32 protein-coding genes are annotated in these 49,766 nt (G+C 69.1%); 6 read left to right on the top strand and 26 right to left on the bottom strand.

All coding sequences use genetic code 11. The features are described 5' to 3' along the window. Positions 1 to 298: 298 nt before the first annotated feature. The 11 genes from AB0E94_RS45905 to AB0E94_RS45855 all read right to left on the bottom strand — a co-directional run bounded on the left by AB0E94_RS45905 (position 299) and on the right by AB0E94_RS45855 (position 13,035). Positions 299 to 1,609, bottom strand: coding sequence for a ferredoxin reductase family protein (locus AB0E94_RS45905; protein WP_360340710.1), 1,311 nt, complete (start codon positions 1,607 to 1,609; stop codon positions 299 to 301). A gap of 116 nt (positions 1,610 to 1,725) precedes the next feature. After that, complete coding sequence (locus tag AB0E94_RS45900) at positions 1,726 to 2,571, bottom strand: hypothetical protein (RefSeq protein ID WP_360340707.1); 846 nt, start codon at positions 2,569 to 2,571, stop codon at positions 1,726 to 1,728. An 11-nt stretch (positions 2,572 to 2,582) separates the two neighbouring features. Next, on the bottom strand, positions 2,583 to 3,077 hold the full coding sequence (locus AB0E94_RS45895) for a SigE family RNA polymerase sigma factor (RefSeq protein WP_360340704.1): 495 nt from the start codon (positions 3,075 to 3,077) through the stop codon (positions 2,583 to 2,585). Positions 3,078 to 3,190: 113 nt separating this feature from the next. Continuing rightward, positions 3,191 to 4,180, bottom strand: coding sequence for a TAXI family TRAP transporter solute-binding subunit (locus AB0E94_RS45890; protein WP_360340701.1), 990 nt, complete (start codon positions 4,178 to 4,180; stop codon positions 3,191 to 3,193). Beyond that, positions 4,177 to 6,231, bottom strand: coding sequence for a TRAP transporter fused permease subunit (locus AB0E94_RS45885; protein WP_360340698.1), 2,055 nt, complete (start codon positions 6,229 to 6,231; stop codon positions 4,177 to 4,179). The genes AB0E94_RS45890 and AB0E94_RS45885 overlap by 4 nt, the downstream gene beginning before the upstream one ends. 280 nt (positions 6,232 to 6,511) lie before the next feature. Continuing rightward, a complete protein-coding gene (locus AB0E94_RS45880; protein ID WP_360340695.1) occupies positions 6,512 to 7,615 on the bottom strand; it encodes a glycosyl hydrolase 53 family protein in 1,104 nt (367 codons plus the stop codon). 24 nt (positions 7,616 to 7,639) lie between these two features. Then, on the bottom strand, positions 7,640 to 8,737 hold the full coding sequence (locus tag AB0E94_RS45875; protein ID WP_360340692.1) for a glycosyl hydrolase 53 family protein: 1,098 nt from the start codon (positions 8,735 to 8,737) through the stop codon (positions 7,640 to 7,642). Between the two features lie 78 nt (positions 8,738 to 8,815). After that, positions 8,816 to 9,832 carry a LacI family DNA-binding transcriptional regulator gene (locus AB0E94_RS45870; RefSeq protein ID WP_360340689.1) on the bottom strand — a complete coding sequence of 339 codons (1,017 nt, stop codon included), beginning with the start codon at positions 9,830 to 9,832 and terminating at the stop codon, positions 8,816 to 8,818. Positions 9,833 to 9,846: 14 nt separating this feature from the next. Further along, entirely contained in the window at positions 9,847 to 10,686 is an 840-nt protein-coding gene (locus tag AB0E94_RS45865; RefSeq protein WP_360340687.1) for a carbohydrate ABC transporter permease, read from the bottom strand. 1 nt (position 10,687) lies between these two features. Next, on the bottom strand, positions 10,688 to 11,659 hold the full coding sequence (locus AB0E94_RS45860) for a sugar ABC transporter permease (protein WP_360340684.1): 972 nt from the start codon (positions 11,657 to 11,659) through the stop codon (positions 10,688 to 10,690). Positions 11,660 to 11,721: 62 nt separating this feature from the next. After that, positions 11,722 to 13,035, bottom strand: a complete 1,314-nt coding sequence (locus AB0E94_RS45855; RefSeq protein WP_360340681.1) for an extracellular solute-binding protein — start codon at positions 13,033 to 13,035, stop codon at positions 11,722 to 11,724. A gap of 209 nt (positions 13,036 to 13,244) precedes the next feature. On the opposite strand from AB0E94_RS45855, the gene AB0E94_RS45850 reads away from it, so the two are divergent. Further along, entirely contained in the window at positions 13,245 to 15,503 is a 2,259-nt protein-coding gene (locus tag AB0E94_RS45850; protein ID WP_360340678.1) for a beta-galactosidase, read from the top strand. Positions 15,504 to 15,566: 63 nt separating this feature from the next. Here AB0E94_RS45850 and AB0E94_RS45845 read toward each other — a convergent pair whose 3' ends face one another. From AB0E94_RS45845 to AB0E94_RS45810, 8 genes are all read right to left on the bottom strand, one after another. Continuing rightward, a complete protein-coding gene (locus AB0E94_RS45845; protein WP_360340675.1) occupies positions 15,567 to 16,088 on the bottom strand; it encodes a GNAT family N-acetyltransferase in 522 nt (173 codons plus the stop codon). Further along, positions 16,085 to 16,387, bottom strand: coding sequence for a DUF1778 domain-containing protein (locus AB0E94_RS45840; protein ID WP_360340672.1), 303 nt, complete (start codon positions 16,385 to 16,387; stop codon positions 16,085 to 16,087). Before AB0E94_RS45840 ends, AB0E94_RS45845 begins: the two co-directional genes overlap by 4 nt. 337 nt (positions 16,388 to 16,724) lie before the next feature. Continuing rightward, positions 16,725 to 16,964, bottom strand: coding sequence for a YrhB domain-containing protein (locus tag AB0E94_RS45835; RefSeq protein ID WP_360340669.1), 240 nt, complete (start codon positions 16,962 to 16,964; stop codon positions 16,725 to 16,727). Further along, positions 16,961 to 28,456 (bottom strand): ricin-type beta-trefoil lectin domain protein, encoded by an 11,496-nt coding sequence (locus AB0E94_RS45830; protein WP_360340666.1) that lies wholly within the window; start codon positions 28,454 to 28,456, stop codon positions 16,961 to 16,963. The genes AB0E94_RS45835 and AB0E94_RS45830 overlap by 4 nt, the downstream gene beginning before the upstream one ends. 514 nt (positions 28,457 to 28,970) lie before the next feature. Next, positions 28,971 to 31,307, bottom strand: a complete 2,337-nt coding sequence (locus AB0E94_RS45825; protein WP_360340663.1) for an MMPL family transporter — start codon at positions 31,305 to 31,307, stop codon at positions 28,971 to 28,973. A gap of 102 nt (positions 31,308 to 31,409) precedes the next feature. Beyond that, positions 31,410 to 31,958, bottom strand: a complete 549-nt coding sequence (locus tag AB0E94_RS45820) for a TetR/AcrR family transcriptional regulator (RefSeq protein ID WP_360340660.1) — start codon at positions 31,956 to 31,958, stop codon at positions 31,410 to 31,412. A gap of 38 nt (positions 31,959 to 31,996) precedes the next feature. Further along, a complete protein-coding gene (locus tag AB0E94_RS45815; RefSeq protein ID WP_360340657.1) occupies positions 31,997 to 32,767 on the bottom strand; it encodes a hypothetical protein in 771 nt (256 codons plus the stop codon). Further along, a complete protein-coding gene (locus tag AB0E94_RS45810; protein ID WP_360340654.1) occupies positions 32,764 to 34,461 on the bottom strand; it encodes an AAA domain-containing protein in 1,698 nt (565 codons plus the stop codon). The genes AB0E94_RS45815 and AB0E94_RS45810 overlap by 4 nt, the downstream gene beginning before the upstream one ends. Positions 34,462 to 34,550: 89 nt before the next feature. Between AB0E94_RS45810 and AB0E94_RS45805 the strand changes: the two genes are divergently transcribed. Beyond that, positions 34,551 to 36,179 (top strand): amidohydrolase, encoded by a 1,629-nt coding sequence (locus tag AB0E94_RS45805; RefSeq protein ID WP_360340651.1) that lies wholly within the window; start codon positions 34,551 to 34,553, stop codon positions 36,177 to 36,179. Between the two features lie 27 nt (positions 36,180 to 36,206). On the opposite strand, the gene AB0E94_RS45800 is transcribed toward AB0E94_RS45805, so the two are convergent. Further along, positions 36,207 to 36,905, bottom strand: coding sequence for a hypothetical protein (locus AB0E94_RS45800; RefSeq protein WP_360340648.1), 699 nt, complete (start codon positions 36,903 to 36,905; stop codon positions 36,207 to 36,209). Positions 36,906 to 37,178: 273 nt separating this feature from the next. Between AB0E94_RS45800 and AB0E94_RS45795 the strand changes: the two genes are divergently transcribed. Beyond that, positions 37,179 to 37,865, top strand: a complete 687-nt coding sequence (locus tag AB0E94_RS45795) for a laminin G domain-containing protein (RefSeq protein ID WP_360340645.1) — start codon at positions 37,179 to 37,181, stop codon at positions 37,863 to 37,865. Positions 37,866 to 38,869: 1,004 nt separating this feature from the next. Here the strand turns inward: AB0E94_RS45795 and AB0E94_RS45790 are convergent. From AB0E94_RS45790 to AB0E94_RS45765, 6 genes are all read right to left on the bottom strand, one after another. Further along, the gene (locus tag AB0E94_RS45790) at positions 38,870 to 39,604 is read right to left on the bottom strand and encodes a ZIP family zinc transporter (protein ID WP_360340642.1); all 735 of its coding nucleotides are present in this window, start codon (positions 39,602 to 39,604) and stop codon (positions 38,870 to 38,872) included. 143 nt (positions 39,605 to 39,747) lie between these two features. Further along, positions 39,748 to 41,232 (bottom strand): L-arabinose isomerase, encoded by a 1,485-nt coding sequence (araA, locus tag AB0E94_RS45785; RefSeq protein WP_360340639.1) that lies wholly within the window; start codon positions 41,230 to 41,232, stop codon positions 39,748 to 39,750. 36 nt (positions 41,233 to 41,268) lie between these two features. Next, positions 41,269 to 42,294: a galactofuranose ABC transporter, permease protein YjfF gene (gene yjfF, locus AB0E94_RS45780; protein ID WP_360340636.1), complete on the bottom strand. Its 1,026-nt coding sequence runs from the start codon at positions 42,292 to 42,294 to the stop codon at positions 41,269 to 41,271. Continuing rightward, on the bottom strand, positions 42,291 to 43,313 hold the full coding sequence (locus AB0E94_RS45775) for an ABC transporter permease (RefSeq protein ID WP_360340633.1): 1,023 nt from the start codon (positions 43,311 to 43,313) through the stop codon (positions 42,291 to 42,293). Before AB0E94_RS45775 ends, yjfF begins: the two co-directional genes overlap by 4 nt. Continuing rightward, positions 43,310 to 44,836, bottom strand: coding sequence for a sugar ABC transporter ATP-binding protein (locus tag AB0E94_RS45770; RefSeq protein ID WP_360340630.1), 1,527 nt, complete (start codon positions 44,834 to 44,836; stop codon positions 43,310 to 43,312). The genes AB0E94_RS45775 and AB0E94_RS45770 overlap by 4 nt, the downstream gene beginning before the upstream one ends. Before the next feature lie 159 nt (positions 44,837 to 44,995). Then, positions 44,996 to 45,976, bottom strand: a complete 981-nt coding sequence (locus AB0E94_RS45765; RefSeq protein ID WP_360340627.1) for an ABC transporter substrate-binding protein — start codon at positions 45,974 to 45,976, stop codon at positions 44,996 to 44,998. A 227-nt stretch (positions 45,977 to 46,203) separates the two neighbouring features. On the opposite strand from AB0E94_RS45765, the gene AB0E94_RS45760 reads away from it, so the two are divergent. The 3 genes from AB0E94_RS45760 to araD all read left to right on the top strand — a co-directional run bounded on the left by AB0E94_RS45760 (position 46,204) and on the right by araD (position 49,494). Then, complete coding sequence (locus AB0E94_RS45760) at positions 46,204 to 47,289, top strand: LacI family DNA-binding transcriptional regulator (protein ID WP_360340624.1); 1,086 nt, start codon at positions 46,204 to 46,206, stop codon at positions 47,287 to 47,289. Between the two features lie 741 nt (positions 47,290 to 48,030). Continuing rightward, positions 48,031 to 48,513: a hypothetical protein gene (locus AB0E94_RS45755; protein WP_360340621.1), complete on the top strand. Its 483-nt coding sequence runs from the start codon at positions 48,031 to 48,033 to the stop codon at positions 48,511 to 48,513. Positions 48,514 to 48,786: 273 nt separating this feature from the next. Continuing rightward, complete coding sequence (araD, locus tag AB0E94_RS45750) at positions 48,787 to 49,494, top strand: L-ribulose-5-phosphate 4-epimerase AraD (RefSeq protein ID WP_360340618.1); 708 nt, start codon at positions 48,787 to 48,789, stop codon at positions 49,492 to 49,494. The last annotated feature ends 272 nt before the right edge of the window (positions 49,495 to 49,766 follow it).

Below are 49,766 nucleotides of genomic sequence, written 5' to 3'. Positions count from 1 at the left end.
CCACGCCCTCATCGCCCTCGCCAAACTCCACCTCGGCGGCTACAACATCGACCTACCAGGCCGCACCTAACCCACACATCCACCCGGAGAGCCGGTTTTCACCCTGGCGGCAATCTTGCATGGTTTTTCACGTTTGGGTGTGGTTTATCGTGCAAGGTCTACTGCGCTGGGGAGACCTTGCAGCTTTCTTCCCGTTGGGGCGTGGAAAGGGCTGCAAGATCGGCGCGAGGGTGAACAGTCGTGCAAGATCCAAAGTGGCGCTTCGCCCCGGATCGAGCGGCTCGGGATGGTGGAAGGATTAAGGGGCCAGGCGGAACAGTTCGGCGTGGATCTGGCGTGGGGGGACTCTCAGGGTGTTCAAGGTGGTCAGGATCGCGTTCGTCAGGGCGAACGGGCCGCACACGTAAACGTCGCGGGTGGTGATGTCGGGGACCAGGGCCTGCAGGTTGGCCGGCGTGAACGGCTGGTTCGTGTCCGAGGTGCGGCCGGTCAGGACGTGCAGGCGGGCGCCCTTCTCGCGGGCCAGGTTGCGGAGTTCGCCGAGCAGGACGGCGTCGGCGCCGGAACGGACCCGGTAGAGGACGATCACGTCGCCGGTCAGGGACGGGTCCTCCAGCAGGGAACGGATCGGGGTGACGCCGATGCCTCCGGCGATCAGCAGGGTGGCCGTACCGCTGCGCTGGTCCATCGTGAAGGCGCCGTAAGGGCCCTCGGCGAAGACCCGTGAGCCGATCGGAAGGTCCCGCAATCCGGCGCTCGTCGTGCCGACGGCCTTGGCCGTGAGGCGCAGCGAGCGGCCGTTCGGGGCCGCCGACAGGGAGAACGGGTTGACCTGCCACCAGCGGTTGTGGCCGGGGAACCGCCACAGGAAGAACTGGCCGGCCTTCGCGCCGAGCAGATGCAGGTCACGGCCGGTGACGTGGACGGAGACGGCGTCGTCGGATTCGGGGATGACCGCGGCGACCCGCATCCGGTGCCGGCTGTTGCGGATCAGCGGGATGATCAGCCGGTAGGTGAGCAGCGCCGACAGGGCGAACGCCCACAGCCCCCACCAGTAGATCTCGGTGAGCACGTTGAGGGTGAACGCGGTGCCCTCGTAGATCTGGTGGATGATGCCGAGCACCAGGACGGCATAGAGCAGCATGTGTACGGCGTGCCAGGCCTCGTAGGAGAGCCGGCGCCTGGCGATCCGCACGGACAGCGCCACCACCAGCACGATCAGCGCGACGGCGATCAGGCCGAGGAGCACCGGGATCTGCTTCGACAGGGTCACGAAGGTGGCCAGGAACGACACCTTGTCGTAGCGGGCGAAGCCGAGGATCACGAACGTCGGGTGCAGGACGGCCAGCCAGAAGACGGCGAACCCGGTCCGGCGGTGCCAGCCGGTGAGGCGATCCATGCCGATCGCCCGGTCCAGCAGCGGCAGCCGGGCCACCAGCAGCGCCTGCACGGTCATCGTGAACGCCAGGTAGAGGCCGAGGAGCCGGCCGATCTGCCCGAACAGGTTGTGCGCGGGCGGCCCGGCGATGATGAACATCGCGTGGATCACCGCCAGATTGACGACGAGGTACGTTCCGATCGCGGCACGCGCGACGAACGGTTGAGTCACGGCGGTCTCCCCTGCTGAACCCCTATCTTCAGCGTTGTACCGCGATCATCGCCATCCGGTTCACGACAGAAACGCGACTGCGCCCACCTCCGGGGGAGCGGAAGTGGGCGCAGTCGTCAGCGGAAGCTCGCGTCGACGGCCAGTTCGGCCAGTTCGGCGTCGCTCAGCGGCAGTTCCTGCAGCGGCTTGAGCCCGTTGGAAGCCGGGTCGGCGTAGGTCGGCGACGTCGACTGCATGACGTAGACGACGGTGCCGTCGGAGTGCCGGTAGGCGGCCCAGGCCGTGTCGTCGCCCTCGTGGATGACGCCGACCTTGTTGTTCACCGGCGTGCAGTTCCCGCCGCGCCCCCAGAACTCCTTGGCCAGGGCGCACGGGTTCTTCGGCAGGTTGTTGCCCGGCTCGCTGACCTCGACGAGCAGTTCACCGACGGTGTCGCCCTGGCCGATCGCGACGGCGGCCATGTTGCGCCAGAACTCGCCCTCGATGGTCGACTGGTGGGAGCGGAACGGGATCCCGTCGGTGGTGTTGCCGGACTTCGCCTCGAACGGAGAGGGGACGGCGGCGACCAGGGCGGTCAGCAGCTTCTTGCCGTTCTGGTAGTGCGGGCCACTGTCGGCGGTGGCGTCGCCGCTGTTCTCCGGCGGCCACACCGGCTCGGTCTTCTCGCCACCCGACGGCGTGGTGTCGACCCAGCTCGGCGTCTCGGTCGGGAACGGCTGGACCGCGCCCGACGGCTCACCGGCCACCTGGATGCCCGTACCGCCGCCGGGTTGAGCCTGCCCCGGGATGACGGCGAGGGTGATGCCGAGGATGGCGGCGGCGGAGCCGATGCCGGCCAGCAGGTTGCGCCGGGTCGCCGCCCGGCGGGCCGCGGTGATCGCGGTCTTCGACTCCATCGGTGGCGGCTCCGGGTGGAGCGTGATCGTGTCCCGTAGCGCAGCGCGCAGTTCGTTCTCGTCCATGTCGGTTCCCCTCAGTCGGCCGTGACGGGATGGGCGACCAGGGTGCGCAGCGTGTCCAGGCCACGCGCCGCCTGGCTCTTGACGGTTCCCGCCGTGCAGCCGAGCGCCGCCGCGGTCTCCTCCACCGAGAGGTCCTGCCAGTAGCGCAGCACCAGCACGGCCCGCTGCCGGGGTGGCACCTGGGCCAGCGCCCGCATCAGCGTCACCCGGTCCTCGCTGGGCTCCGGGTCGGCTGCCCGCTCGATCCGGGCGTCGTGTGGCCGTTCCCGTTTCCACCAGCCCCACCTGCCCTCGTCGATGAAGGACGAGATCAGGACCTTGCGGAGGTACGGGTCCAGCGACTCGTGCCTCTGCACCCGGTTCCAGCGCAGATAGAGTTTCGTGAAAGCGTTCTGTGTCAGGTCCTCGGCCCGGTGCCAGTCCCCGCACAGCAGGAAAGCCGTCGCCCGCATAGCGGATGACCGTGCCGCGAAATACTCGGCGAACGCGCTGTCGCGGTCGCTCATGCCGGTCCCCCATCCTGTCGGTCCGCATAAACACGAGGTGACCACCCCGCAGGGTTGCACGGCCGGGCAGGAAAAAAGGGAGGCCGCCGGATCGGCCTCCCTTTTCAGATCTCCTACTTCAGGTCGTCGAGCGCTTTCGCGGCGCCGCGGTGGATGGTGACCGGGCTGGTGTCCCGGGCGGTGTCCAGGCTGATCTCCTTCGCCGCCGCGTTGGCCTGTTCGAGCTGGGTCTTGCGGTCGAAGAGCGTCTTCGTCAGCACGCACGCCACGTTCGGGTCCAGGTTCTCCCGGACCAGCAGCACGTTCGGGACGACGATCGTCTTCACGTCGGCCGGGGTCTTGTAGGTGGCGGCCGGGACGACCCCCTCCTGGTAGACCTCGTTGATCTTCTGCATCTCCGGCAGCAGCGGCGAGATGTCCAGGAACTCGACCTTGTCGGCGCTGGTGGTGAGCAGGTCGGTGATCCCGGGCGTGGGCAGGCCGCCGGAGAAGAACAGGGCGTCGATGGTGCCCTCCTTCATCCCGTCGACGGTCTTGGTCAGGTCCAGTTTCTGCGCCTGCACATCGGTCTCGGCGAGGCCGGCGGCTTTCAGCACCCGGTTGGCGATGACCTCGGTGCCGGATTTCGGGGAGCCGGTCGAGACCCGCTTGCCCTTCATCCCGGCGACGTCCTTGATGCCCGCCTCCTTACGGACGATCACCTGCGTGTAGTTGGTGTGGATCCGGCTGAGCGCCTGCACCGGCTGTTTCGCGGTGAAGCTGCCGGTGCCGTTCACCGCGTCGGCGGCGGTGTCGGCCAGCGAGAACGCCACGTCGTAGGTGCCGGCGACCAGCTGCTGGATGTTCTGCACCGACGCGCCCGTCTCGGCCGCGGTGGCCTGGACGTTCTTGCCGGCCGTGTTGACCTGTTCGGCGAACGCGTTGCCGAGGGCGAAGTACACGCCCGTGGCGTTGCCGGTGGCGATGCCGACCCGGGTGGCCTGCGCCACCTCACAGGTGACGGCGCCGCCGGTGTCGGTGCTGGCGGTGTCCTGCCGGCCGCCACACGCCGCGGTGGCGGCCGCGAGCGTGCTGACCAGCGCGATTCCCACTATTCGTCTCATGCTTCTCCTTCAGGAGGGTGGTGCGGCAAGGGGCGAACCTCAAGGGGGGCCTTTGGTCGCCGTTTCGCAAAACCGGCGAGGAGTACGGCTGCCAGCAGCGTGGTCAGGCCGGCGATGATGCTGGCCGTCTCCAGGTAGAGCAGCAGCAACCCGGAGAGCCCGGCCGCCACCCGGCTCGCCCGGCCGGCCGGCCCCACCCCCGGCACCCATCCGCCGGTCGCGATGGCCAGCCCGAGCACCGCGAGCGCGGCGACGACCGTCGTCCACACGATGCCCGGGAACGACCCGCGGGCCAGCAGGTGCTCCCCGTTCGAGGTGAGGACGAACGCGAGCGGCGCCAGGAACGCGGGCAGCGCGTACTTCAGGGCCTGCCACATGGTCGGGATCGTGCGGCCGCCGGTGATCGCGCTCGCGCCGACGGCGGCCAGCGCGGTCGGCGGGGTCACCTCGGACAGCACCGAGTAGTAGAAGACGAACATGGCCGCGGCCGGCGCCGGCACCCCGAGCGTCAGCAGCGCCGGCCCGATGATCACCCAGCCGATGATGAAACTCGCCGTGACCGGCACCGCCAGCCCGAGCAGCGCCAGCGCGAACGCGGCCAGCACCGCGGTCAGCGCCAGCACCACGGCCGGCTCGTCGGTGATCGCCTTCGCCCCGTTGACCAGCAGCGACGCGAGCTGGGCGCCGAGGCCGGTCTTGGTGGTGGTCGCGGTGATCACGCCGGCCGCGGCACAGACGGCGACGACCGGGAGCACCCCGCGGACCCCGGCGGCCAGCGCGGCGAAGATCCGTGGCGGGGTGAGCCGGGTGTCCCGGTCCAGGAAGGACAGTGCGCCGGCCAGGATCGTCGCGTACACCACCGAGCGGGTGGCGCTCTGGCCCAGCGCCAGCAGCACGACGATGACGATCAGCGACGAGAAGTGGTAGCCGAACCGGGTCAGCAGCCGCCACGCGCTGACCTGTGGAGCGTCGACCGCCCGGACCGCGAACCGCCGCACGTCGATCTCCACGGCCAGCAGGATGCCCAGGTAGTAGAGGACCGTCGGGATCATCGCCCAGCCGAGGACGGTCAGGTAGGAGACGTTCAGGTACTCGGCGACGATGAACGCGGCCGCGCCCAGCGTCGGCGGGGACAGGATCGCGCCGACCCCGGCCGCGGCCAGCATGCCACCGGCCTGCTCCGGCGGATATCCGGCCCGGCGCAGCATCGGCCAGGTGACCGCGCCGACACTGACGGCGGTGGCCGTACCCGATCCGGAGACCGTGCCCAGCAGGAACCCGGCGGCGACCGCGGTGCGTCCCGCCGCGCTGCGCGACCGCCGGAAGGCGGCGACCGAGAGGTCGACGAAGAACCGGCTCGCCCCGGACAGGTCGAGAACCGCGCCGTAAATGGTGAACAGCACGATGTAGGTGGCCGCGACATCCAGCGGCGTGCCGTAGAAACCGCTGCCGGAATTGTAGAGAGCATCGATGATCTGCCCGAAGTCGAGCCCCGCGTGCGCGATCGGCCAGGTCTGCGGCAGCAGTCCACCGTAGTAGGCGTAGCCGAGGAAGAGCAGGCAGACGACCGGCAGCGCCCAGCCGGTGGTGCGGCGGCAGGCCTCGATCAGCAGGACCAGCAGCACCGCGCCGAAGACGACGTCGACCGGTTCGAGAAGCCCCTGCCGCGACAGGAAACCGTTGTAGCCGCCACTGAACGGATTCAATGGATAAAGACAGACGACCAATGCGGCGGCGGCGAGGAGCCAGTCGCCGGCGGTGGGCGTTTCCCGCCCTTTACCCCACCCTGATCGGTACGCCGGGAAGACGAGCGGAAGAGTGCAGGCGAGGAAGATGATCAGGTAGTACTGGCTGCCCTGTGCGAGCGGCCGGAACACCTGCCACAGCACGAGCACGGCGACCCCGAACGCGACGGCCGACACCAGGCCGCCGACCCGTCCGCTGAGCTGCCGCGCGGGCCGCTCCTCATCGTCGTAGTGCACAGCGGGCGACCCGGCCTCCGCCTCGGCCAGGTGCTTGGCACTCCCGACCAGAGATCGATCATCGCCCATGAAACGGACCCTACTACGCGCGCACTCCCCGAGTAACGATCACCACCGCTCACGGTGTCGCACCGCCCCGGCCCGCGTGGTGACCTGCGGTCCGATCCGCGCCACAGGTCACCACGCGAACCGGCCGTTGCGGTGAGGCGGGCAACCAGCCCGGCGGTCGCGGTTCGGCCGCGACGGGCCGCCTGCGTCGCGGTGTAGCCCGGGTGCCTCCTGCTGGCCGTACGAGAAAAGGAAGTGGCCCGGCCCGGGAAGAACCCGGACCGGGCCGCGGATCAGCAGGTCAGGCGGTCCACTTGATGTAGGGGTTGACCTTGCCGCCCCAATCGAAGGTGGCCATGTTGTCCCAGCCGTCGCCGGTGCCGTTGATGTTCGCCGGGTCCCAGCCGTTGCCGGCGATGGCGTACCAGGTGGGTTCCCAGTAGAAGACGCCGATGGCGCCGGCGTTGCGGGCCGTGTTCTGGACCCAGGTGAACTGCTGGGCCTGGCCGGCCGAGGTGGCCGGGATGTTGTCGCAGAGCACGGTGCCGGGGATGGAGTTCTTCTCGCTGTCGGCGTCGGCGGTGGTGAACTGGTACGCCGTCTCGACGATCACCACCGGCTTGCCGTAACGGGTCCGGGCGTCGACGACCACGTTGTACATGTTGGCGAGCGTGCCGTGCCACATGCAGTAGTACGACAGGCCGGTGATGTCCCAGGTCACGCCGGCCGCCTTGATGCCGTCGTAGAACCACCGCATGTTGGTCATGCTGTCCGCGTCAGCGACGTGGATGATCACCTGGGTGCCGCTGTTGCAGGCCTTCGTCGCGTTGTAACCCTGCTTCAGCAGCGACGCCAGCGGGGTGAAGTTGCTGTTCACGACCTGGCCCTTGGGCCACAGCATGCCGACGTTGATCTCGTTGCCGATCTGCACGCTGTCCGGGGTGAGCCCGGCCGACTTGAGGCTGGTGCAGACGTCGTAGGTGTAGTTGTAGACGGCCGTCTGCAACTGGGTGAGCGAGTAGGACGCCCAGGCGGCAGGGGGATACTGCTTGCCCGGGTCGGCCCACGTGTCGGAGTAGTGGAAGTCGACCATCAGCTTCAGGCCCTTGGCCTTGATCGCCGCGGCCTGCTGGAGCACCTTGGCCTTGTTGTTGTAACCGGAGGCCGGGTTGTTCCAGACGCGCAGCCGGGCGTAGTTGACGCCGGCCGTCTTCAGGATGTCGTAGGGGTTGGCCTGGACACCCGAGGCGTTGTAGTACTTGCCGCCGAGGTCGAGCGTGCGCTGGAGCGACGACACGTCGGCGCCCAGCATGGTGAGGGAGGCTGCTTGCGCGGGGGCGGGTGACACCACCAGCGCGACCGCGAGGACCGCGGCCGAGAAGGCGGCTCGGAGGGACGGTTTCATGGTGCTGCTCCTTGAATCGGGGATTTACCGGAGCCAGCGGACGTACGGGTTGATACGCCCGCTGTCGTCGAAGGTCGCCATGTTCTCCCAGGCGTTGCCGGAGTTCTCGATGTCCTCGGTGTCCCAGCCGTTGCCGGCGATGCCGGTCCAGGTGGGCTCCCAGTAGAAGACGCCGATGGCGCCGGCGTCCCGTGCGGTGGTCTGCACGGCGGCGAACTCCTGCGCCTGACCCTGCTGCGTGGCGGGGATGCCGTCGCACGGGGCCGGGGAGAGCATGATGTTCTCGAGGTGGTCGTAGTTCTCGGTGGTGTACGGGTAGGCGGTCTCCGCGATCACCACGGGCCGGCCGTAACGGGACTTCACGTCACCGATCACGGTCGCCAGGTTGGCCAGCGTGCCGTGCCACATGCAGTAGTAGGACAGCGCGGTGATGTCCCACTTGGCGCCGGCCGCGGTGATGCCGTCGTAGAACCAGTGCGCGGCGTCGATGTTCCCGGCCAGTGCCGTGTGCACCATGACCTGGGTCCGCTTGCTGCACGCCTTGGTGGCGTCGTAGCCGGCGTTCAGCAGTCCCGCCAGCGGCGTGAAGTCGCTGTTGTTGACGTAGCCGGTGGGCCACAGCATGCCGACGTTGATCTCGTTGCCGATCTGCACACTGTCCGGGGTGGTGCCCTGCCGCTTGAGACTGGTGCAGATGTCGTACGTGTAGTCGTAGACGTCCTGCTCCAGCTGGGCGAGGTCGTGACCCGCCCACGCCTTCGGGACGAACTGCTTGCCCGGGTCGGCCCACGTGTCCGAGTAGTGGAAGTCGATCAGCAGCTTGTGCCCGGCGGCCTTCGCGGCCCGCGCCTGCTTGAGCACCTTCTCCTTGTTGGAGTAGCCGCTGGTCGGGTCGTTCCAGATGCGCAGCCGGACGTAGTTGACGCCGGCCTTCTCGAGGATCTCGTACGGGTTGTCGCGGCGGCCGCGGGCGTCGTAGAACTTCTGCCCGAGCTCGATCGACCGCTGGAGGGTGGAGACGTCGGCGCCACGCATGGTCAGGCCCTGCGAATGGGCCTGCGCGGGGCTGGGGGTGAGGGTCACCGCGAGGAGAGCGGCGACGGCGAGGGGGAGCTTCCTCATGACACTCCTCATGATCTTCCGTGACAAAAGGGGTGTTTCATTCAACAGCGCCGGCCTTCGGCCCGGTCCGGACCGGCTTCAGGCAGGCGACGAGGCCCGGACCACGAGGCTCGTGGGCACGGTGATGGAGAGCGGGGTACGCCCGGCGATCACATCCGTGAGCAGCCGGACCATCTCTTCGCTGATCCGTTCCAGCGGATGACGGACCGTGGTGAGCGGCGGCTCGGTGGTGGCCGCCAGCCCCGAGTCGTCGAAACCGACCACCCGGACGTCGCCGGGCACCTCCCGCCCGGCCTCACGCAGCACCGGCAGGGCGGCCGCGGCCATCGCGTCGGACGCGGCGAACACGCCGTCCACGTCCGGCACCCGGTCGAGCAGCGTGCGCATCCCGGCCGCGCCGCCCGCCCGGCTCCAGTCGCCGTGCACGATGTACGCCGGGTCGACGGCGATCCCGGCCGCGGTCAGCGCGTCGGTGTAGCCACGCAGCCGGAACACCCCGCCGAACGTGTCCTGCGGCCCGGTGATCGTGGCGATCCGCCGGCAGCCCTGGGCGAGCAGGTGCTCGACCGCGGACCGGCCGCCGCCCCAGTCGTCGGCCGACACCGAGCTGATCCGGTCCTCGAAGCCGAGCACCTGGCCGCACGCCACGATCGGCACCTCGGCCTCGACCAGCTGCCGCAGCAGCGGGTCACCGGAGTGCGGCGACACCAGCAGCACCCCGTCGACGTGCCCACCGGACAGGTACGCGATCGCGCGGCTCCGCTCGTCCGGGGTCGACGCGATCATCAGGATCAGCGTCAGCTCCCGGTCGGACAGGGCCTGCGCCACCCCGCGCAGCAGCACCGAGAAGTTGGGGTCCTCGAAGAGCAGGTGCTGCGGCTCGGTGAGCAGGAACGCGATCGACCCGGACTTGCCGGTGGCCAGCGAACGGGCGTGCGGGTTGGCGGTGTACCCGGTGCGGGAGATGGCGTCGCGGACGGCCCGGACCGCTTCCGGGCTGACCCAGTCACGTCCGTTGAGCACCCGGGAGACCGTCGCGTAGGAAACGCCGGCCTCTCGAGCGACATCACGGATGGTGGGCCGTTTGCGCGACACGTTCGGGATCATAGTCAGGCCTTCACACCACCGGCGGCCAGGTCGACCTGCCAGTAGCGCTGCAACGTGAGGAACAGGGCGATCAGCGGGATGATCGACACCAGTGCGCCGGTCACCACCGAGGTGTACATGGACGGCTGGTTGGCGCCCTGGTTGAGCAGCCCGTTCAGGCCGACCGTGATCGGGTAGAGCTTGTCGTCGCCCAGCATGATGTACGGCAGCATGAAGTTGTTCCAGATCGCCACGAACTGGAACAGGAACACCGTCACCAGGCCGGTCCGCATCATCGGCAGCACCACCGTGCCGAACGTGCGCCACTCGCCGGAGCCGTCGATGCGGGACGCCTCCAGGATCTCGGTCGGCACCGCCGCGGCCGCGAAGATCCGGGCCAGGTAGATGCCGTACGGGCTGATGAAACTGGGCAGCAGCACCGCCCAGTAGGTGTTGGTCATCCCGAGCTTGGCCAGCAGCAGGTACTGCGGGATGGCCAGGATGACGCCGGGCACCAGGACCCCGGCCAGGATGATGTTGAAGACCGTGCTCTTGCCCCGGAACTCGAACTTGGCCAGCGCGTACCCGGCCATCGCCGAGATCAGCGTGGAAACGGCCGCGCCGGCCCCGGCGTAGACGATCGTGTTGCCCATCCACCGCCAGTACAGGCCGTCCCGGTAACCGGCCAGGTCCACCAGGTTGTCGAACAGGTGGGTGCTCGGCGCCAGCGTGAACGTGGAGAACAACTCACTGGCGCTCTTCGACGACGCGATCAGCACCCAGAGGACCGGCAGCAGGCAGTACGCGGCGCCGAGGAGCAGCAGGGTGGTGGCGAGCGGGCTGCGCTTCAACGTGGTGGTCAAGTCAGTCCTCCTGGTTGAAGGCCCGGCGCCCGACGAGCTTGAGGAAGCCGAAGGACAGGATGAACGTGGCGAGCGCGATGATCACCGAGGTGGCGGCGGCCGCGTAGAGGTCGTTGCGGGCGAACGCGTCCCGGTAGACCTTCATCAGCGGCGTCCACGTGGTCGAGATGGTGTTCGCGAGTGGCTTCAGCGTCATCGGCTCGGCGAACACCTGCAACGTCGCGATCAGCGAGAACACGAAGGTCATCACCAGCGACGGCATCACGATCGGGATCTTGATCCGCCAGGCGATCGCCAGCTCGGACGCGCCGTCGATCCGCGCCGACTCGTACAGGCTGGTCGGGACCGCCCGCAGCGCCGTGTAGATGACGATCATGTTGAAGCCGGTGCCGCCCCAGACCGCGATGTTCGCCACCGCCCACAGGGTCAGGCTGCTGGAGAGCAGGTTCGGCGCGGTGAAGCCGAGCGCCTCGATGGCGTCGTTGATCGGGCTGACCCGGGGCAGGTACAGGAAACCCCAGAGCAGCGACGCGACCACGGCCGGCACCGCGTACGGCAGGAAGATCGAGATCCGGGCGAACTTGCCGACCGCCTCCCGGGTCCGGTTCGCGTCCAGCAGCAGCGCGAACAGCAGGGCCAGACCGAGCATGGTCGGCACGACGATCAGGCCGTACGCCCCGACCCGGTACACGCTGGGCAGGAAGTCGGGGTCGGTCAGCGACCTGACGTAGTTGTCGAACCCGGCCCAGATCTCGGTGCGGGACTTGGCGCCCAGACCGAGGCCGCTGACCTTGACCTTGTGCAGGCTCAGGTAGCCGGCATAGACGATCGGCGCGGCCAGGAACGCGGTGAACAGGATCAGCGCGGGGGCGAGGAAGGCGTACGGTGTCCCGGCCTTCCTTCCGGCACGTCGCCGGGGCGCCGCGGCCGGGGCGGCCGCGGTCTTTCTCGGGGCGGTGGTGGTCAACGACATCGCCGAATTTCCTTTCCGAACGATCCGGGCGGGCCAGGGGGCCGCCCGCCCGGAACTCGCACTCATCCGGTGACGGTGAACCCGGTGTTCTTCATGTCGTCGACGGTGGTCTTCTGCATGGTGACCAGCGACTCGGTGAAGGCGGAGGCCTTCTTCGACTCGGCGGCCTTGCCGAAGGCGTCGTTGAACGCGCTGTAGGCGACGTTCACGTTCGGACCGTAGGTGAACGGCTTCATCGCCTTGGACGCCTCGGCGGCGATCGTGTAGAAGTCGGGCTGGTCGGCGAAGAAGGACGGCGGGCTGGTCAGGATGCTCGTCGACTCGTTCGCGGCCGGGTAGACGAAGGCCTCGGTGGCGAGCAGCTTGAGCGCCTCGGGGTCGCTGTTCAGCCACGACACGAACTGGGCGGCCTGCTTCTTGTGCTTGGTCTGGGTGGTCACGCTGGTGGCCGAGCCGCCCCACGCGCCGGTCGCCGGAGCCGCCGCGTCCCACTGCGGCATGATGGCGGCCTTCCACTTGCCCTTGGTGTCCTTGGCCGAGCCGTCCAGGACGCCGGGCGCCCAGACCGCGCTGACCCAGCCGACCTGGGTGCCGTCGTTGAGGGCGGCGTTCCACTCCGGGGTGTACATCGGCTTGTTGTCGATGACGCCCTTCTCGACCAGTCCACCCCAGTACGCCGCGACCTTCTGCGTGGCGGCGTCGTTGATGTTGACGGTCCAGGCGTCCCCGTTCACGCCCCACCAGGAGGCGCCGGCCTGCTGGGCGAGACCGGTGAACAGGCCCGCGTCGGTCGCCGAGAAGGTGCCCAGGTACTGCTTCGGGTCCGCCTTGTGGATCTTCTCAGCGGCGGCGGCGTAGTCGTCCCAGGTCTTCGGGGCGGCGAGGCCGTTCTTCTCGAAGACGTCGGAGCGGTAGAAGAACATCAGCGGGCCGGAGTCCTGCGGGACGCCGTAGACGGCGTCGGAGCCCAGGGTCACGCCGTTCCAGATGCCGGCCGGGAACTTGTCCTTGACCGAGCCGACCTCGGCGGAGATGTCGGCGATCGCGTCCGAGGAGACCAGGGTGGGGATCTTCTGGTACTCGGCCTGCATGATGTCCGGCGCGCCGGAGCCGGCCTTGATCGCGGTCAGCAGCTTGGTGACGGCCGGGTCGCCGCCGTCCTGCTTGTTGACGGTCACCTGGATGTTCGGGTTCTTGGCGTTCCAGGCGGCGGCGACCTTGTCCATGTTCGGCGCCCAGGTCCAGTAGGTCAGGGCGACCTTCTCGTTCGGGTCGCTCTGGTTCTCCGTGCCGGAGTCCGAGCTGCTGCACGCGGTGGTGGTGAAAAGGGCCGCTGCGGTCAGAGCCGCCATGAGCGGGGCGAATTTAATCTTCATCGATCCTCCTTGATCGGCTTGGCCGGGATACGGAAGCCGGGGACGGGGACCAGCCGGGAAGCGTGTGCTCCGGTCAGCCCCTGTGACCGGTTACAGTGCTGGTGTTACGGCCTTGTGTCAAGCCCTTGCGTCCCACCCGTTACGCCTGTGTATCGTTCGGGCTCGCCGGCCTGTGACCGGTTACAGTCAACACCGCAAGGAGTGATCCCATGTTGTGGCCCGAGCCGCTCTCCGTTCGCCACCAAGCCTGGGCGACTCCGCTGCGCCGGCCGCGGATGAGCAACGACGAGGACGTGCGGCCCGGCCTCGCGCTGACCAACCGCTACCTGAGCCGCGACGGCGTTCCGGTCATCCCGGTCTCCGGCGAACTGCACTACAGCCGGGTCCCCCGCGAGCGCTGGGCGGAACGGCTGCGGCAGATGAAGGCCGGCGGCGTCACCGTGGTCGCCACCTACGTCTTCTGGCTGCACCACACCCCGCAGCGCGGCGCGACCCGCTTCGACGGCAACCTCGACGTGGCCGCGTTCGTCGACCTGGCCGTCGAGATCGGTCTCGACGTGGTGCTCCGGATCGGCCCCTGGTGCCACGGCGAGTCCCGCAACGGCGGCTTCCCCGACTGGGTGCAGCACGCCCCGGTCCGGCACCGCACCGACGACCCCGGCTACCTGGAGCTGGTCGCCGGATGGTTCGCCGAGATCGCCGCCGCGGTCGGCGACCGGTTCGGCAAGATCATCGGCATCCAGCTGGAGAACGAGCTCTACGACCAGCCACAACACCTGGTCACGCTCAAGCGCCTGGCCCGCGAGGCGGGCATGGCCGCGCCGCTCTGGACGGCCACCGCATGGGGCGGCGCCGACCTGCCCGCAGACGAGGTGCTGCCGCTGTACGGCGGTTACGGTGACGGCTTCTGGGTGGATGCCGACGCGCCCTGGGACCCGACGTTCCGCGACCACTACTTCTTCTCGCACGTGTGGGACGACGCGGGCATCGGCGCCGACGTGCGGCGCGCGCAGGCGATCGAGGCCGCATCCGGCGGCCCGCGCACCCCGTCCGACGAGTTCCCGGCCGCGACCTGCGAGCTAGGCGGCGGCATGGCCACCGCATACCACAGGCGCCCCCGCCCGGCGGCACTCGACGTGGCCGCCATCGCCCACTGCAAGATCGGCAACGGGTCGGCGTGGCAGGGCTACTACATGTACGCCGGTGGCACCAACCCCGGCCCCGACCTGCACGAATCGCACGCCACCGGATACCCCAACGACATCGCCCGGCTCGGCTACGACTTCCACGCCCCGATCGGCGAGGCCGGAACACTCGCCCCCAGCCACGCCGAACTGCGCCGCCAGCACGCGTTCCTGTCCGCTTTCGGCCACCGTCTGGCGGAGATGCCGTCCAGCCTTCCGGACGTCCGCCCGGCCGACGTCGAGGACACCAGCACCCTGCGGTGGGCGCTGCGCAGCGACGGAGAGAGCGGATTCCTGTTCCTCTCCTGGCACCAGCCGCACTTCCCGCTGCCCGCCTACCGTGGCGCCCGGTTCAAGGTCGCCCTGGCCGACGGCGAGATCGAGCTGCCGTCGAAGCCCATCGACATTCCGCCGGGCACGCTGGCCCGCTGGCCGCTCAACCTCACCGCGGGCGGCACGACGGTCACCTACGCCACCGCGTCGGCGCTCACCCTGCTGCCCGGCGACGTTCCCACCCTCGTCCTGGTCGCCGAGCCCGGCATCGACGTGGAAATCGCGGTGTCCGGAAACGTTCAGATCCTGACGCCGGGCCTGACCCCGGTCCGTTTCGGCGGCCTCGACGTGCTCGTCCTCCCGGCCTCGGCGGCCGGTTCGGCCTGGGTCACCGAGGACGGCGACCGCCGCCTGCTGCTCACCGACGACGAACTGCAATGGGACGCGGCCGGCACCCTCACCGTCAAGGCTTCCAAACCCGCAGCTGTACGGCTGTACGACCGCACAACCGCAGCCTTCACCGAGCTGGCCGTTCCCCAGTCCACGGCGCCGGAGCTCCAGCCGGTGACCGTCGAGCAGTTGCGCCCGGCCGCCCCCACGGTCCCGGTCAGCTACGGCAAACACGACGGCCGCCCGTCCGCGCCCGCCCCGGAGACACTGGACGAGCTGGCCGCCGTCTACCGCCTGCACCTGCCGGATTTCGCCGCCGACCCGTCCCGGGACCCGCTGCTGCACATCACGTGGGCCGGCGACATCGGCGAACTCCGCATCGACGGCCACACGGTGACCGACCGCTACTGGGACGGCGCGGTGTGGACGGTCAACCTGACCGACGCCGGTTACGTCTCCGGCGCCCAGGTGACCCTGCACCTGCTGCCGCTGGCGGCCGGCTCCCCGGTGTCGGTCCCGGTGGAGGCCCGCGCCCGCCTGACCGCTTCCGAGACCCAGCTGCTCACCCTGGACTCGGTGGAGGTGGTCGCCCGCACCACCTCCACCGTCTCGACCCCCTGAGAGGGGCGGGGAGCGCGGCTCCGCCAGGGCCGCGCTCCCCTTTTCGCCATCAGGCAGCCTGCTCTACCCGGCGAGCGCCCGGCGCAGGTCCTTCATCAACAGCAGTAGGTGCATCGGGTCGGTAGGACTCGGTTCGAACTTGGCCAGGCGCAGATAGAAGTCCCGGGCCGCTTCGGTCTCGCAATGAATGAGGACTGCCCGCACACCGATGACTTCGGCTGCGGACGCTATCCGTCGCAGCGCATCGACCACCAGGGCGCGTCCAAGGCCGGCGCCCTGGGCCGTCCGGTCGACGCCGAGCCGGGTGAGGATCACCACGGGCTGGTGATAGCGCCCGGCACCCTGCCTCAACCGTGGAGAAGCGTCAGCCGGAGCGACACTGCCGGCGGCGATCGCGTAGTAGCCGAGCACTCGCCGGTCCGGGTCACTGGCGTCACCGACGACATACACCCGGGACAGTCCGGCACGGTGCGCCTGCAGGGCATGCTCGGCCAGCCAGACGGACTGGGTCGTCGAACCGCAGTCGAAGCCGGTCACCGCGTGCGCGGCCGACAACGGCTCGACCGGGGAGAAGCGCGAACTCACCGCTGCGCCTCACCCGAATGCGCCTCACCCGAATCGTCGAGGACCGTCGGAGACGTCAGCAGTTCCCGCAGGCCGCCGACCTCCTGGGCGGGCCGCTCCAACGCTTCGTCGAACGCGCGCCACGCATCTTCATCGAGCAGGAACACCCGCCGGTCAGCCAGCACGTCGGCAGCCGCGTCGGTGGCCGCCTTCAGGACGAAGGTCGAAACACTCGCACCCGCTGCCTGGCTCGCCGCCTCCAACAAAGCCTTCTGTTCGGCGTCCACCCGCAGATGCAGCCGTTCCGCCTTAGCACTCATCCTGCGAGCGTACGCACAACGTACGCCAACCGCCAACCGATTGTCGGCTGGCGCCAGCGGATCGGCAGGCCATGACCAGCTACTCGCGGTGGAGTGACATCCGCAGTGAGCACGTCGAGCGCGCCTGCGGCGAAGAGCCGGTGGAGGCGTCGCTGTCTCAGATCACCGGATTTCCGGGTTCTCAGCCGGCCATACCGCCCTACCGTAGCCCTGGTTCGGAGCAAAAGCCGCCAACGCCGCTCGGCCACAAGACCCAAAATAAGCTTCACCAAACGAATACATGTGAGTCAGGTTCCGGCCAATCATGCCGACGCGAGGCAGCAACCGCCACGATCAGCTATTTTCCAAAATTGGCCTTCCCTGTCTCCTTGTCGACGACAACGGGGGAATTGCCAGCCATCGCTTCCCGCCAGTCATGCCGATCAACATACGCTTTCCCGTCGTATGGAAAAACCCAGACATTGCCAGCGTCTCGAATAGAAGCCTCCACGATGACAATCTGGAAAGAGAATCTTTCTCTTACATTTACATCAAGGAAGGCCTCCGCAATGCTGCGAGCATCCTCAATCGTTATCAATCGCCACGGCCTTTCTGTGTGAAGGTTACAAGGAAGGACTTGTATCCGTCCTCCAGGTCTGCGACACCACCAGCCTGCCCATCCAAGAATCTGATCACCCCTCCCTGGTTCACAACATTGAACGCATGACCAGTTTCACCCGGCCCCCGAAGCCCTACGACAATACCTCGAGAGCCTTCTCCGAAGTCCTGCATTCTCTTCACGATTTCATCGAGTTTACGCTCGAGGAGCGGCCGCCCCGAGTAATTGGTTATTTCCGCAATAGAGAAGGGGCCGCCATCAGGAACTTCGGAGGCGGATTGACCGGAAAGCAGTTTGTCCGTCTCAATGGAACAACGCACACAATTCTGCATCCCACCCGATGGATTGATATCCCGGATTGAGGCCCCAACTTTCGGACACGAATCGCCGCCAACTACATTGACGAAATTCGGACCACCGACGTTGTGGACCAATACCGGCTCATCGCCAGCAATTACATAATAGGTGTGGATGTTGGCGACGGTGAGGTCGTGCATCACCTTGGCGCCGGTGTGGTTTCGGACTGCGGTGACGTACTGGAGTTGGCCGTCCGGGCCGACCAGGGTGGATTCGCCGGGGATCAGGTCTGCGGCGTTGACCCAGGTGCCGGTGGTGGCGTCCCAGAACGGGTGATGAGCGGTGGTCTCCAGCAGGGACGACTCGGTCGGGCCGCGGGTGCTGCGGTCGCCCTTGCCCTCGTTCACCGTTCGGTCGCTGTCAGCGGCCGGCCGGTCCGACACGGTGACGTCAGTCAGCTCCAGGTCACGGTTGAGATGCAGCAACGTCACCTGCCGCGCACCCGACTCACCCGTCACCGGGTCCTTCGCCTGAACCTGATCACCGACGTTGATCTCGGAGATCGGCCTGGTGCTGCCGTCGGCCATCAACACCCGGGTGTCCGGAGCGAAACTGTGCGTCTCCTCGCCCTCGCAGAACTCGGCCGCCTCACCGGCGATGTCCTCCGACGAGATCGGACGCTTCTCCTCCGGCTTGGTCTTCTCCGGCTTCGACTGCTTGTTCACCGGCGACGCCTTCGCCGGTTTCGCCTCCTTGTCCGGCTTCTTCTCCGCCGCCTGCTTCTTCGGCTCCGTCTTCGGCTTCTGCGGCTTCGCCTGCTTCGACGGCTGTGGCTTCGGTTCCGGCTTCGGCTTGGGTTTCGGCTTCGGCTTCGCGGCCGGCTTCTTTTTCTTCTTCGGCGGCTTCGGCTTCTTCGGAACCTTCTTCATCACATCGGCCAGCATCTTGCGGCCCGTGTTGATCGCATCCGACGCTCGCCGCAACGCCGACTGCGCACCGTCGATGATCCGCTTCCACATCCGGTAACCATCGAACGCGTTCTCCGCCGCCCGGATCAACGAACGACCCATCTTCAGCGCCTTCAGCGGCCCCAGCGCATTCGACGCCAGATCAGCACAGTCCCACAGACTGCCACCCAGACAACCCTCCAACGCGGTGTAACCGATGACGTCCAGCAACATCCCGACACCGACCTGCACCAGAATGTCGAACAACGACGTCTGGGACTCCCGCTCAGCCCGCAGGAACTCGGCCTCCTGCATCGCGATCTCCGTACCGATCGCCAGCATGTCCCGATCCCGCTGCTCCATCGCCGCAGCGAACAACGACAACGCGGCCTGGTACTTCTTCACCTCGCACGCGTAGTCGTACTCGCCGCACTTGCCGTCGACGGCGTTGCCCGTGGTGTCGGTGTTCGACATCGGGTCGCCCTCGGCGTACGCGAACCGGTTCGCCGCACCCGACGCCGGTGACGGGCTGTTGTTCGCCGTGTCGCGGGTGTCGAAGGCGCCGGTCTCCGGGTCGTACCAGCGCGACCACATGTTGACCCGGCCGGTCGTCTGGTCGGTCCACTCCTGCTGGTAGCCCAGCTTCCCGACCATTCCGGCCCGGGCCAGCACCTTGCCCCACGGGTCGTAGGACACCGAACCGGCCAGGGTGGCGCCGGAATCGGTGAACTCGCCGACCACATCGGTGTGGGTGTCGGTCCACGCGTAGCGCTTCGTGGCCCCGGACGCGACTGCCACCAGGCTGCCTGCGACGTCCCGGACGTAGGCGGTGCTGCCGTCGGCGGCGACGTCGTTGCCGAGGCCGGTGTACGTGACGTCGGGCTGGATCATCCGGCCCAGACCGTCGTAGGTGTACGACGACGAGCCACCGCCACGGCTGCCCTGACGGACCACCTGGTTGAACGCGTCGGTCACCGTGTCGACCGTCCGGCCACCCGTGACCGTCGACACCAGAGTGCCCCGCGCCGAGTACTGGTACGTGGCGCCGGACGAGTCGGAGACCAGCTGGTTGCGTGCGTCGTACACGAACGACTGGGTGCCGGCCTGCACCCGGTTGCCGGAGTCGTCGTAGGCGTACAGCGTCGGGGTCGTGCCGTTGTCCCAGCTGATCAGACGGTCGGCCAGGTCGTAGGTGTAGGTGTTCGTCGACGCGCCGCTGAAACCGGTCGTCGTCTTCTTGGTCAGGCTGTCGTTGAGGTTCCATTCGTAGGCGATCCGGCCCACGGTGGTGCCGGCCGAGGTCTTCAACTCGTCCGACGTGAGCTGCTGCAACCCGTTGTATCCGAGGGTGCGGACGGTGCCCGGGTAGTTGATCGCCGTGACCCGCGACATGGTGTCGTAGCTGTAGGTCATGTTCACGCCGGCGGCCGCGTTCTCCACCTTGCGCGGGCGGCCCGCCGTGTCGTAGCCGTACGACGTCGTTCCGGCGGCGTCGGTCCGGGAGGCCAGGGCGCCGTCGGAGTTGTACGTGTATGACGAGTTCCCGGAGACCCCGGTCACCGAGGTGACCAGGCCACGGTCGTCGTACCCGATGGTGTTCGTGCCGGCCGAGCCGGTGAACGACTCCATCCGGCCGACCTTGTCGTACGTCCACGTCCTGTCCACGGTGGCGACCTGCGCGCCGGCGCCGGAAGTCCTGGTGAGCCGGCCCATCACGTCGTACTCGGAGGTGACCGACACCCCGCCTGGCGAATCGGCGCGGATCATCCGGCCGGCCGCGTCGTACGACATGGTGAAGGTGCGGTCGGCGGGGTTCGCCGCGGTGGCCGGCTCGATCTGGGATTCCGGCAGGCCCCACGCGTTGTACGTGGTGATGAAGTTGTTGCCGCGCCCGTCGGTGAACCGGGTCTGGCGGCCGGACGCGTCGTAGCCGAACGACGTCGCGATCGCGTGTGATCCGTTGACCGGTTCCCGCTGCGAGATCAGCCGGCCGAGCACGTCGTACTCGAACGTCCTCGTGGTCTTCCGGGCGTCGACCACCTTGGTCGGCAGCCCGGCGACGTCATAGACCTGCGACTGGTCGCGCAGCAGCTGACCGGCCGCGGTGTACTGGGCCGACACGGTCTGCCGGCCGGCGAAGTCGTAGGTGACCGTGCTGTAGGTGCCGTCGGGCGCGGTGGTGCGGACCGCCCGGCCGGCGCCGTCGTAGGTCATCCTCGTGACGTTGCCGGCGCCGTCGGTGATCCGGGTGGGCTCACCGGCGCTGTTGTAGGCGGCCCGGGTTGCCACGCCCCCGGCCGAGGTAACCGTCGTCGGCCAGGGGCTGCCGTTCTCGTAGGAGTACGTGGTGGTGTATCCGGTGCCGGTCTGCCGTACCGCGGAGGTGCTGGTCAGGGTCCGGCCCAGGTAGTCGAAGACGGATGCGGTGGTCGCGCCGTTCGGGTCGGTGGACGACAGCAGGTCGCCGAGGTCGCTGTACTCGTAACGGGTCACACCGCCGTCCGGCGCGGTGATCGAGCTGGTGCGGCCGAGCGTGTCGTACTCGTAGGCGGTCGTCGCGCCCAGCGGGTCGGTGGTCGAGACGACTTGTCCGACCTCGTCGTATTCGACTGTCTTGGTGGCCCTGATCACCGGGCCCGAACCGGGCGCATCGTAGGCCGGGGACTCCTGCTCGGTCATCCGGCCGAGCGCGTCGTACGTGTTGACCGAGACGTTGCCGTCCGGGTCCTGCTGCTCGGTGGTCTCGCCGAAGGTGTTGTAGCCGATCAGGGACGTGGCGACCGAGGTCGTCGGGGCGCCCTCGCCCTTCACGGTGGTGATCGGTGGCGTGGTGGTCCGTACGGCCCGGCCGAGCTCGTCGTTCTTGATATAGGTGGTGTGGCCGTTGGGCCCGGTCACCGAGGTGACCGAGCCATCCGGGGTGAGACCGAAGGTGGTGCGGCTGACCTTGGCGTCCGCGGCCGGCACGGCGCCGGCAGCCAGTTGGCCGACCTCGCCCGGATTCAAAGCCTTCTGGTACGCCCGGACGTCGTCGACGAGACCGGAGAAGCCACTGATCCGCAGGTCGGTGGCGCGGTTGCTGAGCTGCTCGGTGGTGGTGATGGTGCCCTTGAGCGCGCCACCGACGTACAGCTGGGCGGTGCTCGTGCCGCCGGGCGTGGCCGCCGGGGTGACCACGGCGGTGAGGTGCTGCCAGGCCGTCGCCGCCGAGCCGCTGGTCCAGGTGCCGGCCGGCGCGGTGGTCGAGCCGTCGGCCCGGCGCGTGTTCATCGCCAGCTGCCAGGAGCCGGAGAGCTTGTCGAAGCGGATCTCGAGGGCGGGGCTGCCGATGTCGCCGCCGATCGACGCGACGGTCCGGTCGTCGGTGGTGGCGGCCAGCCTGGCCCAGAGCGACAGGGTGTACGGCCGCATCGTGTCGACAGGAGGTTGGCCGGTGATCGAGCCGGCGCCGCCGGTGAAGGAGGCCGCTCCGCCGCGCTCGGTGGACCAGGAGACCGCGCCGTCGACAGCGCCGATGTTGTTGCCTGTGGAGTCGGTCGTGGTCGAGCCACCGGTCTGGTCCATCGTCCAGCGCAGCGCCGGTGTCAGGGCGCTGCTCAGGTAGGTGGTCTGCTGGCGAGCCCGGCCCAGCCGGTCGTACGTCGCCTCGGACCGGCCGAGCACCGAGGTGTCGTCGGACAGTGTGGTGCTGACGACGTCGTCCTCGATCGAGTACTCGGTGGTGGTGATCCGCCTGGTCGTCGTGGTGGTGGCGCCGTCGGTGTCGGTCACCTCGGCGGTCGCGGTCAGGGCACGGCCGGCGGCGTCGTAGGTGGCGGTGCTCTTCGACCGGCCGTTGGCGGTGACCTGGGTGATCTTCTTGCCCGCGGCGTCGTACGAGTTCTGTTCCGTCACGTACGACTCGCCGGTCGCCGGATTCCGGCGGATCACCGACCGCAGCAGGTTGTTGTCGGTGTAGGTGTACCCGGTGACCCAGCCCATCGCGTCGGTCTCGGACGCCAGCCGGCCGGCCGGGTCGTATGCCAGCGACCGTACGGTCAGGTCCCCGCCGTCGGTCCGGCCGCTCTTCACCACGGTGTCGAGCTCGTTGCCGACCGGGTCGAAGGTGGTCTTGACCGTGCTGCCGTCGGCGTTGGTCTGCTCGGTGACCCGCCCGTACGCGTCGTACTCGAACTCGGTGACGTTGTTCTCCGCGTCGGTCTGCGACGTCCGGCGGCCGAACTGGTCGTAGCCGTAGCCGACCTTCCGGAACGCGTCTCCGCCGGAGGTGTCGGCGACCGTCTCCGAGGTGATCAGGCCGTCGGCGTTGTACTCCACAGTCGTCACGGCCCGGTGTGCGGAACCGGTGACCTCGTTCGTCACCTCCGGGTCGGTCACCGTCACGACCCGGTCCAGGCGGTCGTGCGTGTACCTGGTGGTGGGGCCGGCCTGCCCGCCGACGACCTCGATCTCCGCCGTCTTGCGGCCGAGGCCGTCGTACTCGTATCGGGTGACCACCCCGGACGGGTCCTGCTGTTCGGCCACGTCACCGTTGGGGTGGTACAGGATGGTCTGCACTCCCCCGCCGGGCTTGACCACCCGCCATGGCAGGTTCTTCGGAGCGATGCCGGCGCCGTAACCACCGCCGGTGGAGCCGGCCGTCGTGCCGTCCGTGTAGGTGATCGTCGTCTTCCGGCCCAGCGCGTCGGTCTCGCTGGTCCGGTTGCCGAGGCCGTCGTACGTGTACCGGGTGAGGTAGGTGTTGTCGGTGGCCGACGCCGACCCCTGTCCGCGGACCTCGGTCAGCCGGTCGTTGAGGATGCTCGCCGGCGGCTGGGCGGTGGTGGCGTCCGGGTAGTAGCTCGAGTAGACGGTGGAGCACAGGTTCGCGGACCTGTCCTGGCAGGTGGTGACCGCGACGACGTTGCCCCGTACGTCGTACTCGTTGATGGTCATGTTGCCGTTGGGGTCGGTGACGGTACGCAGGTGGCCCTTGCCGCTGTAGCCGTACCGGGTCGCGTTGCGCAGCGCGTCGATGTCGGCGACCTTGCGCCCGTACATCAGGTCGTTGACCGTCGTGGTCAGGTGGTTGCCCGGGCCCTCGACGGTGTACTCGATCTGGCCGGTCGGCGCCGACTTCACCGCGTCGCGGGCCTTGAACTGGTACGACACCTGCTGCTCGTCGAGCACCGAGGAGTAGAACGCCGCCTCAGCGAGGCTGCCGGTGTACACGTTGGTGTAGGAGTTGACGTCCCAGAAATTGCCGTACGAGTGGTCGACGAACCCGAGACCGAGCGCGTGGTACGGGGCCACCGGGGTGAGCTTCTTCGCGCCTGTCGACGACTGGGTCTTCACTCCGTCGACGTACAGCGTCTGGGTGTAGCCGTCGGTGGTCAGCACCGCGTGGTGCCACTTGCCGTCGTTGACCGTGTTCTTGCTGGTGAGCGCCGGGCGCCAGGTCTGCGGGCCGGTCTGGTTGCAGGTGTACAGCTGGAGGTTGGTGCCCTCGGCCTGGTAGGGGACGTCGAGGCAGAGACCGGAGTTCACGTTGACCAGTGCGCCCGTCGACGAAGCCCGCCACTGGTGTGCGGGATGGGCGGTGGCGCAGTCCCACAGTTTGATCGCCGTGCCACTGGTGGTGCCGTTGCCGTACGCCACCATGCATTTGCCGAAGGCCTGAACGGTGAAGGTGGTGTTGTCCGAGCTGGTCGGCACCAATGACCAGTTCTGCGCGGCGGTGCCGTTGCAGGTGTACGACTGGATGTCGGTGCCGTTGGCGGTCGCGCTGCCGGCGACGTCGACACATTTACCGGCGACGCCCATCGAGTTCAGCGGGCCGGTCGGTGTGCTCGACGGCGACAGCGCGCGCAGTCTGCCGTCCGACGTGATCCACAGGGTCGGGGTGTCGTACTGCCCCGGATCGGCGGTGTTGTAGCGCGTACCCATCAGGACGTTGCGGGTCTTGGTGGTGTTGAACCACAACGACACCGAACTCGGGCCGGCCGACACCAGGCCGGTGGGCAGGCCCATGTAGGCGCCGGTGCCGTTGAACGACGCCGCCTTGCCGTGGTCCGGCCCGAACGGCCCGTCCACCGAGCCGAGCTGGACCGAGTTGTAGTACGCCGTACTGCCGTTGACCTGGTTCACCGCCTCGGTGACACCGCTCTCGGCCATCCGCCAGTAGTTGGTGGGCGCACCGCCGAGGACGGCACTCTCGTACACCTTCGTCGAGCCGCCGAGGACCGGGGCCTTCGGTTTCCACACGCCGCCGTTGCCGTCGGTGAGCTCCGCTACCCGGCCGGTTCCGCCGTCGTAGCCGACTGTCGCGGTGGCGCCGCCGGAGGGCCGTACCACCTTGGTCATCGGCTGGACGGCGTCGCGGGCGGCCCACAGGGTGTCGACCACGGCCTTGTCGACGGCCGAGTCGAAGTAGGCCACCTCGGCGATCGACCCGGTGAACCGGTCGAGCCAGCCCTGGTTGCTGATCGTGTTGCCGATCGCCTGGTTCGGCCAGCCACCACCGAGGAAACCCCGGCCGAGGTACGAGTTGTACGGGCTCATGTCCTGCACGGTGACGCCGGTCTCGAAATCGACCTGCTGACCGTCGACGTACAGCTCCTGCCGGTTGCCGGACGCGGACAGCACCACGTGGTGCCAGTTGCCGTCGGCCACCGTCGCTGTGGAGGACATCGGGTTGCGGACCCGGGACGGGAACAGCTGGGTGGTGTAGCGCTTGGCGTCGCAGGTCCAGATGTGGGTGCTGCCGCCCGGCGTGACGGATTCGAGGGTGATGCAGGCGCCCGAGTTGTCGTTGACGATCTGGCCGTCGACCTGCACGTCCCACTTCTGGTTGCCCTGCGAGCTGTCGCAGGTGCCGACGACCACGTCGGTGCCGTTGGTGATGTCGTGGTCCTCGGTGTCGAGGCACTTGGTCACGCCGCCGATGGTGAACATCAGCTGCCGCTGCGACGTCCAGGCGAAGGACTGGTCGGTCGTGCCGGCACAGGCTCGCATCACGATGACGACGCCGTCGGTGGTGCTGGGCGCGGTGATGCACTGGCCGTGCCGGGCGGATTGCAGTGGGCCGATCGACGTCGCCAGTTGCGGGGCCTTCGGGAAGCCGCCCATCAGCCGGCCGTCGCTTCCGACATACAGGGTCGGGTTGTACGGCTGGTAGGTGGTGCCGGCCGCCGCGTCGGCCTCCAGCGACTGTCCGTAGAGGACACCCGGGCCGGCCGACGCGGTGGTCTTGAACCACATACTGATCGCCTGGTTACCGGCGTCACTGGCGAGCCGGGCCGGCACCTGGACGTGTGCGGACGAGCCGTTGAAGCCGGCCGCCGTCGCGGTCGATCCGGCCAGCGGACCCGGCTGGCCCAGGGTCACGTTGCTGTAGGTGCCGACGTCGGCGCCGCCGTTCTCCAGCACTGAGCTCTCGGCCTTGGCGCCGGACGTCTCGTTGAGCCGCCAGTACGAGTACGGGCGCACGTTGGCGACGGCGGTCTGGTAGGCCGAGGTCGACGCGTTGTGCTCGTAGGTATGGCACTCGCCCGAGCTCGTCGGGGGACACACCCGGGTCAGCTTTCCGCTGGTGTAGGCGTACGTCCAGGTGTTGACGGTGCCCTGGTCGCCGGCCACCGCCGGGTCGGTGGCCACCGAGGCGACGCGGTTCGGCGACGACCCGGTCCAGGCGACATCGAGGGTACGGCCGGAAGCCGCCGTGACCATGGTGATCAGGCCGCCGGTGTAGGTGAAGGTCTGCGCCTTGCCACTGACGTCCCGGATCGCCGAGATCGTGTATCGACCGGCCGCGCTGTTCTGCTTGAACTCGTAGGTGGTTCCGTCCTTCTCGGTCAGCTCGTAGCCGCTCGAGTTGATGAACCTCAGGTTGGAGGCACGCCCCGCCGGTGAGTAGAACGAGCCGTCGGCGTTACGGCCGAAGGCCACCTCGCGGCCGTTCGGGTAGGTTACGACCGCGGTGTTCACCGCTGTGCTGCCGCCGACGGTCGCCTTCTTCTCCACCACTTCGGCGTCCAGCACGCTCGACCAACCCGCGCCGAACGCCTGGTCGGTCCGTGGGTCGATGCTGTTGTACGACCGGGCGACCTCCAGCGGCGGCCCGACCGTGGCGACCATCGCGTCCCGTGCCGACGTGGTGTAGTTGCCGATCGCCGGGTCGAAGCCCTGGCCGCTGTTCTGCGACAGCGCGGAGGTGATCGCGGGCTGCGGCACCGGGGTGGTGAGCAGGTGCTTCACCGCATATTTGATGTTGTTCGCCAGGCTGTCGTCGACCTGGACGCTCCAGTAGTAGTTCTCGCCCCAGACCAGCGTCCCGGCCGGGACGGTCCACGACTTCTTCGTGATCCAGTCCGAGTTTCGCAGCTCGGTCTTGCCGTCCTTGGCGTACACGATGAACCGGTACTTCATCGTCTTCGGCCAGTTGTCCGGGTCGTTCGCGTCCGCCACCAGCTCGGGCGTCAGCGTCTGCGCCGATGCGCCGTACGCCGGATACTGCTCGTTGACCTGCGGGTCCACGTTGAAGTCGTAGGTGAGCGAGAGGTACGGGGCGTAGCTGCCGTCACCGTAGTCACGGGAGGTGAACCGCTTCCAGCCGGTCGAGTCGGTCTCCGAGGCGGTCAGCGCCAGCCCGAAGTTCGGCATGGTGCCGGAGGCCCAGCCATTGAACGTCCGGATCGGCAGCGTCACCGCACGCCAGGCGCCCTTGGACCGGTCGTTGCCGGTGTTCTCACAGGCCGGGTAGTTGTTCGCGATGGTCCACGAGGCGATCGGGGTGGTGTACGTGGGACCGGTCCACAGGTAACCGCCCTTGGACTGGATGTCGGTGCCGGTCCAGGCCGAGGTGACCCGGTGCACATAGACCGGCAGGTGGCTGGCGCAGTTGTACGACCAGGTGTGGTAGGCGACCAGCTTCGCCGACCGGACCTGCACGCCCTTGAGGTCGCCGGTGTTGAAGTTGCCGAAGTGGAGGAACGTCCGAGCCTTGGTGGTGCCGCTGTCGTAGGTGCCGACGGGCAGGTTGTCGCTGCCGGCGTGCGTGGTCGTCGCCTCGGAGTTGTCGACGAACACGTCGTTGGTGGCGGTGGTCGTCTCCGGATAGTCGACCGACGGGTCGATCCGGACCGGGTACTGCCGGGCCGGGTCGTTCAGCCACGCCGCGTCGGCGGTCACCTTCAGCGCCGGTCCGCCGTCCACGGTGACCAGGTCGTAGTGCACGCCCGCGGACTCGGCCGGCGCGCCCGACACCGGGTCGATCTTCGAGTCCTGCATCCAGCCGGCGGGCACCCGCAGGGCCACCGCACCGTCCGCTCCGAGCAGGTCCAGCGATCCGTCCGCCTGCTCACGGGCGGTCAGGCCGTCCAGCTTCATCGGGAACAGCCACTCGTTGCCGGCCGCCGGAGAGTCGATGACGATGGTCTCCTTCAGGCCGTTCCGGGTGGCCTGCAACTCCAGGTCGGTGCCCGGCAGGATGTCCTGGTAGGTGGCCTTCGAGCCGTCGACGACGGCGGTCACGTCAGCGGCCCCCGCCAAGTCGTAGGCGAACGTCTGCCCGGCCGGAGTGGTCAGCGACGCCAGTGCCTCGTCCGCCGACTCGACGCGCTGCCCGTCGCCGGCCGGTGCGGACGGCGACGCCGAGGGCTCCGGCGACACCGGGGCGGACTCGTCGGATCCGGTCGCCGCCAGGGTGAGGTCGATCGAGTTCGCGCCCGCCTCGATCCGGTCCCCGCGGGCGGTCAGGGTGGTGTCGATCGGCTGGTAGGTGCCGTCCGCCGCCTTGTAGTTGATCGGCCCGTCGTGGATCTGCCGGGTGATCGAGCCGTCCTCGTTCTCGAACTCGTCGTATGTGGCGCCCGACCGGTCCGGCCGGCGCTCGCTGGTCAGCTCGTTGAAGCTGGTCTCGTCGCCGGGCTTCGTCGGCGTGGTGAACGCCGGTGTCTCCGCGCTCGCCGGCGGCGCCGGATCGGCCACGCCCGCACCGCGGTCCGGAACCTTGCCGGCGCCACCGTCGGCGGTGGTCTCACCGCTGGACACATAGTGGTCGACGTCGCTCGCGTCGCCGGCCCGTTCCTGAACGGGCAGCCCGGTGACTGCGGCCAGCGCCGGAACCTGTAGCAGCGGCGCGAACAGTCCGGACAGGGGCCAGCCACCGTTCGACGGCACCACCTCCGGCGGCACGCCCAGCGACAAACCCACGGCAAGCGCGGTGACGACAGCAAGACGCCGCCTCATAGTGAGCCCCGTCCCCCACTAGATCTCACAGATGCTGCGGCAGCATGCGGCACGGTGATCGATATTCACAAGATCTTGATTTCCGGCCAGCTATTACGCATCCACTCCGGGTGACGGAAAATACGAGCTCAGAGCTTCATAGTGGAATTGGTCACACCTGAATCTGGGGCGATTTGCCATTCCGTGTACTTCGATGCGAAGTAGGCCAATAACCTCCCGGCGCGACAATCGTGTCGATCCTCTCGCTTGTCGCCTGAGCTGCGACTATTGGCCTGCAAGTTCTTTGTGGACGACAGATAAATTGCTCCTGTCGGCGCGGTTAACGGTCTGGAAAATTTGACTTGTCCCGCCATTTTTCAACGCCCTGGAAGGCCCGGAAAATGCCCGGAAATCTGGTGGATCTTGCAGGAAATATGCGTACGGGCAAACTGCGGTGCCCGCGCGGTGCGAACGGGCCGGCCGTCGTTCACGTACCGCGAAGGGTGTGTGAACGACGGCCGGTGGTCGCGGAATGTCAGACCCTTGCCGCGACCTGATCGGACGGAGCCAGGTTGTCGTCGGCGGCCGGTGGGCGGCGTTCCAGGGCGGCGCCCTCCACGTCCAGCTCCGGGAGCCAGCGCAGCCAGGACGGCAGCCACCAGGCGGAGTGGCCGAGCAGGGCCAGGGCGGCCGGGACCGCGATCATCCGGACCACGAAGGCGTCGAAGGCGATGCCCACGGCCAGGGCGAACGCGATCGGCTTGATGGTGTCGTTGCCCTCCGGGACGAACGCCGCGAACACCGCGAACATGATCGTGGCGGCGGCGATCACCACCGGGGCGGCCTGGCGGAAACCGGTGACGATCGCGTGTTTCGGGTCGGCGCCGTGGGCGTGCGCCTCGTGCATCCGGGAGACCAGGAAGACCTGGTAGTCCATGGCCAGGCCGAACAGGATGCCGACGATGATGATCGGTGCCAGGCTGAGGATCGGGCCGGTGGAGCCGGCGTTCACCGCGTCGGCGGCCCAGCCCCACTGGAAGACGGCGACCGTGGCGCCGAACGCGGCACCGATCGTCAGCAGGAAGCCGAGCACGCCGACGACCGGGACCAGCAGTGAGCGGAACACCAGCACCAGCAGCACGAACGCGAGGCCGACGACCAGGCCCAGGTAGACCGGGAGGGCGTCGTTGAGCTTCTGCGAGACGTCGATGCTGACCGCGGTGCTGCCGGTGACGTAGACGCGGGCGCCGTCGGCGTCGTCGACCTGGTCACGGATGGCGTGGACCAGGTCGACGGTCTTCTGGTCCTCGGGGCCGGACGCCGGGATCAGCGTGACCAGCGCGGCCGAGCCGTCGCGGTTCGGGGTGGCGGGCAGGGCCAGAGCCACGTCCGGCAGGGTGGCGATCTGCTTCTGGACCACGGTGGCGTGAGCGGCCGCGTTCGGGCCGTCGACCAGGACGATCAGCGGGCTGCTGATGCCGGGGCCGAACCGGCTGTCGATGATCGCCTGGGCGCGGGCCTGGGTGGTGCCCTCGGCGGCGCGCTGGGCGAGGGTGGTCTTCATCGAGAAGAACGGGATCGCGATGACGGCGAGGACCGCGACCGCGCCGATCAGGCTGAGCCAGCGCTGCTCGGAGACCAGCCGCGCCCAGCCACGGATGAAACCACGCCCGGCCGGCAGATCGTCACCGGCGGAGGAGCCGCCGGCGGAAGCGGCGGAAAAGCCGCCGACCGAAGCGGCGGAGGAGCCGCCGACCGAAGCGGCGGAGGAGCGGCCGGCCGAAGCCGCCGAGGAAACGGCGACGGAAGCAGGGGTGACGTACGGTCCGACGGCGACCGGCGGCAGGGAACGCTGCTTGCGGGGCAGGGCCCGGTGGCCGATGAAGCCGAGGATGGCCGGGACCAGGGTGATCGCGACCAGGACGGCGATCACGATGGTGGCCGCGGCGGCGATGCCCATCTCGGAGAGGAACGGGATCCCGACGACGGACAGGCCGGCCAGCGCGATCACCACGGTCAGGCCGGCGGTGACGACTGCCGCTCCGGCGGTGCCGACGCTCATCGCGGCGGCGGCCTCGACGGACAGCCCGCGGCGCAGCTCGTGCCGGAACCGGGTGACGATGAACAGCGCGTAGTCGATGCCCACGGCCAGGCCGAGCATGACGGCCAGGATCGGGGTGGTCGACTGCAACTCGGTGAAGCCGGTCAGCGTGACGATGCCGGCCGCGCCGATGCCCACGCCGGCGATCGCGGTCAGCAGGTTCATGCCGGCGGCGACCAGAGAGCCGTAGGTCAGGGCCAGGACGATCAGCGCGACGACCACGCCAAGGATCTCGGAGGCGCCGCCGATGTCGGCCGGGTTGCTCAGCGCCTCGCCGCGGGCCTCGACGGTCAAGCCACCGGAGCGGGCCTGGTCGACGGCGGCGGTGATCGCCGCCCGCTGCTCGTCGGTGACCTCGGACGGCTGCACCGGATAGGTCACCGAGCTGTACGCGGCCACCTGGTCCCGGGAGACGGTCGGCGACTTCGGGTCGAGCGGGTTGCTGACGGCCGCCACGCCGGGCAGTCTCCCGAGGCCGGCGACGATCTCGGTGACCTTCGCGGCGTTCGCCGGGTCGGTGATCCGCTGGCCGGCCGGCGCCTCGAACACCACCTGGACGGTGGCGCCCGCGGACGCGTCACCGAACCTCTCCTTCATCAGCGACAGGGCCGTGGTCGACTCCTGGCCGGGAATGCTGAAGCTGTTCGCGGTGGCGCCGGAGAGGGTGCCCGCGCCGACGCCGACCGCGACGAGGGCGACCAGCCAGGCGATCGTGACGAGTAAACGGTGCCGTACTGACGCCAGCCCGAGCCGGTGCAGCAGCGTTGCCATGACGAGTCCTTTTCTAGCAATAAAACCGAAATATCGGACACCAAGGTGGTACGGGTGATGCGCGCACCGGCCGGGGAAGCGGGAGGCGGGTGGGGCGGGTGGTCAGTGGCCGAGGGCGTCGTAGCCGATCTCGGCGAGGCGGGCCGGGGCGTCTGCGGTGAGCTGGTCGCAGAGGGCGAGACTGGCGACCGCGACCGCGCCGAGGGCTCCGGTGATCCGCAGGGCCCGGTCGGTGTCGCCGTGGAGTTCGTCGCCGAAGGCGGCGGCCAGCGCCTGACCGAGGACCGCGCACGAGTTGCCGATGTCGCTCTCCGGCTCGGCGAGCATCGACGAGAGCAGCAGCGCGACCATGCCGGGCTGGGCGACGGCCAGGTGGGCGAGGCCGGTCAGGACCACCCGGTCACGCTCCGGGCCGGTCGGCAGCGCGGCCACCCCGGCGCCGGTGTCCTGGATCTGCTCCACGCAGCGGTCGATGACAGCCGTCTGGAGCGCCTCCTTGGTCGGGAAGCGGTGCAGCAGGCCGGTTTTGGAGTAGCCGACCGTGTCCGCGATCCGCTGGACCGAGGTCTCCTTGAACCCGTGCCGGGCGAACAGGTGCGCCGCGGCCTCGAGGATCTCGTCGTCGATCTGCTGCTTCGTGGGACGGGGCATGGGGACCACCGTAGACCGTTATGGACCAGACTGGTCCGTCAGGGACCGTGGCGGTCCCCACACTGCGTAACGTCAGGTTGTGATTCCCCAGCGCAACCGCGATAAACCTGCAGAAGGTACGGATCGGGCCCGTCCACGGCCCAGCCGAAGACCAGCGGCTCGTCCTCGCACTCGACCAGGTAGACCGGCAGCCACACCGGCCGCGGGGCGGAGGCCTCCACCGCTACCGGAACCGCCGGCCCGGTGAAGTCGGCGACGTCGTCCCGGGCCAGCAGCCGGTCGACCGCCTCGGCGGGCAGACCAGCGGAAGCGGTGATCGGGGTGAAGGCGGTTCCGTCGGGGAGGGTCAGCGCCGGTTCGGGGAGCCACACCGCGTGGGTGGCGTGCGCATATGGCACCGGCTCCCCCGCGCCGCCGTCGAACAGCAACGTGAGGCGGCGGTTCCGGGACAGCCGGTAGCGACGGCCGTCCGTCATCGAGCGGCGGCCCAGTTCGGTCAGCGTGAGCCCGCCGGTGGTCCGGCGCACGTGCCCGAGCCCCTCCAGGAAGCGGGCGGTCCGGTCCACCAGCACCGGCTCGACCCCGAAGAACGTGGCCAGCTCGGCGATCCCGGACAGCCCGGCCTCGGCCAGCGCCCGGGTCAGGTATCTGTCGAACACGTCGTACGGCTGGGCCTCCCGCACGGTGGCCAGCACGTCGACCGCCCACATCGGCAGCAGCAGCGGCACGAACCGCACCGGCCGCACCCCGGGCAGCGCGCCCACCCGCCGGACCACCTCGCGCATCGGCAGGTGCGCGGCGCGTGTCACCAGCCTGTCACCGCCCGGTTGCGGGCCGGGGCACGGGCCGCGACCCGTTCGAACACACTGCCGGTGAGCAGGGCGGTCAGCTCGTCGGCGTCGGCACCGGACGGGCAGCGGGCGGCCACCCAGGCGCCGGCCACCTCCGGGTCGCGCAGCGGCGGGCGGCCGGTCTCGCCGACCAGCACCGCCCGGCGGGCCCGGACCAGCGCGACCAGCGCCTCGGGCACCGGCACCCGGGCCGCGTCCTGCAGGATGAGCAGGTCGAACTCCAGGTCGCCGTGCTCGGGCCGGCCCGCGCCGAGGCAGGTGGTGGCCACCACGTCGGCGTATCGCAGCAGCTCGGCGTGCAGCTGCCGAGACGGCCGGGCGGCCCGCTGCCGCCACTCGCGCAGCAGACCGCCACGGGCGCGCAGCACCGGTTCCAGCTCGTGACAGCGCTCGGCGAGAGCGGCGAGACCGGCCGGATCAGCGGTCCAGGAGGCGACGTCGGTCAGGGCCCGGGACGCGGACACAGCCGGAGAAGCGGCGTCGGCCAAAGAAGCGGCGTCGGCCAAAGAGGCGGGGCCGGCCGGGGAGGATGCTGGGCCGGCCAGGGAGGAGGCTGGGCCGGCCGGCGACGCCGGGGTGAGAGCGTCGGGCAGCAGGCGGGTCAGGTGGTGGGCGGCGCGCTCCGCGGACTCCAGCGCCCGCCGGGCGGCGACCTCGGCGAAGGCGGAGCGGTCGGCTGCCATACGGACGGTGCTGTCCTGCTGGACCTCTTGCGTCAATTGTCGGAGGCGTAGCTCGTACAAAGACATGGTGTTGAAAGACCGCGAGCGGGCCGCGGCGGCGGACCGGACCGCCTCGGCCAGCCGACGCCGGAGCCTGGGCGCGCGCCAGCGGCGAAGCCTGGAGGTTTCCGCCTGCCGCAACCCGGCGGTGAGCTGTTCCACCTGGTCAGCGGCCTGCGCGGCAGCCACCCGAGCCGTCTCGGCAGCCTGCGCGGACTCCCGGGACGCGGCGCCTAGACGCTCCCGCGCGGCCGCCGCGGTCGCCGCCCGATGGGCCTCGGCGCGGTCGGCGCGCTCGCGGGCCCCGGCCGCCTCAGCGAGCGCGGTGGTCAGCCGCCGCAACCAGCCGAGCGCCGGCGACGGCTCACCGAGCCAGGGCTCCAGGGACCGGGCGGCGGCCTGCGAACGGGCGAGAATGCGCTGCTGAACACCTGCTGCCGCGTCGGCGAGGCTGCCCGGGCCGGCGCCGGGCTGATCGGGACGGATCACCAGAGCCCCCGGCGGCAACCGGGACAGAACGGCATCAACCGCCGGCGGCGTCGGCGCGGCGAGCAGCACCCGCTCGCCGCGTTCCGCGGCCTCGCGCACGATCTCCAGAACGGTCACGGCCCGCGTGGCGCCGGGCGGAGAGATCAGACAGAACACATCCGGTACGGCCAGAGCGCGCGACACCTCGTCGGCGTCCGGCTGGTCGTCACCGGGCTCAGCGAAGCGCCCCTCGGCGAGCAGCGGCAGCAGCCCCGGGTTGACGGTGGCGCCGGCGCGCAGCCGCAGGATCGCCGCACGCTGGACCCGCTCGCTCAGGCCGGCGTCCCGGCCGGCGGACTCCGGGCCCAGCTCACGGCCCGCGGCGACGGCCAGTTCGAGCGCGGCGCAGAACCCCTCGTTCCGGTACGGCGGGTGCTCTAGATCGACAAGGGTCGACGCCATGCGCCCACCATAGTTGTGGCGGTTGCCGCCCTTCAAACGATCCGCGATTGAATGGGCGGACCACCCTCCCGCACAGATCGGATGCGCTGATGTCCCACCCCTACGCCGACCTGCTCTTCACCGGAGGGCCGGTGTTCACAGCCGGTGGCGGACCGGCCACCGCGGTAGCGGTCCGTGACGGCCGGATCATCGCCACCGGCCACGACCTGAGCGCGCTGACCGGGCCGTCCACCGAGGTGGTGGACCTGGCCGGGCGCCTGCTGCTGCCCGGCTTCCAGGACGCGCACGTGCACGCCGTGATGGGCGGCGTCGAACTCAACCAGTGCGATCTGACCGAGACCACCGACCTCGAGGAGTACCTGCGCCGGGTCGCCGCCTACGCGGAAGATCACCCGGACGTGGCATGGATCGTCGGCGGCGGCTGGTCGATGGAGACGTTCCCGGGCGGGGTGCCGGCCAAGGAGCTGCTCGACCGGATCGTGCCGGACCGGCCGGTGTTCCTGGCCAACCGCGACCACCACGGCGCGTGGGTGAACAGCCGGGCGCTGGAGCTGGCCGGGATCACCGGCGACACCCCCGACCCGGCGCACGGGCGGATCGACCGCAACCCCGACGGCAGCCCGGCCGGCGGCCTCCAGGAGGGGGCGATGGAGCTGGTCACGCCGCTACTGCCGGAGGTGACCACGGCCGACCGGATCGCCGGGCTCAAGCGGGCCCAGCAACTGCTGCACTCGCTCGGGGTGACCGCCTGGCAGGACGCCATGGTGTGCGCGACCAACGGCTACCCGGAGGTGTCCGACGCCTACCTGGCCGCCGCGTCCGAGGGCTGGCTGACCGCGACCGTGGTCGGCGCGCTCTGGTGGGACCGCGACCGTGGGCCCGAGCAGATCCCGGAGATCGTCGCCAACCGGGAGCGGCTCACCGTGGGCCGGCTGCGCTGCGACAGCGTCAAGCTGATGCTGGACGGGGTGGCGGAGAACTTCACGGCCGCGATGACCGAGCCGTACCGGGACGGCTGCGGCTGCACGACCGGCAACACCGGGCTGTCGTTCATCGAGCCGGCGGCGCTGCGGACGTACGTCACCAAGCTGGACGCGCTCGGGTTCCAGGTGCACTTCCACGCCCTCGGTGACCGGGCCGTGCGGGACGGGCTGGACGCGGTCGCGGCGGCCCGGTCGGCGAACGGCTTCACCGACACCCGGCCGCACCTGGCCCACCTGCAGGTGGTGCATCCGGACGACGTGCCCCGGTTCCGGCAGCTCGGCGCGACCGCGAACCTCCAGGCCTACTGGGCGTCACACGAGCCGCAGATGGACGACCTGACCATCCCGTTCCTGGATCCGGCGCTGGCCGGGCGGCAGTACCCGTTCGGTGACCTGTGGCGGTCCGGGGCGCACCTGGCGGCCGGCAGCGACTGGCCGGTCAGCACACCCGACCCGTTGCAGGCCATCCACGTCGCGGTGAACCGGGTGCACCAGGGCGAGGACTACCCGCCGTTCCTGCCGGAGCAGCGGCTCGACCTGGCCACCGCGCTCGCCGCGTACACGGCCGGGTCGGCGTACGTGAACCGGCTCGACGACACCGGCACGATCCGCCCCGGCAACCGGGCCGACCTGGTGGTGCTCGACCGGGACCCGTTCACCGCGCCGGCCGCCGAGATCGCGTCGGCGTCGGTGGCCGGCACCTGGGTCGACGGCCGGCAGGTCTACGCCGCATGAGAAAGGGGGCCGGTGGGCCCCCTTCGCTCAGTTCTGCTCGTCCTCGTCGTCCGGCTCGACGGCGACCTCGTCGTCGTGCTCGACCTCGTCGGCCGCCTGCGCGTGCCGGGGCGCCGCCTCGATCACCTCGGCGACCGGCTCCTCCTCGACGTACTCGCTCATCTGCGGCGCGTCGACCCACAGGGCGCGCAGCTGGCTCTGCATGAACCCGGTGAGCCGGCCACGGTACTCCCGGTCGAACTGCTCCAGCGCCTCGATCTGCTGCTGGAGGGCCTCCCGCTTGGCGCCGAGGCTGCCGACCACGTCGTCGTAGCGCTGCTGCGCCTGATGCTTGAGCTGCTCGGCGCCGGCGATCGCGTCGGCGCCGATGGTCTCCGCCCGGTTGCGGGCGTCGGCCACGATCTTCTCCGCGGTACGCCGGGCCTCCTCGGCGCGGGACTGCGCGTCGCGGGCCATCTGCTCGGCGCCGGCGCGGGCCTCGGCCAGCACCCGGTCCGCCTCGCGGCGCACGTTGTTCGCGTGGGCCTGGGCGTCCCGCGCGATCTGTTCGGCCGCCGCGAGCGCATCCGTACGGATCTTGTCCGCGTGGTGCTGCGCGCTCGCCACGTGCTCCTCGGCGGTGCGCTGCGCGAGGGCGAGAACCTGCAACGCCTGGTTCGGCAGGCCGGGGTTGGGGGCGATCACCGCATGCTCCGAGGTCTGACTGTCCGTCCCATTGAGCAGCACTTCGACACGATCCTTACTCGAGGGGGTGAGGTCCGGCGACCGGCGGACTCTTGGGGGGTGGGCCGGCGCGCATGGCCATGATCGGCGGATGCTACCAAGCTGAGCTGCCAGTTTGCGAGGGTCCGCTGACGATCACATTTCCGCCACTGAGGCTGTTAACGGACATTTCGTATATTAGGCTGAATTGGCTCTCGGGTCCGACCCATCGGAGGACGATCCATGCGTACCGCCTTTTTGACCTGCCTGTTCCTTGTGACCACCAGCTTGTTCCTTGTGTCCACCGGGCCGCAGGCGGCGGTCGCGGGCACCGTCGCGGGCACCGCTGCGGGCACCAGGGACGTCCGGATGGCGGTCTGGCCGATGGACGAGACAGCCGGCAGCACGTGGATGACCGACACCAGCGGCCGCGGCCACCACGGACAGATCGGACCGGAGGTCGGCACAGGTCTGTCCGACGGGTTCGACATGGGCTACCGGTTCGAACGGCTGGAACCGGACACCCCGCCCACCCGGCCCGGCCATCTGGTCACCGTCGCCGACCACTCGGACCTCGACCCCGGCGACCGCGACTTCGCCGTCACGATCCGCCTCCGGACGACCCACAAGTTCGGCAACATCATCCAGAAGGGCCAGGCCACCGTCGCCGGCGGAAGCTGGAAGGTCCAGATCCCGAACGGCCGCGCCACCTGCACCTACCGGGGCGCCCGCGGAACGATCGAGCTGCGCGCCCCCCACAAGATCAACGACGGCGACTGGCACGTGGTCCGCTGCACCCGCCTGAGCGGCGGCGTCCGGCTGACCATCGACGGCATCGAGGCGGCGACCCGGGAAGGCTGGACCGGCACGATCAGCAACAACTGGCCGGTGACGATCGGCGGCAAACCGGACTGCGACCAGATCGAGGTGGGTTGCGACTACTACGCCGGAGACCTCGACTGGATAAAAATCGAAGCCGCCTGACGCCCCACCTCACCACCGCACCGCCTGCCCACCACCTCCCCGGCCCGAGCCACCGGGCAGCACCCCCAACCCAGCCACCTCGCGACACCCCCCAGCCACCTCGCGACACCCACCCCAGCCGCCTCGCGGCGGCCGAGACCGCCGGCCGTCGCTCAGCACGCTTTCTCCGGCCGTATTCCAGCCGTAGGCGACGGCTGAGGTGGTCCGCCTTCGGCTCCCTCGCCGCCGCGTCACCCATCACCGCAGTTCGGCTGGCTTGCCCCACACCGTCGCAGCGCCGCCACCGACCCCAACCGCTACTTCCCTCGCCCCTCACCGCCGCGCGCCACGTCTCTCGCCGTCACGCCGCCCGCCGCACCCCGGTCGCCCATTCGCCCCACGCCTCGCTCGCCGCGGCCCCGCTACCTACACCTCGCCGCGCCCCACTCGTCACGGCCCACTCACCGCACTCCACTCGCCGCGCCCCACTCGTCACGGCCCACTCGCCGCACTCCACTCGCCGCGTTCCACTCGTCACGGCCGCTCGCTGGATCTTGCACGAATGTTCACCCTGCGAGTGGATCTTGCAGCGTTCTCCATGCCCGGGCGGGGAAACACTTGCAAGGTCCGCGCCACAAAGTGGTTCTTGCAAGGCGATACACCTCCAGACAGGAATAATCGTGCAAGATCGCCGCGGGCAGGGAGAACCGTGCAAGATCGCCGCGGGCATGGGGAGGATCTTGCAAGATCGCCACGGACGAGGGCCACGCAGTATCGCCGCAGGCGGGAGGATCGCGCAGAATCGTCAGAGACGGGAGGATTGTGCGAGATCGCCGCAGCCGGAGGGATCGTGCCAGATCGCCGCTGGCGGAGGGATCGTGCAAGATCGCCGCAGGCAGGAGGATCGTGCAAGATCTACGGGAGCGCAGGCGGCGCCACGCCAGATCCGGCTGGTCGTCAGGGCTGTCTTACGCCTGTCGGGACAGCCGGTGCGGGCCGGCTGGGTTTGATCTTGTGGGGCGGGTTCAGAGGTGGGACAGGGCGAAGGACAGCAGGAAACCCGTCACGGTGATCAGGCCGATCAGGAGGTGGGCGTCTTCGAACGCCTCCGGGATCATGGTGTCGGCGACCATCGTCAGGATCGCGCCGCCGGCCAGGGCGGTGATCCAGCCGAGCAGGGCGGCCGGCGCGTCGGCCAGGATCGTGTATCCGGCTATCGACGCGATGCCACTGATCAGGGCGATCCCGGACCAGAGGCCGAAGACGTACGTCCGGTTGCGTCCGGCCGCCCGCATTCCGGCCGCGCTGGACAGGCCCTCGGGGACGTTGCTGACGAAGACCGCCACCACCGTGGCCACGCTGACCCCGCCGCCGGCGAGCAGGCTCGTGCCGATCACTATCGACTCGGGGATGCCGTCGAGCAGGGCGCCGAGCGCGAGGGCCAGGCCGGTTCCGTCGTCCTTGCGGTCCGCGGAGCGCTTGCGGTTGCGGGCGCCGCGCCGGGCCAGCAGCACGTTGCAGCCGGTGTAGATCAGGGCGCCGGCGATCGCCCCGGAGGCCGCCCACTCCATGCCGGCCTGTTCGTAGGCCTCGCCGACCAGTTCGAACGCGACCGCCGACAGCAGCACACCGGCGCCGAACGCCATGATCGACGCGATGATCCGCCGCGGGATGTCGACGAGGTAGCCGACCGCCGCGCCGAGGAGCAGCGCGGAACCGGCCAGCAGTCCCCAGCCACCCGCCTCCAACCAACCGGGCATGACGGCGATCATGCCCGGTCATCCCGCCCGGCACACCATCCAGGCGGGATGACCGGCAAGCGTCCGAGGCAACCCAGGCGGCCTTGTTGACGACGGGAACACCTGTCCCGCCCAACTCCACAAGATCGCCGAGATTGGGCCGGCTAGCGGCCGAAACCGCGGGCGAGCCGGTGGTACGCCTGGTTCCAGCGCACCTCCTTGACGAACGACCGGGTGGTGGTCGCCTCGTCGATGACCAGCAGTTCGGTGCCGACCATCTCGGCCAGGTCGGCCAGTTCCTCCGCGCCGACCGCCGACGACAGCACGGTGTGGTGCGGGCCGCCCGCGGTCAGCCAGCATTCGGCCGACGTGGACAGTGACGGGGCCGGCTTCCAGACGGCGCGGGCGACCGGCAGCTTCGGCAGCGGCGCGGTCGGCGGCACCACTTCGATCTCGTTGGCGACGAGGCGGAACCGCTCCCCCAGGTCGGCCAGGCCGAGCACGATGGCCTTGCCGGGGGCGGCGTCGAAGACCAGGCGGACCGGGTCCTCCCGGCCGCCGATGCCGAGCGGGTGGATCTCCAGCTTGGGCTTGCCGGACGCGATGGTCGGGCACACCTCGAGCATGTGGGCGCCGAGGATGACCTCGTTGCCGGGGGTCAGGTCGTAGGTGTAGTCCTCCATGAAGGACGTGCCGCCGCCGGGGGCCATCGCCTTGAGCGTGTGCACCAGGACCGACGTCTTCCAGTCGCCTTCGCCGCCGAACCCGTACCCGTCGGCCATCAGGCGCTGGACCGCGAGGCCGGGCAGCTGCCGGAGCCCGCCGAGGTCCTCGAAGTTGGAGGTGAACGCGCGGAAGCCGCCCTCGGTGAGGAACTGCCGCAGGCCGAGCTCGATCCGGGCGCCGTAGCGCAGCGAGTCGAGCCGTTCGCCGAGCAGTTCCGGCGCGACGTCGTAGGTGTCCTTGTACTCCTCGACGAGCTTGTCGATCTCGGTGTCCGGCTGCTGGTCCACGACTGCGACGAGGTCGTTCACCCCGTACGTGTTGACCGAGACGCCGAACCGCAGCTGAGCCTCGACCTTGTCGCCTTCGGTGACCGCGACGTCGCGCATGTTGTCACCGAAACGCGCGAGCTTGAGGCTGCGCATCGCGGCATAGCCGCGGGCGGCCTTCACCCAGGTGGAGATGCGGGCGGCCACGGCCGGGTTGCTGACGTGCCCGGCGACGGTCTTTCGCGGTACGCCCAGACGCGCCTCGATGAACCCGAACTCCCGGTCGCCGTGCGCGGCCTGGTTGAGGTTCATGAAGTCCATGTCGATCTCGGACCAGGGCAGTTCGACGTTGTGCTGGGTGTGCAGGTGCAGCAGTGGGGCCCGCAGCGCGTCCAGCCCGGCGATCCACATCTTGGCCGGGGAGAACGTGTGCATCCACGCGACCACGCCGAGCACCCCGGGTGTGGACGAGGCCCGCCGGCAGATCTCCAGGATCTGTTCGGCGCTGGTCAGCACCGGCTGCCAGACGACGTCCGCGTCGAGCTGCGCGTCCAGCTGTCCGGCGATCTCCCGGGACTGGGAGGCGACCTGCTCCAGGGTCTCCGGTCCGTAGAGTCCCTGGCTGCCGGTGAGGAACCAGATTTCCCCGTTACTCATGTGGTCGCCTTTCTCGTACTTTCGTAGTCATGCTGGTTATTTCGCTTTTCTCGTGACGAGTCGCTGCATCACGATGAAGACGAACAGGAGCACGCCGATAATGATCCGTGCCCAGGCCGCGTTCAGATCGCCCTGGAAGTTGATGATCGTCCGGATCAGGCCGGTGACCAGGACGCCGAGCACGGTGCCCCAGACGAAGCCGGAGCCGCCGGTCAGCAGCACGCCGCCGATGACGCAGGCGGCGATCGCGTCCAGCTCCATGCCGTTGCCCTGCAGCGCCCAGCCGGAGGTGGAGTTGATGCTGAACAGCACACCGCCGAGCGCCGCGCAGAAACCGCTCAGGGTGTAGACGGCGATCTTGGTACGCCCCACCGGCAGGCCCATCAGCAGCGCCGAGTCGGCGTTGCCGCCGATCGCGTAGACGTTGCGGCCGAACCGGGTCCAGGCCAGCACCGCCGCCGCGACCACGACGGTGAGCACCGCGACGATGGCGATCGGCTTGGTCACCACGCCGTCGGCCAGCACGATCCGGAAGTCGGACATCTCCCGCCACATGTCGTCGCGGATCGGGACCGACTCGTCGTTGATGGTCAGCGCCGCGCCGCGGGCCAGGAACAGCCCGGCGAGAGTGGCGATGAACGGCTCCACCTTGAAGTAGTGGATCACCGCACCCTGGCCGGCTCCGATCAGCGCGCCCAGCAGCAGCACCGCCGGCAGGACGACCAGCGGCGGCCACTCGGCCTTGAGCAGGGTTGCGGTCAGGATCGTGGTCAGCGAGATGACCGCGCCGACCGACAGGTCGATGCCGCCGGTGATGATCACGAAGGTCATCCCGACCGCGACCACCAGCAGCACCGCGTTGTCCCGGAACAGGTTGACGATGACGCTCGGGTCTTCGAAGTTCCGGTAGTTGGCGACGCCGCTGCTGTACATCACGATCAGCAGGAACAGGGTCGCGAGGATCGGGATGTACCGGCTGTTCGGCTTGTAGACCCGGCGCCGCTTGTTGAGCAGCGGCCCTCCACCGTCCTTGGTGACCGGAGTCATGTCCGTGGTGGTCATGCTGGCGCTCCAACTTTCTGCACGGCCGGGCGCTTGAAACGCCCGAAGACCTTCGCGCGGAAGTCCGGCGACTGGGACAGGCAGAGCGCTACCACCACGACGGACTTGAACAACAGGTTGGCCTCGGCCGGGATGCCGATCGCGACCACGGTGACCCGCAGCGTCTGGATGATGACCGCGCCGAGCACGGTGCCGATGATCGAGAACCGGCCGCCGATGAGTGCGGTGCCACCGATGACCACGGCCAGGATCGCGTCCAGCTCGATCAGGTTGCCGGCCGAGATGCTGTCCGCGCTCTTGATGTCGGCGCTGGCGATCAGACCCGCGAGACCGGCGAAACCGCCCGCCACCACGTACGTCATGATCGTGATCCGGCGAGCGCCGATGCCGGCCAGCCGGCTCGCCGTCGGGCTGCCGCCGACCGATTCGAGCAGCAGGCCGAGAGCGGTACGCCGGGTCAGCAGGACGGTCAGTCCCACCGCGGCCGCGGCGATCAGCAGCGCGATCGGCAGGGTCAGGAAGAACCCGGAGGCCAGCGCCGAGTACGGCCCGGACTGCACGTTGATGATCTGGCCCTCGGTGAACAGCTGGGCCAGGCCGCGACCGGCCACCATGAGGATCAGCGTCGCGATGATCGGCTGGATCCCGACCAGCGCGACCAGCGACCCGTTCCAGAGGCCGGCGACCAGCGAGACCAGGATCGCCGCGCCGATCGCGATGAACACGCCGCCGAGGCTGTTCTGGTTCGGCAGGTCGCTGATCAGCAGACATGCGACGGCGCCGGAGATCGCCATCACCGAGCCGACCGACAGGTCGATACCGCCGGTCGCGATGACCAGCGTCATGCCGAGGGCGACCAGGATGAGCGGCGCGCTGCCGCGCAGGATGTCGATCAGCGAGCCGAAGAGGTGGCCGTCCTGGATCGTGATGAACTGGTTGGACGTGAACGCGTTGACCGCCAGCATCACCACCAGGATCAGCGACGGCCAGAACAGCCGGTTCTTCAGGATGTTCGTCATGAGGTTGCTCCGCTGGCGATGGTCTGCATGATGCGGTCGGCGTCGACGTCCGCGGTGTTCTCCAGCTCCTCGACCAGGCGCCGGTCCCGCAGCACCGCGATCTTGTGGCTGAGCCGGAGGACCTCCTCCAGTTCGGCGCTGACGAACAGCACCGCCATGCCGCCGTCGGACAGCTCGGCCACCAGGCGCTGGATCTCGGCCTTGGCGCCGACGTCGATGCCGCGGGTCGGCTCGTCGATGATCAGGAGCCGGGGCTCGGTGATCAGCCACCTGGCGAGCAGCACCTTCTGCTGGTTGCCGCCGCTGAGGTTGCGGACCGGGCGCTCCGGGTCGGCGGGCCGGATCTGGAGGGCCTTGATGTACTTGTCGACGATCTCGTCCTGCTGCTTGCGCGGGATCGGACGCGTCCAGCCGCGGGCGGCCTGCATCGCGAGGATGATGTTCTCCCGGACGCTGAGCTCGCCGATGATGCCCTCGGTGCGCCGGTTCTCCGAGGAGAAGGCGATCCGGTGCTTCATGGCGGCCTGCGGGTCCCGCAGGTTGATCCGCTTGCCGTCGACCAGCACCTCACCGGTGTCGGCCTTGTCGGCGCCGAAGAGCAGGCGGGCCAGCTCGGTACGGCCGGAGCCGAGCAGGCCGGCCAGTCCCACCACCTCACCCTCGTGGATGGTCAGGTCGTACGGGGCGATCGCGCCCTTGCGGCCGAGGCTCCTGGCCTCCAGAACCGGCTTGGCCTCGGCAGCCCGTTCCCGGTTGCTCTGCGCCTTGTCCTCGAGGTCCTCCAGCGCGGCCAGCTCCTTGCCGATCATCTTCTCGACGAGTTGCACCTGGGACAGTTCCTCGGTGCGGTGCTCGCTGATCAGCTTGCCGTTGCGCAGGATGGTGAGCCGGTCGGAGATCTCGAAGATCTGGTCCAGGAAGTGCGAGACGAACAGGATCGCCACGCCGTCCTCCTTGAGCCGGCGCATGACCCGGAAGAGCTGCTCCACCTCGGCGGTGTCCAGGCTGGAGGTGGGCTCGTCGAGGATGAGGACCCGGGCGTCGACGTCGATCGCGCGCGCGATGGCGACCATCTGCTGGATCGCCAGCGAGTAGGAGCTGAGCGGCGCGGACACGTCAAGGTCGAGGTCGAGCCGGGCGAGCAGCTCCGCGGCACGCTGCCGCATCTTGCCCCACTGGATCTTGCCGAGCCGGCGCGGCTCACGGCCGATGAAGATGTTCTCCGCGACGGAGAGGTTGGTGCAGAGGTTGACCTCCTGGTAGACCGTGCTGATGCCGGCCTGCTGGGCGGCCAGCGGACCGGAGATGGTCACCGGCGCCCCGCCCAGCACGATCGTGCCGCCGTCGATCTCGTACACCCCGGTCAGGGTTTTGATCAGGGTGGATTTGCCGGCGCCGTTCTCGCCCATCAGGGCGTGGACCTCACCAGGGAACAAACGGAAATCGACGCCGTCGAGGGCGACGACGCCGGGGAATACTTTTCGGATCCCGGTCATCTCGAGGACCGGGGACTGCTCGCCCATTCTGGCTCCGTTTCGAGCTCCGCAGGCCGCCCCGGATTCTCACCGGGGCGACCTGCGGGCAGATCAATCAATGAATCTTTTTCAACCTGGCATCGGTCCGATGGCGGCGGGTCGCCGGCAGGCTCCGGGTCGCATGGACCTCGCCACGTTGAAAAAAATTCAGTACTTGCGGGTGGGCAGAGCCGCCTTGGCCTCTTCCTGGGTGAAGGTGCCCTCCTTGGTGAGGATCCGCTTCTCCACCGGCGTGCCGGCCTTGACCGCCTTGACGGTCTCCATCAGCTGGTCACCGAGGAGCGGGCTGCACTCGACGATGAAGTTGATCTCGCCGGCGGCCAGCGCCGTCATGCCGTCCTTGACCGCGTCGACGGTGATGATCTGGATGTCCTTGCCGGGGGTCTTGCCAGCCGCCTTGATCGCCTCGATGGCGCCGAGGCCCATGTCGTCGTTGTGGGCGTACAGGACGTCGATCTTCGGAACCGACTGGAGGAAGGTCTCCATGACCGTCTTGCCGTCGGCGCGCTTGAAGTCACCGGTCTGCGACTTCACGATCTTCAGGTTCGGGTTCACCTTGATGGCGTCGGCGAAACCGGTCTGCCGGTCGATGGCCGGAGCCGAACCGGTGGTGCCCTGGAGCTCGACGATGTTGACGTCGCCGGTCTTGCCCTCGAACTGCTTGACCAGCCACTCGCCGGCCTTGGTGCCCTCCACCTTGAAGTCCGAGCCGATGAAGGACTCGTACAGCGAGGTGTCGGTCGAGTCGACGGCACGGTCGGTCAGGATGACCGGGATGCCGGCGTCCTTGGCCTCCTTGAGCACCGCGTCCCAGCCGGAGGTGACCACCGGCGAGAAGGCGATGACGTCGACCTTCTGCGTGATGAAGCCACGGATGTCGCTGATCTGGTTCTCCTGCTTGCCCTGGGCGTCGGAGAACTGAAGCTTGATGCCGGCCGCCGCAGCGGACGCCTTGATCGACTCGGTGTTGGCGGTACGCCATCCACTCTCAGCGCCGACCTGCGAGAAACCGAGGACGATCTGGCCGTCGTCGCCACTCGCGGTGCCGCCGTCGTCCTTGCTACAACCGGCGAGAGCGGAGACGGCCAGCAGACCACCGAGCACCGCCACAGACAAGGTCCTACGCACTACAACCTCCAGAAACTGTTACCGTTCACAAATAAGCAGCGGGTAGGGCGACCAGCCCAAATCCGCGGAGATCGGCGTCCTTCTGCGACCGCCGTCACAGCTTGCGTTTCTGGAGTGTTACCGTTCTCATCCCGCTCGTCAAGAGATCCGGATCAACGTTTCGAAGCTGTTGCAAGAACACCGTTCTCACCCATGGTGATCGAACCGAAGCTGCTAGGAATCGTCCAATGGCGACATCTGAACAGGTGCCGAGCACTGATCCGGCCCTCGAACCAACCGCGCCCGCGCCCCGGCCGAGATCCGGCAAGGAGCGTGGCAGCGTCATGCGTGACGTGGCCAAACTCGCCGGCGTCTCGCACCAGACCGTGTCGCGCGTGATCAACGAACATCCCAACGTGCGCGCCGAAACCCGCGAACGGGTGCTCGCCGCGATGCGGTCGCTCAACTACCGGCGCAACCTGGCCGCCCGGACGCTCGCCACCAGAGAGTCACGGACCCTCGGCATCGTCGGTTTCGAGACCACCCTGTTCGGTCCCGAATCGATGCTCTACGGCATCGAGAGCGCCGCCCGTGCCGCCGGTTACCTGGTCAGCGTCGCCACCGTCCGGGATCTGTCGCACCGGCCGGTGCTCGAAGCCGTCGACCGGCTCGTCCAGCACGGCGTCGACGGGATCATCGCGATCGCCCCGAAACCCGCGGTCACCACCGCGCTCACGCACGCCCCGGCCGGGATGGCCTGCGTCGCGGTCGGCGGTGACGGCCAGGCCGGATTCCCGACGGTACGGGTGGACAACGCGGCCGGCGCACGCATCGCCACCCAGTATCTGCTCGACCTCGGGCACGCCACCGTGCACCACGTCGCCGGGCCGCTCGACTGGCCGGAGGCCCAGGCCCGGGTGGACGGGTGGCGGGAGACGTTGTACGCGGCCGGCGCCGTCGTCCCCCCGGTCACCGCCGGCTGGTGGGATGCCGCCGCCGGATACGAGCAGGGACGCCGTCTCGCCGAGGACCCGACGGTGACCGCGGTGTTCTGCGCCAACGACCGGATCGCCCTCGGCGTGCTGCGGGCCGTGCACGAATCCGGGCGGCGGGTGCCCGACGACGTCAGTGTGGTCGGGTTCGACGACATGCCCGACTCGGGGTATTTCCTGCCCCCGCTCAGCACCGTCCACCAGGACTTCGCCGAGCTCGGGCGGCGGGCGCTCGCACTGCTGCTGCGCAATCTCGGGCTGCCCGACGGCGATGCGCCCGAGGACGTGGTCGTGGCGCCGCGATTCAACCCGCGGTCGAGCGCGGCGGCGCCGCGCTCCTGAACCCCCGTCCCCGGACCGGCGCCAGCACCCCGGTCCGGGGACGGGCCAGACCACGAGCCGTCGCTCACGCGCCTTTCGGCGCCTTTTTGACCATGCTGAGGTACGGCTGAGGCCGCCGAACGTACCTCAGGACGGTTGTCCGGTGCGCATTCCACGGCTGAGGTTCGGCTAGCCGTCAGCTGAGACCGTCCGTGATCAGGGTCTGGTCCATCCGCGCGTGCCGAACTCCGGCGATAGGTGCCGCGGCAGCGGTGACAAGCGCACACGTTGGCGTTACGTGTGCTCGGATAGTCGTCCCGGCGTGGCTGAACGCTCACGATCGGCCGTGCGTGTGCGCCTGTCTCTGCTGGGGCGATGACCAGCGCACGCGATCGGCCAATGTGTGCGCTGGTCGACGTTGCCGACCCTCGCTACGGCAGTGACAGGCCCGAGGAACGGGCTGCCTACCTCGCACCGGCCGTCGCCCAGTCAGGCATTCCGGTGCTGGGCGACGGCTCGCGGTCCCCGACCATGACCGAGCCGATCCGGCAGACCTCGATCGCGAAGGCACTCCAGGCAGGCTGCGGGTCACGGTGGGTGGCTCATCCTCGCCGGTGAGGGCCATTGCGCTCTGGCGCTGCGCCGTTACAGTCCGAGGAGTGCTCGACGACGACACACCGTTCGCGGAGTCCTGGCGCCCCGGCGCCGGGCGGTCCCGTCGCGCCGCCACCCGTGACGCGGTCGTGAAGGGACGGTGAGCACATGGCTCCCGGATCCAACGGATGGTTCCGCCGACGATCACCCCGGCTCTCCGGGACCCTGCACATCCGGGACGCCACCGGCCGCGAGCTGGTCGTCCCGCTGCGTGGCCGGGCCGCCCTGCTGACCACCGGCGCCACCCGGCTCCGCGGGCACGGCGAGGTGTGGGCCGTGCACACCACGGCGCCGGCCGCCGAGACCAGCCTGATGATCATCTACGGCCGGGCCGGTGAGTCCGACCTGAACTCCGGGCTCTGCGCCGCCGGCCAGACGATCGTCCTCGACGGGGTCACCTTCACCTGGCGGGCGCCGAGCGCGCCGGTCAACACGGTCCCGCAGCAACGGTCGGCCGCCGGCGGGCCACCCCGCAACCTGCGGACTCCCCCGGCACGGTCGTCCAACACCCGTTCCGAACCGGTTCGAGACGGGCTGCGGTCCCGGCTTCGCAACATGGTCCGCGTGGTGACCCAGGCCGCCCGCCACTGAGCGGAACCCGGCTCCCGGCCACTCGGCACACCGCCGGCACCCGCGCGAAAGCGGCATCCCGGGCCGCTCGCCGTCGCGAGGTGAGAGCCGCGAGCCACGCCAACGCACGGCTGACAACGGGTAGCGTCATTCCCGAGAGCGACTCGAAGGCTCGTCCTGTTGGCGCTAACATGCCGTCTGATGGACGAGTCCAGTGCGTTTCGGCCTTGTGTCGAACCGTACCGGTTCCGTTATCGTGAGCGCTAACATTGTGCGGCCGAGGAGAATGACGACGTGACTTACGGTTCGCCGGCCCTGCGCCGGGCCGTGCTGGTGGCCAACCAGACCATCCCCAAGGCCGGCCTGGCCCAGCTCACCTGGGGCAACGTCAGCGGCATCGACCGCGAGGGCGGCTTCTATCTGATCAAGCCGTCCGGTGTCGCCTACGACGAGCTCACCGAGGACCACCTGGTCCCGGTCGACCTCCAGACCGGCAAGGTCCTCGGCGGCGACCTGCGCCCGTCCGTCGACAGCGAGAGCCACCGGGCGTTCTACCTGGCCTGGCCCTCGATCGGCGGCGTCACCCACACCCACTCCACCAACGCGGTCGCCTTCGCCCAGGCCGGCCGGGACATTCCAGTCTTGGGTACGACCCACGCCGACACGTTCAACGGCCCCGTCCCCGTGACGCGCGCCCTCACCCCTGAGGAGTGCGCCACCGACTACGAGCTGAACACCGGCCGGGTCATCGTCGAAACCATCGGCGACGACGAAGGAGCCGCCGCGATCCCGGCCGCGATCGTCGCCAACCACGGCCCGTTCACGTGGGGCGCCACCCCGCAGAAGTCGGTCGAACACGGCATCATCCTGGAAGCCGTGGCCGAGATGGCCCTGAAGACGCTGGCCCTGAACCCGAACGCCACCACCCCGCCCCACCTCCAGGAACGCCACTTCAAGCGCAAGCACGGCCCGGGCGCCTACTACGGAAACCCTCGCCCCTGATTCCCACTCGCGGATCTTGCGAGATCGCGCCGACAGATCTTGCACGGTTCTTCACGTCGGCGGCGATCTTGCACGGTTCTCCACCCTTGGCGGCGATCTTGCACCATTCTCCACCTTGGCGGCGATCTTGCACGGTTCTCCTCCCTGGCCGGCGATCTTGCATGGTTCTTCATGTCTGGGCGGAGTCAATACTTCGTTGCATCACTGTCGATGGATCTTGATGGGATGCTGTGATGGCGGCGCGGTTGAGTGTGGCGGAACGGGAAGAGATA

The organism is Actinoplanes sp. NPDC026670 (assembly GCF_040638175.1).
GTDB lineage: Bacteria > Actinomycetota > Actinomycetes > Mycobacteriales > Micromonosporaceae > Actinoplanes.
Note: the sequence above shows the minus strand (reverse complement) of the source record. Positions and strands in the feature narration are given on the sequence as shown.

Excerpts from the sequence above, each read along its gene's own strand:
- AB0E94_RS45900 (WP_360340707.1), bottom strand. The coding sequence starts at position 2,571 with ATGGACGAGAACGAACTGCGCGCTGCGCTACGGGACACGATCACGCTC.
- AB0E94_RS45895 (WP_360340704.1), bottom strand. The coding sequence starts at position 3,077 with ATGAGCGACCGCGACAGCGCGTTCGCCGAGTATTTCGCGGCACGGTCA.
- AB0E94_RS45890 (WP_360340701.1), bottom strand. The coding sequence starts at position 4,180 with ATGAGACGAATAGTGGGAATCGCGCTGGTCAGCACGCTCGCGGCCGCC.
- AB0E94_RS45885 (WP_360340698.1), bottom strand. The coding sequence starts at position 6,231 with ATGGGCGATGATCGATCTCTGGTCGGGAGTGCCAAGCACCTGGCCGAG.
- AB0E94_RS45880 (WP_360340695.1), bottom strand. The coding sequence starts at position 7,615 with ATGAAACCGTCCCTCCGAGCCGCCTTCTCGGCCGCGGTCCTCGCGGTC.
- AB0E94_RS45875 (WP_360340692.1), bottom strand. The coding sequence starts at position 8,737 with ATGAGGAAGCTCCCCCTCGCCGTCGCCGCTCTCCTCGCGGTGACCCTC.
- AB0E94_RS45860 (WP_360340684.1), bottom strand. The coding sequence starts at position 11,659 with ATGTCGTTGACCACCACCGCCCCGAGAAAGACCGCGGCCGCCCCGGCC.
- AB0E94_RS45855 (WP_360340681.1), bottom strand. The coding sequence starts at position 13,035 with ATGAAGATTAAATTCGCCCCGCTCATGGCGGCTCTGACCGCAGCGGCC.
- AB0E94_RS45850 (WP_360340678.1), top strand. The coding sequence starts at position 13,245 with ATGTTGTGGCCCGAGCCGCTCTCCGTTCGCCACCAAGCCTGGGCGACT.
- AB0E94_RS45840 (WP_360340672.1), bottom strand. The coding sequence starts at position 16,387 with ATGAGTGCTAAGGCGGAACGGCTGCATCTGCGGGTGGACGCCGAACAG.
- AB0E94_RS45830 (WP_360340666.1), bottom strand. The coding sequence starts at position 28,456 with ATGAGGCGGCGTCTTGCTGTCGTCACCGCGCTTGCCGTGGGTTTGTCG.
- AB0E94_RS45825 (WP_360340663.1), bottom strand. The coding sequence starts at position 31,307 with ATGGCAACGCTGCTGCACCGGCTCGGGCTGGCGTCAGTACGGCACCGT.
- AB0E94_RS45820 (WP_360340660.1), bottom strand. The coding sequence starts at position 31,958 with ATGCCCCGTCCCACGAAGCAGCAGATCGACGACGAGATCCTCGAGGCC.
- AB0E94_RS45810 (WP_360340654.1), bottom strand. The coding sequence starts at position 34,461 with ATGGCGTCGACCCTTGTCGATCTAGAGCACCCGCCGTACCGGAACGAG.
- AB0E94_RS45805 (WP_360340651.1), top strand. The coding sequence starts at position 34,551 with ATGTCCCACCCCTACGCCGACCTGCTCTTCACCGGAGGGCCGGTGTTC.
- AB0E94_RS45790 (WP_360340642.1), bottom strand. The coding sequence starts at position 39,604 with ATGCCCGGTTGGTTGGAGGCGGGTGGCTGGGGACTGCTGGCCGGTTCC.
- araA (WP_360340639.1), bottom strand. The coding sequence starts at position 41,232 with ATGAGTAACGGGGAAATCTGGTTCCTCACCGGCAGCCAGGGACTCTAC.
- yjfF (WP_360340636.1), bottom strand. The coding sequence starts at position 42,294 with ATGACCACCACGGACATGACTCCGGTCACCAAGGACGGTGGAGGGCCG.
- AB0E94_RS45775 (WP_360340633.1), bottom strand. The coding sequence starts at position 43,313 with ATGACGAACATCCTGAAGAACCGGCTGTTCTGGCCGTCGCTGATCCTG.
- AB0E94_RS45770 (WP_360340630.1), bottom strand. The coding sequence starts at position 44,836 with ATGGGCGAGCAGTCCCCGGTCCTCGAGATGACCGGGATCCGAAAAGTA.
- AB0E94_RS45760 (WP_360340624.1), top strand. The coding sequence starts at position 46,204 with ATGGCGACATCTGAACAGGTGCCGAGCACTGATCCGGCCCTCGAACCA.
- AB0E94_RS45755 (WP_360340621.1), top strand. The coding sequence starts at position 48,031 with ATGGCTCCCGGATCCAACGGATGGTTCCGCCGACGATCACCCCGGCTC.